At 68.6% G+C, this 55,142-nt stretch carries 64 protein-coding genes, 1 tRNA gene and 1 pseudogene (2 of these 66 running past the window's edge); 23 read left to right on the forward strand and 43 right to left on the reverse strand.

The annotated features are described in order from the left end of the window. On the reverse strand, positions 1-438 hold the 5' portion of the coding sequence (gene rplM / locus OG322_RS13830) for a 50S ribosomal protein L13 (RefSeq protein ID WP_031096418.1). Its footprint begins 6 nt before the window's first position; only the first 438 of its 444 coding nucleotides appear in the window; it begins with the start codon at positions 436-438; the stop codon falls past the left edge of the window. Positions 439-664: 226 nt separating this feature from the next. Then, positions 665-2,284 (reverse strand): ABC-F family ATP-binding cassette domain-containing protein, encoded by a 1,620-nt coding sequence (locus tag OG322_RS13835; protein WP_124284793.1) that lies wholly within the window; start codon positions 2,282-2,284, stop codon positions 665-667. 67 nt (positions 2,285-2,351) lie between these two features. Here OG322_RS13835 and OG322_RS13840 point away from each other — a divergent pair, with 67 nt between their 5' ends. After that, positions 2,352-3,206, forward strand: a complete 855-nt coding sequence (locus OG322_RS13840; protein ID WP_123461076.1) for a hypothetical protein — start codon at positions 2,352-2,354, stop codon at positions 3,204-3,206. A gap of 94 nt (positions 3,207-3,300) precedes the next feature. Further along, positions 3,301-5,163 (forward strand): DUF4034 domain-containing protein, encoded by a 1,863-nt coding sequence (locus OG322_RS13845; RefSeq protein ID WP_329306475.1) that lies wholly within the window; start codon positions 3,301-3,303, stop codon positions 5,161-5,163. A 22-nt stretch (positions 5,164-5,185) separates the two neighbouring features. Here OG322_RS13845 and truA read toward each other — a convergent pair whose 3' ends face one another. The 31 genes from truA to rpsJ all read right to left on the reverse strand — a co-directional run bounded on the left by truA (position 5,186) and on the right by rpsJ (position 22,559). After that, on the reverse strand, positions 5,186-6,040 hold the full coding sequence (gene truA, locus OG322_RS13850; protein WP_123461074.1) for a tRNA pseudouridine(38-40) synthase TruA: 855 nt from the start codon (positions 6,038-6,040) through the stop codon (positions 5,186-5,188). Positions 6,041-6,128: 88 nt separating this feature from the next. Continuing rightward, positions 6,129-6,632, reverse strand: a complete 504-nt coding sequence (gene rplQ / locus OG322_RS13855; RefSeq protein ID WP_123461073.1) for a 50S ribosomal protein L17 — start codon at positions 6,630-6,632, stop codon at positions 6,129-6,131. 236 nt (positions 6,633-6,868) lie between these two features. Further along, a complete protein-coding gene (locus OG322_RS13860; protein WP_024491600.1) occupies positions 6,869-7,891 on the reverse strand; it encodes a DNA-directed RNA polymerase subunit alpha in 1,023 nt (340 codons plus the stop codon). Between the two features lie 138 nt (positions 7,892-8,029). After that, entirely contained in the window at positions 8,030-8,434 is a 405-nt protein-coding gene (rpsK, locus tag OG322_RS13865) for a 30S ribosomal protein S11 (RefSeq protein ID WP_003956432.1), read from the reverse strand. Between the two features lie 105 nt (positions 8,435-8,539). Further along, the gene (gene rpsM / locus OG322_RS13870; RefSeq protein WP_014047799.1) at positions 8,540-8,920 is read right to left on the reverse strand and encodes a 30S ribosomal protein S13; all 381 of its coding nucleotides are present in this window, start codon (positions 8,918-8,920) and stop codon (positions 8,540-8,542) included. A gap of 194 nt (positions 8,921-9,114) precedes the next feature. Continuing rightward, positions 9,115-9,228 (reverse strand): 50S ribosomal protein L36, encoded by a 114-nt coding sequence (rpmJ, locus tag OG322_RS13875; RefSeq protein WP_003956441.1) that lies wholly within the window; start codon positions 9,226-9,228, stop codon positions 9,115-9,117. 60 nt (positions 9,229-9,288) lie between these two features. Continuing rightward, entirely contained in the window at positions 9,289-9,510 is a 222-nt protein-coding gene (infA, locus tag OG322_RS13880; RefSeq protein WP_003956442.1) for a translation initiation factor IF-1, read from the reverse strand. 200 nt (positions 9,511-9,710) lie between these two features. Continuing rightward, positions 9,711-10,547 carry a type I methionyl aminopeptidase gene (map, locus tag OG322_RS13885; protein WP_123461072.1) on the reverse strand — a complete coding sequence of 279 codons (837 nt, stop codon included), beginning with the start codon at positions 10,545-10,547 and terminating at the stop codon, positions 9,711-9,713. Positions 10,548-10,674: 127 nt separating this feature from the next. Then, on the reverse strand, positions 10,675-11,334 hold the full coding sequence (locus OG322_RS13890; RefSeq protein WP_123461071.1) for an adenylate kinase: 660 nt from the start codon (positions 11,332-11,334) through the stop codon (positions 10,675-10,677). Further along, entirely contained in the window at positions 11,334-12,653 is a 1,320-nt protein-coding gene (secY, locus tag OG322_RS13895) for a preprotein translocase subunit SecY (RefSeq protein ID WP_123461070.1), read from the reverse strand. Before secY ends, OG322_RS13890 begins: the two co-directional genes overlap by 1 nt. A gap of 224 nt (positions 12,654-12,877) precedes the next feature. Next, positions 12,878-13,333, reverse strand: a complete 456-nt coding sequence (gene rplO / locus OG322_RS13900) for a 50S ribosomal protein L15 (protein WP_123461069.1) — start codon at positions 13,331-13,333, stop codon at positions 12,878-12,880. Position 13,334: 1 nt separating this feature from the next. After that, the gene (rpmD, locus tag OG322_RS13905) at positions 13,335-13,517 is read right to left on the reverse strand and encodes a 50S ribosomal protein L30 (RefSeq protein ID WP_024491595.1); all 183 of its coding nucleotides are present in this window, start codon (positions 13,515-13,517) and stop codon (positions 13,335-13,337) included. After that, positions 13,517-14,119, reverse strand: coding sequence for a 30S ribosomal protein S5 (gene rpsE / locus OG322_RS13910; RefSeq protein WP_123461068.1), 603 nt, complete (start codon positions 14,117-14,119; stop codon positions 13,517-13,519). The genes rpmD and rpsE overlap by 1 nt, the downstream gene beginning before the upstream one ends. Before the next feature lie 47 nt (positions 14,120-14,166). Then, positions 14,167-14,550, reverse strand: coding sequence for a 50S ribosomal protein L18 (rplR, locus tag OG322_RS13915; RefSeq protein WP_024491593.1), 384 nt, complete (start codon positions 14,548-14,550; stop codon positions 14,167-14,169). A 3-nt stretch (positions 14,551-14,553) separates the two neighbouring features. Further along, positions 14,554-15,093: a 50S ribosomal protein L6 gene (gene rplF / locus OG322_RS13920; protein WP_024491592.1), complete on the reverse strand. Its 540-nt coding sequence runs from the start codon at positions 15,091-15,093 to the stop codon at positions 14,554-14,556. A gap of 21 nt (positions 15,094-15,114) precedes the next feature. After that, positions 15,115-15,513 carry a 30S ribosomal protein S8 gene (gene rpsH, locus OG322_RS13925; protein ID WP_024491591.1) on the reverse strand — a complete coding sequence of 133 codons (399 nt, stop codon included), beginning with the start codon at positions 15,511-15,513 and terminating at the stop codon, positions 15,115-15,117. A 224-nt stretch (positions 15,514-15,737) separates the two neighbouring features. Then, positions 15,738-15,923 carry a type Z 30S ribosomal protein S14 gene (locus tag OG322_RS13930; RefSeq protein WP_024491590.1) on the reverse strand — a complete coding sequence of 62 codons (186 nt, stop codon included), beginning with the start codon at positions 15,921-15,923 and terminating at the stop codon, positions 15,738-15,740. Positions 15,924-15,925: 2 nt separating this feature from the next. Further along, the gene (gene rplE / locus OG322_RS13935) at positions 15,926-16,483 is read right to left on the reverse strand and encodes a 50S ribosomal protein L5 (RefSeq protein WP_018550615.1); all 558 of its coding nucleotides are present in this window, start codon (positions 16,481-16,483) and stop codon (positions 15,926-15,928) included. Beyond that, on the reverse strand, positions 16,483-16,806 hold the full coding sequence (gene rplX / locus OG322_RS13940) for a 50S ribosomal protein L24 (RefSeq protein ID WP_018550616.1): 324 nt from the start codon (positions 16,804-16,806) through the stop codon (positions 16,483-16,485). The genes rplE and rplX overlap by 1 nt, the downstream gene beginning before the upstream one ends. A gap of 2 nt (positions 16,807-16,808) precedes the next feature. Then, on the reverse strand, positions 16,809-17,177 hold the full coding sequence (rplN, locus tag OG322_RS13945) for a 50S ribosomal protein L14 (protein ID WP_003966950.1): 369 nt from the start codon (positions 17,175-17,177) through the stop codon (positions 16,809-16,811). Between the two features lie 107 nt (positions 17,178-17,284). Further along, a complete protein-coding gene (rpsQ, locus tag OG322_RS13950) occupies positions 17,285-17,569 on the reverse strand; it encodes a 30S ribosomal protein S17 (RefSeq protein ID WP_024494977.1) in 285 nt (94 codons plus the stop codon). Further along, a complete protein-coding gene (rpmC, locus tag OG322_RS13955) occupies positions 17,569-17,793 on the reverse strand; it encodes a 50S ribosomal protein L29 (protein ID WP_024494976.1) in 225 nt (74 codons plus the stop codon). The genes rpsQ and rpmC overlap by 1 nt, the downstream gene beginning before the upstream one ends. Then, entirely contained in the window at positions 17,793-18,212 is a 420-nt protein-coding gene (gene rplP / locus OG322_RS13960; RefSeq protein WP_003966953.1) for a 50S ribosomal protein L16, read from the reverse strand. The genes rpmC and rplP overlap by 1 nt, the downstream gene beginning before the upstream one ends. A 5-nt stretch (positions 18,213-18,217) precedes the next feature. Beyond that, positions 18,218-19,054, reverse strand: coding sequence for a 30S ribosomal protein S3 (rpsC, locus tag OG322_RS13965; protein WP_123461067.1), 837 nt, complete (start codon positions 19,052-19,054; stop codon positions 18,218-18,220). Then, positions 19,054-19,401, reverse strand: coding sequence for a 50S ribosomal protein L22 (gene rplV, locus OG322_RS13970; RefSeq protein ID WP_073733141.1), 348 nt, complete (start codon positions 19,399-19,401; stop codon positions 19,054-19,056). Before rplV ends, rpsC begins: the two co-directional genes overlap by 1 nt. A gap of 42 nt (positions 19,402-19,443) precedes the next feature. Beyond that, positions 19,444-19,725, reverse strand: a complete 282-nt coding sequence (gene rpsS / locus OG322_RS13975; RefSeq protein WP_015610726.1) for a 30S ribosomal protein S19 — start codon at positions 19,723-19,725, stop codon at positions 19,444-19,446. A 12-nt stretch (positions 19,726-19,737) separates the two neighbouring features. Beyond that, positions 19,738-20,574, reverse strand: coding sequence for a 50S ribosomal protein L2 (gene rplB / locus OG322_RS13980; RefSeq protein WP_123461066.1), 837 nt, complete (start codon positions 20,572-20,574; stop codon positions 19,738-19,740). A gap of 39 nt (positions 20,575-20,613) precedes the next feature. Then, the gene (gene rplW / locus OG322_RS13985) at positions 20,614-20,937 is read right to left on the reverse strand and encodes a 50S ribosomal protein L23 (protein WP_014154589.1); all 324 of its coding nucleotides are present in this window, start codon (positions 20,935-20,937) and stop codon (positions 20,614-20,616) included. Further along, complete coding sequence (gene rplD / locus OG322_RS13990; protein WP_123461065.1) at positions 20,937-21,587, reverse strand: 50S ribosomal protein L4; 651 nt, start codon at positions 21,585-21,587, stop codon at positions 20,937-20,939. The genes rplW and rplD overlap by 1 nt, the downstream gene beginning before the upstream one ends. 4 nt (positions 21,588-21,591) lie before the next feature. Continuing rightward, complete coding sequence (rplC, locus tag OG322_RS13995; RefSeq protein WP_014154591.1) at positions 21,592-22,236, reverse strand: 50S ribosomal protein L3; 645 nt, start codon at positions 22,234-22,236, stop codon at positions 21,592-21,594. Positions 22,237-22,250: 14 nt separating this feature from the next. Continuing rightward, the gene (gene rpsJ / locus OG322_RS14000; RefSeq protein WP_003948644.1) at positions 22,251-22,559 is read right to left on the reverse strand and encodes a 30S ribosomal protein S10; all 309 of its coding nucleotides are present in this window, start codon (positions 22,557-22,559) and stop codon (positions 22,251-22,253) included. A gap of 508 nt (positions 22,560-23,067) precedes the next feature. On the opposite strand from rpsJ, the gene OG322_RS14005 reads away from it, so the two are divergent. Together OG322_RS14005 and OG322_RS14010 are read left to right on the forward strand one after the other, a co-directional pair. Next, positions 23,068-24,738 (forward strand): RNA ligase family protein, encoded by a 1,671-nt coding sequence (locus tag OG322_RS14005; protein ID WP_329306476.1) that lies wholly within the window; start codon positions 23,068-23,070, stop codon positions 24,736-24,738. After that, a complete protein-coding gene (locus OG322_RS14010) occupies positions 24,738-26,963 on the forward strand; it encodes a poly(A) polymerase (RefSeq protein WP_329306477.1) in 2,226 nt (741 codons plus the stop codon). The genes OG322_RS14005 and OG322_RS14010 overlap by 1 nt, the downstream gene beginning before the upstream one ends. Before the next feature lie 50 nt (positions 26,964-27,013). Here OG322_RS14010 and OG322_RS14015 read toward each other — a convergent pair whose 3' ends face one another. Further along, positions 27,014-27,223, reverse strand: a complete 210-nt coding sequence (locus OG322_RS14015) for a DUF397 domain-containing protein (RefSeq protein WP_124284788.1) — start codon at positions 27,221-27,223, stop codon at positions 27,014-27,016. Continuing rightward, positions 27,220-28,098: a helix-turn-helix domain-containing protein gene (locus tag OG322_RS14020; RefSeq protein WP_266411198.1), complete on the reverse strand. Its 879-nt coding sequence runs from the start codon at positions 28,096-28,098 to the stop codon at positions 27,220-27,222. The genes OG322_RS14015 and OG322_RS14020 overlap by 4 nt, the downstream gene beginning before the upstream one ends. A gap of 163 nt (positions 28,099-28,261) precedes the next feature. Here OG322_RS14020 and OG322_RS14025 point away from each other — a divergent pair, with 163 nt between their 5' ends. The 5 genes from OG322_RS14025 to OG322_RS14045 all read left to right on the forward strand — a co-directional run bounded on the left by OG322_RS14025 (position 28,262) and on the right by OG322_RS14045 (position 31,613). Next, a complete protein-coding gene (locus tag OG322_RS14025; RefSeq protein ID WP_266411199.1) occupies positions 28,262-28,687 on the forward strand; it encodes an ATP-binding protein in 426 nt (141 codons plus the stop codon). A gap of 313 nt (positions 28,688-29,000) precedes the next feature. After that, positions 29,001-29,954, forward strand: a complete 954-nt coding sequence (locus tag OG322_RS14030; protein WP_329306478.1) for a helix-turn-helix domain-containing protein — start codon at positions 29,001-29,003, stop codon at positions 29,952-29,954. Positions 29,955-29,987: 33 nt separating this feature from the next. Next, a complete protein-coding gene (locus OG322_RS14035; protein ID WP_329306479.1) occupies positions 29,988-30,866 on the forward strand; it encodes a hypothetical protein in 879 nt (292 codons plus the stop codon). Between the two features lie 162 nt (positions 30,867-31,028). Then, a tRNA-OTHER gene (locus OG322_RS14040) sits at positions 31,029-31,102 on the forward strand. A gap of 43 nt (positions 31,103-31,145) precedes the next feature. Next, positions 31,146-31,613, forward strand: a complete 468-nt coding sequence (locus OG322_RS14045) for a GNAT family N-acetyltransferase (RefSeq protein WP_329306480.1) — start codon at positions 31,146-31,148, stop codon at positions 31,611-31,613. Between the two features lie 94 nt (positions 31,614-31,707). Here OG322_RS14045 and tuf read toward each other — a convergent pair whose 3' ends face one another. The 5 genes from tuf to OG322_RS14070 all read right to left on the reverse strand — a co-directional run bounded on the left by tuf (position 31,708) and on the right by OG322_RS14070 (position 36,895). Next, on the reverse strand, positions 31,708-32,901 hold the full coding sequence (gene tuf / locus OG322_RS14050; RefSeq protein ID WP_073732686.1) for an elongation factor Tu: 1,194 nt from the start codon (positions 32,899-32,901) through the stop codon (positions 31,708-31,710). Positions 32,902-33,061: 160 nt separating this feature from the next. Continuing rightward, positions 33,062-35,191 carry an elongation factor G gene (gene fusA / locus OG322_RS14055; RefSeq protein ID WP_123461059.1) on the reverse strand — a complete coding sequence of 710 codons (2,130 nt, stop codon included), beginning with the start codon at positions 35,189-35,191 and terminating at the stop codon, positions 33,062-33,064. A 38-nt stretch (positions 35,192-35,229) separates the two neighbouring features. Beyond that, positions 35,230-35,700, reverse strand: a complete 471-nt coding sequence (gene rpsG / locus OG322_RS14060; RefSeq protein WP_014047773.1) for a 30S ribosomal protein S7 — start codon at positions 35,698-35,700, stop codon at positions 35,230-35,232. A gap of 2 nt (positions 35,701-35,702) precedes the next feature. Next, positions 35,703-36,074, reverse strand: a complete 372-nt coding sequence (rpsL, locus tag OG322_RS14065; RefSeq protein ID WP_003948652.1) for a 30S ribosomal protein S12 — start codon at positions 36,072-36,074, stop codon at positions 35,703-35,705. Positions 36,075-36,526: 452 nt separating this feature from the next. Beyond that, entirely contained in the window at positions 36,527-36,895 is a 369-nt protein-coding gene (locus tag OG322_RS14070) for a hypothetical protein (RefSeq protein ID WP_185095362.1), read from the reverse strand. Between the two features lie 234 nt (positions 36,896-37,129). Between OG322_RS14070 and OG322_RS14075 the strand changes: the two are divergent. Beyond that, positions 37,130-37,321 (forward strand): annotated as a pseudogene (locus tag OG322_RS14075) (hypothetical protein); the annotation flags it as partial. Positions 37,322-37,386: 65 nt separating this feature from the next. After that, entirely contained in the window at positions 37,387-37,716 is a 330-nt protein-coding gene (locus OG322_RS14080; RefSeq protein WP_123461058.1) for a hypothetical protein, read from the forward strand. 219 nt (positions 37,717-37,935) lie between these two features. On the opposite strand, the gene OG322_RS14085 is transcribed toward OG322_RS14080, so the two are convergent. Next, entirely contained in the window at positions 37,936-38,586 is a 651-nt protein-coding gene (locus tag OG322_RS14085; protein WP_329306481.1) for a VWA domain-containing protein, read from the reverse strand. Positions 38,587-38,625: 39 nt separating this feature from the next. Between OG322_RS14085 and OG322_RS14090 the strand changes: the two genes are divergently transcribed. The 12 genes from OG322_RS14090 (at position 38,626) to OG322_RS14145 (ending at position 48,879) form a co-directional block, all read left to right on the forward strand. Further along, positions 38,626-39,249, forward strand: coding sequence for a hypothetical protein (locus OG322_RS14090; protein ID WP_329306482.1), 624 nt, complete (start codon positions 38,626-38,628; stop codon positions 39,247-39,249). A gap of 48 nt (positions 39,250-39,297) precedes the next feature. After that, positions 39,298-40,497: a phage tail protein gene (locus OG322_RS14095; RefSeq protein WP_124284780.1), complete on the forward strand. Its 1,200-nt coding sequence runs from the start codon at positions 39,298-39,300 to the stop codon at positions 40,495-40,497. Then, positions 40,494-41,771 carry a tape-measure protein gene (locus OG322_RS14100; RefSeq protein ID WP_329306483.1) on the forward strand — a complete coding sequence of 426 codons (1,278 nt, stop codon included), beginning with the start codon at positions 40,494-40,496 and terminating at the stop codon, positions 41,769-41,771. Before OG322_RS14095 ends, OG322_RS14100 begins: the two co-directional genes overlap by 4 nt. A 42-nt stretch (positions 41,772-41,813) precedes the next feature. After that, a complete protein-coding gene (locus OG322_RS14105; protein WP_329306484.1) occupies positions 41,814-42,758 on the forward strand; it encodes a phage distal tail protein in 945 nt (314 codons plus the stop codon). 49 nt (positions 42,759-42,807) lie between these two features. Next, the gene (locus OG322_RS14110) at positions 42,808-43,656 is read left to right on the forward strand and encodes a hypothetical protein (RefSeq protein ID WP_329306485.1); all 849 of its coding nucleotides are present in this window, start codon (positions 42,808-42,810) and stop codon (positions 43,654-43,656) included. Continuing rightward, the gene (locus OG322_RS14115; protein ID WP_329306486.1) at positions 43,657-44,007 is read left to right on the forward strand and encodes a hypothetical protein; all 351 of its coding nucleotides are present in this window, start codon (positions 43,657-43,659) and stop codon (positions 44,005-44,007) included. Between the two features lie 8 nt (positions 44,008-44,015). Next, positions 44,016-45,122 (forward strand): hypothetical protein, encoded by a 1,107-nt coding sequence (locus tag OG322_RS14120; RefSeq protein ID WP_329306487.1) that lies wholly within the window; start codon positions 44,016-44,018, stop codon positions 45,120-45,122. Positions 45,123-45,125: 3 nt separating this feature from the next. Then, positions 45,126-45,842, forward strand: coding sequence for a hypothetical protein (locus OG322_RS14125; protein ID WP_123461050.1), 717 nt, complete (start codon positions 45,126-45,128; stop codon positions 45,840-45,842). Positions 45,843-45,937: 95 nt separating this feature from the next. Beyond that, positions 45,938-47,395 carry a phage tail protein gene (locus OG322_RS14130; RefSeq protein ID WP_329306488.1) on the forward strand — a complete coding sequence of 486 codons (1,458 nt, stop codon included), beginning with the start codon at positions 45,938-45,940 and terminating at the stop codon, positions 47,393-47,395. An 81-nt stretch (positions 47,396-47,476) separates the two neighbouring features. After that, complete coding sequence (locus OG322_RS14135; RefSeq protein ID WP_266411208.1) at positions 47,477-48,367, forward strand: peptidoglycan-binding protein; 891 nt, start codon at positions 47,477-47,479, stop codon at positions 48,365-48,367. A 13-nt stretch (positions 48,368-48,380) separates the two neighbouring features. After that, a complete protein-coding gene (locus tag OG322_RS14140; RefSeq protein WP_124284773.1) occupies positions 48,381-48,632 on the forward strand; it encodes a hypothetical protein in 252 nt (83 codons plus the stop codon). Further along, positions 48,619-48,879, forward strand: coding sequence for a hypothetical protein (locus tag OG322_RS14145; protein ID WP_123461046.1), 261 nt, complete (start codon positions 48,619-48,621; stop codon positions 48,877-48,879). Before OG322_RS14140 ends, OG322_RS14145 begins: the two co-directional genes overlap by 14 nt. A gap of 156 nt (positions 48,880-49,035) precedes the next feature. On the opposite strand, the gene OG322_RS14150 is transcribed toward OG322_RS14145, so the two are convergent. Further along, entirely contained in the window at positions 49,036-52,935 is a 3,900-nt protein-coding gene (locus tag OG322_RS14150; protein ID WP_024493180.1) for a DNA-directed RNA polymerase subunit beta', read from the reverse strand. A 129-nt stretch (positions 52,936-53,064) separates the two neighbouring features. Next, on the reverse strand, positions 53,065-55,142 hold the 3' portion of the coding sequence (rpoB, locus tag OG322_RS14155; protein ID WP_123461045.1) for a DNA-directed RNA polymerase subunit beta. It continues 1,408 nt past the right edge of the window; only the last 2,078 of its 3,486 coding nucleotides appear in the window; the start codon falls outside the window, past its right edge; its stop codon occupies positions 53,065-53,067.

The raw sequence follows: 55,142 nt of genomic DNA on the forward strand, positions 1-55,142 counted from the left end.
CGCGACCTGGGTGATCTCGAACGGGACCGGCTGCTGCGCAGCGTGCGGGTGCTGGTCGCCCGCGTAGACCTTGAGCTTCGAGATCATCTGGCGACCCAGAGTGTTCTTGGGGATCATGCCCTTGATGGCCTTCTCGACAGCCTTCTCGGGGTTCTTCGAGAGCAGCTCGTCGTAGCGCACGGAGCGCAGACCGCCCGGGAACCCGGAGTGGCGGTACGCCATCTTCTGGGTCTTCTTGTTGCCGGAGAGGTGAACCTTCTCGGCGTTGATGATGATGACGAAGTCGCCCATGTCCATGTGGGGGGCGTAAATCGCCTTGTGCTTGCCTCGGAGGAGGTTCGCAGCCGTGGTGGCCAGACGGCCCAGGACGATGTCCTCGGCGTCAATGATGTGCCACTGGCGAGTGACATCGCCGGGCTTGGGGCTGTACGTACGCACTTCGTAGCCTTCGCTTCTTCAGTGGATGGGGTCCAGACACACGGCACCTCTGAAGCGATATGCAGCTGGGGCTCACAATGCCGGGAACGCTGCCCGTATGCGAGCCACTGGTAACTGCTCCAGAGAACCTACGTAAGGGCCCTTCGCGTGAGAACGACGAAGCCAATACGTATAACAGTCCTCGACACTACCCGCCCCGCCCCGGACGGGTCAAAACGCGTCGGCCCTACCGCGCCCGCTCCACCCGCCGCTCGTCCCAGACCGGCTCCGTCGTCTCCCGTACGACCCCGTCGGAGCCGAAGACCAGATACCGGTCGAAGGACTTCGCGAACCACCGGTCGTGCGTGACGGCCATCACCGTGCCGTCGTACACCTCAAGACCGTCCTGGAGCGCCTCGGCCGACTCCAGGTCCAGGTTGTCGGTCGGCTCGTCCAGCAGCAGCGCCGTCGTGCCCGCCAGCTCCAGGAGCAGGATCTGGAACCGGGCCTGCTGCCCGCCGGACAGCTTCTCGAAGGGCTGGTCCCCCTGCCGCTCCAGCTCGTACCGCCGCAGCACGGACATCGCACCGCCCCGGTCCTTGGCCTGCTCCGTCCACAGGATCTCGACGAGCGTCTTGCCGAGCAGCTCCGGGTGGGCGTGGGTCTGCGCGAAGTGGCCGGCCACCACCCTCGCCCCGAGCTTCCACTCCCCCGTGTGCGCCACCGGCTCGCCGGCCAGCAGCCGCAGGAAGTGCGACTTGCCCGACCCGTTCGAACCGAGGACGGCGACCCGCTCCCCGTAGAAGATCTCCAGGTCGAACGGCTTCATCAGCCCGGTCAGCTCCAGGTTCTTGCAGGTCACCGCCCGCATCCCGGTCCGGCCGCCGCGCAGCCGCATCCTGATGTCCTGCTCGCGCGGCGGCTCCGGCGGCGGGCCCGCGTCCTCGAACTTCTTGAAACGGGTCTGCATCGCGTGGTAGCGGTTCGCCATGTCGGGGCTGTTCGCCGCCTGCTGCCGCATCCGCAGGACGAGCGCCTTCAGCCGGGCGTGCTCCTCCTCCCAGCGCCGCAGCAGCTCCTCGAAGCGGGCGAAACGCTCCTTGCGGGCCTGGTGGTACGTGGCGAATCCGCCACCGTGCACCCATACGTCGCTGCCGGCCGCGCTGGGCTCCACGCTGACGATCTTCTCGGCGGCCCGGGACAGCAGCTCCCGGTCGTGCGAGACGAAGAGGACCGTCTTACGGGTCTCCCTCAGCTTCTCCTCCAGCCACCGCTTGCCGGGGACGTCCAGATAGTTGTCCGGCTCGTCCAGCAGCAGCACCTCGTCGGGGCCGCGCAGCAGCGCCTCCAGCACCAGCCGCTTCTGCTCGCCACCGGAGAGCGTGCGCACCTCGCGCCACTGCGCCTTCTCGTACGGGACGCCGAGCGCCGCCGTCGTGCACATGTCCCAGACGGTCTCGGCCTCGTACCCGCGCGCCTCCGCCCAGTCGCTCAGCGCCTGCGCGTACGCCATCTGCGCGGCCTCGTCGTCGACGGTGAGGATCTTCTCCTCGGCCAGGTCGACGGCCTGCGCGGCCTCGCGGATACGGGGCTGGGCGACGGACACCAGCAGGTCACGCACCGTGCGCTCGTCGCGCACCGAGCCGACGAACTGCTGCATCACCCCGAGCCCGCCGCTCACCGAGACCGAGCCGCCGTGCGGCTGGAGCTCCCCGGCGAGCAGCCGCAGCAGCGTGGTCTTCCCGGCGCCGTTCGCCCCGACGAGGGCGACCACCGCCCCGTCCGCCACACGGAACGAAGCATCGCCGAGCAGCACCCGCCCGTCCGGTAGGTAGTACTCCAGATGACCTGCTTCAAGATGTCCCATGCACAGCATTGTCACGGGCCGCGAAGCTCTGGCCCAACCGGATTACGCAGGGCCTAGGATTCGCGGCATGAGCTTTGGGCAAGGGGGGCCCTCCTGGGGGCCGGGCGACAACGGGACTCCGGACTGGGCGGCGATGGCCGAGCAGTCCGCGGCGCGGGCCAGGCGCAAGAGGTGGCTGATGATCGGCGGGGGCGCGGTGGCCACCGCCGCGGTCGCCGCGATCGTGGCCACCGCCGTCATCTCGACCAACAAGGACGACTCCGCCGCGTCCGCGGGGAAGAACGCGAGCCAGCTGCCGTCGGCGACCGACCTGCCGAGCGAGACGGCCCAGCCCGAGCCGTCCTTCTCCTCGGTTCAGCCGCCGCCCCCGCCGGACCCGAAGGACTACATATCCGATGCGAAGAAGGACCGGGCGCCCGTGGACGCCGACGCCTTCTTCCCCGGCAAGCAGCTGAAGATGGGCGACCGGGTCTACGCCAAGGGCGCCACGAACCGCACCGCGAAGTGTGCCGCGACCACCCAGGGCGCACTCGGCTCGATCCTCGCGAACAACGGCTGCGACCAGGTCATCCGGGCCACGTACAGCCGCAGCGGCGTGGCCGTGACCATCGGACTGGCGGTCTTCGAGACCGAGGCCCAGGCCAAGAAGGCCGCCCAGCAGGCCTCCGGCGGCATCGCGTCGCTGAGCGGCTCGGGCGTGCCGACCTTCTGCCGGGGCGGCGCCGTCTGCCGCCGTACGGCCAACTCCTACGGCCGGTACGCCTACTTCACGGTCGGCGGCTTCACCAGTGGCAAGAGCGTCACCAAGGCCGACCGGAACGTGTTCGCCGTCGGCGACGACCTGACGGACTTCACGTTCCGGCAGATCCGCCACCGCGGCGAGGTCCAGGCCTCGGCGGCCGCCACGGCCCCCGCCACCTGACCCCGGACGCGGCCGCCCCCGGTCGCGTCCCCGCCCGTCCCTCCGTCAGCCACTCCGTTCAGTCAACTCTTCCGGATGCGGGGGATCCGCCGCTGTGCGCCTTGCCTTCCTGCTCGCGTTCCTGCGCGTCGTACGCCACCGCGACGCGATCGGCACCGACCTCGCGCCCGACGAGGCCGTGGCCCTCGACGCCCCGGACGCCCCGCTGCGCGCCGCCGTCGCCGCGGCGGTGGCCGGCGACCACGCACCGGCCCGGGAGCTCCTCGCCTCGACCCGGACGCACGCCCAGTGGGAGCGCAGGGACGCGTGCGTGAGCCGGCTGGCCCGGACCGCGCTGCACCACGACGGCTGGCTGGAGAACTGGACACAGGAGTCGCCCGGGGACCCGGACGCGATCCTCGTCGTCGCCGACTTCCAGCTCCACCAGGCCTGGGAGATACGGACGGACGCCGGCGCCGAGGACGTGGAACGCGACCGGTTCCAGGCCTTCTTCGCGCTCCTGGAGGACGCCGTACCGGTGATCGGCGCCGCGGCCGAGCTGAACCCCGCCGACCCGGTCCCGTGGCGCATCGCCCTCACGCACGCCCGCTCCATCCAGGCCCCGCGCGAGGTCTTCGACGCGTATCTCGCCGAGGCGCGGGCCCGCGACCCGCACCACTTCGGCTGCCACGAGCAGGCCCTGGAGTACCTGTGCGCCACGTGGTACGGCTCGCACGAGGAGATGTTCCGGTACGCGGAGCGGGTGGCGGACTCGGCCCCGCCCGGCTCGAAGCTGCACGCGCTGCCGCTCCGGGCGGCGCTGGAGTACCGGCTGTCCGAGCAGGACGAGCCCGACGGCCCCGACCCGTACGGCCCCGAGACCGAGGCGGCCCTCGCCCGGGCCCTGGGCCTCTCCGGCAGCTACGCGGCGGGCGACCCCGAGGCGGCCGGCTTCCGCAACGAGCTGGCCCTGCTGCTGATCATGGCGGACCGGCCGGCCGAGGCCCTCGACGCGTTCCGGGCCATCGGGGTACACGCCACCGAGTTCCCGTGGGCCCGGCTCGGCGACCCCCTCACCGAGTTCCTCGACGCCCGCTCGGACGTCCGGCTCGACCTCGCCTCGCAGATCCCGTTCTTCGGCCGCCCGCCCGAGCCGCCCACCGGCACCCCGGACTGGGCGGAGCTGGCCCCGCGTGCGGTCGCGATCGTGCCCGCTCCCCCGGCGGAGGTCGCCCAGGCCGCACTGCTCTGCGGCTACTCCCTGCGCACGGCCCCGGCCGGTGAGGGCTCCAGCTACGTCGAGGTGGTCCCGGAAGCCGTCCGCAGCCGACGCGCCGCGCTCCTCCCGGAGGAGCCCCTGACCTCGGCGGCCGAGACCTTCACGACCGGTGAGAGCTGGCCTGCCCTGGTCCTGCACCGCGCTCCGGGACGCAGCAGCATCACCGCCCTCCACCAGGGCAAGCTGCTCGCCGCGCACACCTGGCTCACCGAGTCCCCCGCCCCCGACCACGCCGAGGTCCGGGCCACCGCGCAGAGCCTGGCGCACCTCTACCGGCGGGCCGACCCGCGCCCGCTGGCCCACATACTGCGCGCCACCGGCGACCCGGCCGGACACCAGGAGGACCTGGTGAAGGCCCTGGGCCTGCCCCCCGTACCACCGGGCTTCGGCGGGGAGACGCAGGTGCTCGGTGAGCTCCCGGGAGCCAGGGTGCTGGCCCGGCGCGGACTCCTGGCGGGGATGCGCGACACGATGTCCACGGGCGGCAGCGGCCATCCGCCGGAGCCCCGCCCCCCGCGCACACCCCGCTGGCTGCTGGTCCGGGCGCTGATGCTGCTGGTCCTCGCCGCGGCCGCCACCCTCGCCTGGTGGAGTCCGCAGATCGGCTGGGTGCGCTCCTCGCTGCTGAGCATCGCGGTGCTGCACGTGGCGGTCAGGCTCAGGGGCGCGGTGCGGCGGCGCAGACGCCCGACGGCCTGACCCGCCGTACGGGCCCCTCCGGTCAGCAGCAGCCGGCCCCCGGCAGGGTCCGCACGTTACGGGCCTCGACGGCCCGCGCCGCCAGCAACTCGTCGGCCGGGTAGGCGACTTCCTCCAGCGTCAGCCCGTGCGGCCGCACCACGTGCACCCCGGGATCCCGCACCCGGGCCGCCAGCACCTCGGCGGGCCACGCCGCCGGGCGCCGCCCGTCCCCGACGAACAGGGCCGCGCCGATCAGCGCCCGCACCATGTTGTGGCAGAACGCGTCGGCCTGCACGGTCGCCGTCATGACCCCGGTCGCCTCGTCCCGTACCCAACTCAGCTGCTGCAGCGTGCGGATGGTCGTCGCACCCTCGCGCTTCTTGCAGTACGCGGCGAAGTCGTGCTCCCCGGTCATCCGCGCCGCCGCCTCGTTCATCGCGTCGACGTCCAACGGCCGGTCGTGCCAGAGGACATGACCCCGCAGCAGCGGATCAACCCCGCCAGGCCGGTCCGCCACCCGGTAGGCGTACCGGCGCCACAGTGCCGAGAAGCGGGCGTTGAACCCGGCGGGCGCCTCCGCGATCCGCCACACCCGTACATCGGGCGCCATCCGTCCGGCCATCCGCCGCAGCAGCTTGTCCGCGTGCTCGGCCCACACCTCGGCCGGCAGGTCCACGTGCGCGACCTGGCCGCGGGCGTGCACCCCGGCATCGGTGCGCCCGGCCACGGTCAGGTCGTACGTCCGCGAGGACCGGGTCACGGTGCGCAGGGCGTCCTCGATCTCCCCCTGGACGGTCCGCCGGCTGGTCTGCTTCGCCCAGCCCGAGAAGTCCTTGCCGTCGTAGGCCAGGTCCAGCCGCACCCGTACGAAACCGGGCTCCACTACGTCACTCACCAGCGATCCTCTCAAGATCCGTACACAGCAGAACGGGCCCGCACCGCCCCGAAGGGTGATGCGGGCCCGTCCAGTGGTCTCAGAACGCTCAGGCGTCCTTGGACTCCGCGTCGGCCTCGGCCGGCTTGGCGTCCTCGACGGACTCGACCGGGGTCTCGTCCTTCTTGAGGGCGTCTTCCTTGACCGCACGCTTTGTGGCGGCCTCGGCCTCACCGGTGGCAGCCTGCGCCACGGTCAGGGCCTCGACCAGCTCGATGACGGCCATCGGGGCGTTGTCGCCACGACGGTTGCCGATCTTGGTGATACGGGTGTAACCACCGGGGCGGTTCTCGTACCGCGGGGCGATCTCGGTGAAGAGCGTGTGCACGATGCCCTTGTCCGTGATCGACTGCAGCACCAGGCGACGGTTGTGGATGTCGCCCTTCTTCGCCTTGGTGATGAAACGCTCGGCGACCGGACGCAGGCGGCGGGCCTTGGCCTCGGTCGTGGTGATGCGGCCGTGCTCGAACAGCGCCTTCGCGAGGTTGTTGAGAAGGTGCTTCTCGTGCGCAGCGCTGCCGCCCAGACGGGCGCCCTTGGCGGGCTGAGGCATGGTATTTCTCCTTGTGTGCTGCACCGGCCGTATCAGGTACCGGTGTCAGTTCCCGCGCGGCGGTCGCCACACGGAAGTCCAGGTACCGGACGGGCTCGAATACCAAGCCGTCCGGCGATTGAGGACACCTCTCCCGCGCCCGAGCCCGAAATTCAAGCCCGTCCGGCGATTGAGGACAAAACCCTCACCCGGTCGGGGCGCCCGTCACAAGGACGCGCACCCCAGCCGGAGGCGAATCAGTACTGCTCGGTCTCCACGAAACCCGCGTCCGCGTCGTCGTCCGCGCCGAACGCGTCCGCCGCGGCGGTGGGGTCGAAGCCGGGAGGCGAGTCCTTGAGCGCCAGGCCCATACCGGCCAGCTTCGCCTTGACCTCGTCGATCGACTTCGCACCGAAGTTGCGGATGTCGAGCAGGTCGGCCTCGGAACGCGCCACGAGCTCACCCACGGAGTGGATGCCCTCGCGCTTGAGGCAGTTGTACGAGCGGACCGTGAGCTCAAGCTCCTCGATCGGCAGCGCCAGATCGGCAGCGAGCGCCGCGTCCGTCGGCGACGGGCCCATGTCGATGCCCTCGGCGTCGATGTTGAGCTCGCGCGCCAGACCGAACAGCTCGACCAGGGTCTTACCGGCCGACGCCATGGCGTCACGGGGACGCATGGCCTGCTTGGTCTCGACGTCGACGATCAGCTTGTCGAAGTCGGTGCGCTGCTCGACACGGGTCGCCTCGACCTTGTACGTGACCTTGAGCACCGGCGAGTAGATGGAGTCGACCGGAATCCGGCCGATCTCCTGGCCCACCTGCTTGTTCTGGACGGCGGAGACGTAGCCGCGACCGCGCTCGACGGTCAGCTCCATCTCCAGCTTGCCCTTGCCGTTCAGCGTGGCCATGACGAGGTCCGGGTTGTGGACCTCGACACCGGCCGGCGGGGCGATGTCGGCAGCGGTGACCAGGCCGGGACCCTGCTTGCGCAGGTACATCACGACCGGCTCGTCGTGCTCCGAGGAGACGACCAGCTGCTTGATGTTGAGGATGAGGTCGGTGACGTCCTCCTTGACACCCGGCACGGTGGTGAACTCGTGCAGGACGCCGTCGATCCGGATGCTGGTGACAGCAGCGCCGGGGATCGAGGAGAGGAGCGTACGGCGAAGAGAGTTGCCGAGCGTGTAGCCGAAGCCCGGCTCCAGCGGCTCGATGACGAACCGCGAACGGAACTCGTCAACGACCTCTTCGGTCAGCGACGGACGCTGAGCGATAAGCATGGTGTGAATCCTTCAGTCGTGGGCGCCCACTATTTGACGCCCTACAGATGAAACAAGGATACGGGCGGCACACCCCCGTAGGGGGCATACCGCCCGTACCCACGCTACTGACGCACGGCCGTCACCGGCCGTTGCGAATCAGACGCGGCGACGCTTCGGCGGACGGCAGCCGTTGTGCGGCGTCGGGGTGACGTCCTGGATCGAACCGACCTCGAGGCCCGTGGCCTGGAGGGAGCGGATCGCGGTCTCGCGGCCGGAGCCCGGACCCTTCACGAAGACGTCGACCTTGCGCATGCCGTGCTCCTGCGCGCGGCGGGCGGCCGACTCGGCGGCCATCTGCGCGGCGAAGGGGGTGGACTTGCGCGAGCCCTTGAAGCCGACGTGGCCGGCGGAGGCCCAGGAGATCACGTTGCCCGAGGGGTCCGTGATCGAGACGATGGTGTTGTTGAACGTGCTCTTGATGTGCGCGTGGCCGTGAGCGACGTTCTTCTTTTCCTTGCGACGCACCTTCTTGGCTGCGCCCTGACGACCCTTGGGGGGCATGTCTTTACTCCAGATGGAGAGGGGAGGTGATCGGTCCTACAGCGAAGACCGCTGGATGCTGCGGATGCCCGGGAACCCGGACGTTCGCAGTGCGTCCGCTGAGGACTACTTCTTGCCCGGCTTCTTCTTACCGGCGATCGCGCGACGCGGGCCCTTGCGGGTACGCGCGTTCGTGCTGGTGCGCTGGCCGTGCACCGGCAGACCACGGCGGTGACGAATGCCCTGGTAGCAGCCGATCTCGATCTTGCGGCGAATGTCGCCCTGGATCTCGCGGCGGAGGTCACCCTCGGTGCGGAGGTTGGCGTCCACGTACTCGCGGATCTTGACCAGGTCCTCTTCGGCCAGGTCACGAACGCGGGTGTTCGGGTTCACGCCGGTGGTGGCGAGGATCTCCTTGGACCGGGTGCGCCCGATACCGAAGACGTAGGTGAGGGCAACCTCCACGCGCTTTTCGCGCGGGATGTCAACACCTGAAACGCGTGCCATTCAATGGCTCCAGTTGTCATTTCGGGGGTCTTCCGCAGCGCCACTCCCGACCGCCGACCTCTCGCTGGGAGAGGTGGTACGCCCGGGTCTCCGGCCCCCGCCGGAGGTGTCGTCAGCCGTGGCTTGGACGGGCACTGCGTATGTACGTTTACGTGCGTCGCGCGAAGTACTGCGAGATGCGAGGGGGTCGTGCGTCAGCCCTGGCGCTGCTTGTGGCGCAGGTTGTCGCAGATGACCATGACCCGACCGTGACGGCGGATCACCTTGCACTTGTCGCAGATCTTCTTGACGCTCGGCTTGACCTTCATGGGATGTCAGGTTCTCCGGGTCAGTGCCAGCACCCCGCCGAAGCGGGATGTGGGCAAGATCTACTTGTAGCGGTAGACGATCCGGCCACGCGTCAGGTCGTACGGGGAGAGCTCCACGACGACCCGGTCATCGGGAAGGATTCGGATGTAGTGCATCCGCATCTTCCCGCTGATGTGCGCGAGGACCTTGTGACCGTTCTGGAGCTCCACCTTGAACATGGCGTTCGGGAGAGACTCGATCACGGTGCCCTCAATTTCGATGGCACCTTGCTTCTTGGCCACGCTTCGCCTTTCGAATCGGCTACCTTGATCGGCTCTCCACACACGTGTGCAGACATACGGGCACACTGGTGCACGAGAGCCGACGAGTCAGTCTACGTCAGCGGACTCCAAAAGACGAATCCGTCAAGTTTGCCCACTGCCGGAGATCCTTAGACCTCCGGCCCGCCCCCAATCACCCTGGCGGCGGCGGTGCGGTTCATTCAGCCCAGCGGGTCCGGCGCCGCCTCCACGCCGTACTGCGCCAGCTTCTCGCGGCCGCAGTCCGGTGCGGTGAGCACCAGCGGGCCCTGCTCCGTGAGGGCGATGGAGTGCTCCCAGTGGGAGGACCAGCTGCCGTCGGTCGTGATGACGGTCCACTCGTCGGCGAGCACCTCGGTGCGCGCCGTGCCGAGGGAGACCATCGGCTCGATGGCCAGGCAGACACCGGGCACCAGCTTGATGCCCTTGCCCCGCTTGCGGGCGACATAGTTCAGCAGGTGCGGGTCCATGTGCATCTCGGTGCCGATGCCGTGGCCGCCGTAGTCCTCGACGATCCCGTACTTGCCGGTCGACGGGCGGGGCTGGCGGCGGATGTAGGACTCGATCGCCTTCGAGATGTCGACGAGGCGGTTGTTCACCTTCATCGCGGCGATGCCGGCCCACATCGACTCCTCGGTCACCCGGGACAGCTCGACGACCTCCGGAGCGTGACCGGTGCCGACGAAGGCCGTGTACGCGGCGTCGCCGTGCCAGCCGTCGATGATCGCGCCGGCGTCGATGGAGATGATGTCGCCGTCCTTGAGGACGGTCTTGTCGTCCGGGATGCCGTGGACGACGACCTCGTTGACCGAGGTGCAGATCGTCGCGGGGAATCCGCCGTAACCGAGGAAGTTCGACTTCGCGCCGTGGTCGGCGATCACCTTGCGGGCGACCTGGTCGAGGTCCTGCGTGGTGGCGCCGGGCACCGCGGCCTCTCGGGTGGCGGCGTGAATGGCAGCGACCACCAGCCCCGCCTCACGCATCTTCGCGATCTGCTCGGGGGTCTTGATCTGCACCATTGCGCGGCGCCTTTCTGCATGGACGGTTACGGGTGCGGCGTACTCCACGATACGGCGCAAACAGTCGGCCGCGGCGCCCATGGACGCCGCGGCCGACTGCACAAACACGTACTACGGGGATTCGCTCTCAGCCCTCGTCGGACTTCACAAGCGCCTCCATGGCCCGCTCGGTCACATCGGTGACCTTGCCGAGCGCGGAGATGGTGACCACCAGGTCCTGTTCCCTGTAGTAGTCGATGATCGGCTCGGTCTGCGTGTGGTAGACCTCGAGCCGGGTGCGGACCGTCTCTTCGCTGTCGTCGTCGCGCTGGTACAGCTCGCCGCCGCAGGTGTCGCAGACACCCTCGGTCTTCGGCGGGTTGTACGTCACGTGGAACACGTGCGCGCTGTCGTTGCGGCAGATACGGCGGCCCGCGATCCGCTTCACGACCTCGTCCTCGGGGACTTCGAGGTCGAGAACCGCGTCCAGCTTTACGCCCTCGTCCTTGAGCATCACATCAAGGGCTTCGGCCTGGCCCACGTTGCGCGGGAAGCCGTCGAGCAGGAAGCCGTTGACCGCGTCCGACTGGGACATCCGGTCCTTGGCCATCCCGATCGTGACCTCGTCCGGCACCAGCTGCCCCGCGTCCATGTAGGCGCGGGCCTGCTTGCCAAGGTCAGTGCCCTGGCTGATGTTGGCGCGGAAGAGGTCGCCCGTGGAGATGTGCGGAATCGACAGGTTCTTGGCAAGGTACGCAGCCTGCGTTCCCTTGCCGGCACCCGGCGGGCCGACGAGGACGATTCGCATCAGCGGAGGAACCCTTCGTAATTGCGCTGCTGGAGCTGACTCTCAATCTGCTTCACGGTTTCCAGACCCACACCCACGATGATGAGGATGCTCGTCCCGCCGAACGGGAAGTTCTGGTTGGCGCCACCGAAGCCTGCCAACGCCATCGTTGGCACAAGAGCGATCAGACCCAGGTACAGCGAGCCCGGCCAAGTGATCCTGTTGAGCACGTAGCTCAGGTACTCGGCAGTAGGTCGACCAGCCCGGATACCCGGGATGAAGCCACCATACTTCTTCATGTTGTCGGCGACTTCCTCGGGGTTGAACGAAATCGCCACGTAGAAGAAGGCGAAGAAGACGATCAACAGGAAGTACGCGGTGATGTAGTACGGGTGGTCGCCCTTGACGAAGTGGTCCTTGATCCAGGTCGCCCAGCCCGCTTGGGAGTTGGAGAACTGGACGATCAGGGCCGGGATGTAGAGCAGCGAAGAAGCGAAGATGACCGGAATCACACCCGCCTGATTGACCTTCAGCGGGATGTAGGTGGACGTGCCACCGTAAGACCTGCGGCCGATCATGCGCTTCGCGTACTGCACCGGGATACGGCGCTGGGCCTGCTCGACGAAGACCACGAGGGCCACCATCACGAAGCCGATCAGGATGACGGTGCCGAACTCGATCCAGCCGTCCGCGAGCTTGCCGCTCGTCTTGATGGCCCACAGGGCGCCGGGGAAGCTGGCGGCGATCGAGATGAACATCAGGATCGACATGCCGTTGCCGATGCCGCGGTCGGTGATGAGCTCACCGAGCCACATGACGGCGCAGGTGCCGGCGGTCATCGTGGTGACCATGACGATGGTCGTGAAAATCGAGTGGTTCGGGACGATCTGGTCGGCGACCGGGCAGCCGCTGAACAGTGCGCCACTGGTGGCCGTGGCCACCAGGCCGGTGCCCTGGAGGATGGCGAGCGCGACCGTCAGATAACGCGTGTACTGCGTGATCTTTGCCTGGCCGGACTGCCCCTCCTTCTTGAGCGCCTCTAGTCGGGGAATCACCACGGTCAGCAGCTGAAGAATGATGCTGGCCGTGATGTACGGCATGATGCCGAGCGCGAAGATCGTGATCTGCAGCAGTGCACCACCGCTGAACATGTTCACCAGGCCGAAGAGGCTGTTGTTGCCCTTGCTTGCCTGATCAACACAGGTCTGGACGTTCTCGTAGCTCACCCCGGGGACCGGGATATGCGCCCCGAGCCGGTAGAGCACGATGATGCCGAGCGTGAAGAACAGCTTCTTGCGCAGGTCGGGCGTCTTGAACGCCCGGGCGAACGCGGTGAGCACGGTGCCTCCTGCGACCCCCGCGCGATGCGTAGAGGTGACGGTCTTGAGGATTGACGAATACGTAACAGCCAAAGGTCCCCGGGCGACATGCGTCCAGGGCTTACCACAGCAACGGACGCCACCTTACCGGCGTACATGCCCCCCTAGGAACGACCAACCGGGGATGCCCCATATGAGAGGCATCCCCGGTCGGATGTTCAGGCCACCTGTGTGTCCGAGTTGTCTCAGACCAGCTCGGTGACGGTGCCGCCCGCAGCGGCAATCTTCTCCTTGGCGGAGCCGGAGACGGCGTCAACCGAAACCTGCAGCGCCACGGAGATCTCGCCCTGTCCGAGGACCTTGACGAGGTGGTTGTTGCGCACCGCACCCTTGGCGACCAGATCGGCCACCGTGACCTCTCCACCCTCGGGGTAGAGCGTCGCGAGCTTGTCCAGGTTCACGACCTGGTACTCGGTGCGGAACGGGTTCTTGAAGCCCTTGAGCTTCGGGAGACGCATGTGGAGGGGCATCTGCCCACCCTCGAAGCGCTCCGGAACCTGGTAGCGGGCCTTGGTGCCCTTGGTGCCACGTCCGGCGGTCTTACCCTTGGACGCCTCGCCTCGACCCACACGGGTCTTGGCGGTCTTGGCGCCCGGGGCAGGCCGGAGGTCGTGGGCCTTCAGCGGCTGGTTCTCCGCCATGTCAGTCGACCTCCTCAACCGTCACGAGGTGGCGGACGGTGTTAGCCATTCCGCGGAACTCGGGGCGGTCCTCCTTGACAACCACGTCGTGCAGGCGCTTGAGCCCGAGCGAACGCAGGGTGTCGCGGTGGTTCTGCTTGCTGCCGATGTACGACTTGGTCTGTGTGATCTTGAGGCGAGCCATCACATACCTGCCGCTCGGGCACGGAGCAGAGCGGCGGGGGCCACGTCCTCGAGGGGCAGACCACGGCGAGCCGCGATCTCCTCGGGACGCTGGAGACCCTGAAGGGCCGCCACCGTCGCGTGCACGATGTTGATCGGGTTCGAAGAACCGAGCGACTTCGACAGGATGTCGTGAACGCCGGCGCACTCCAGAACGGCGCGCACCGGGCCACCCGCGATCACACCGGTACCGGGGGAAGCAGGCTTGAGCAGGACAACGCCCGCAGCCTTCTCGCCCTGGATCGGGTGAGGGATGGTGCCCTGGATACGCGGAACCTTGAAGAAGCTCTTCTTGGCCTCTTCAACGCCCTTGGCGATGGCCGCGGGAACTTCCTTGGCCTTGCCGTATCCGACACCGACGCTGCCGTCACCATCGCCCACCACGACCAGCGCGGTGAAGCTGAAGCGACGACCACCCTTCACGACCTTGGCGACGCGGTTGATCGCGACGACGCGCTCGACGTACGCGGTCTTCTCGGCGGCGCTGGCGCCACCGTCACGGCCCTTCCGGTCCCGCCGCTCGCCGCCACCGGCACCGCTTCCGCGGCGCTGGGGTCCAGCCATTGGAATTACCTCTCTCTGTTACGTCCGCTGTGCGTAGGAACCGGGGCTTAGAACTTCAGCCCGGCTTCACGGGCGGCGTCAGCCAGAGCGGCAATCCGCCCGGCGTACTGGTTACCACCGCGGTCAAACACGACGGCCTCGACGCCTGCGGCCTTGGCGCGCTCGGCGACCAGGGCCCCGACCTGCTTGGCGAGGGCACTCTTGTCACCCTCGACGCCGCGGATGGAAGCATCGAGCGTCGACGCCGACGCGAGCGTGTGGCCCGCGATGTCGTCGATGACCTGAGCGACCATGTGGCGGTTCGAGCGCGTCACAACCAAGCGCGGACGCTCGGGCGAACCGGAGATGTGCTTCCGGACGCGGATGTGGCGGCGCTTGAGGGCGGCACGCTTGTAGGCGTCGCCCTTGGCGATCTTTACACCGTATGCCATGGCTTACTTACCCGCCTTTCCGACCTTGCGGCGGATAACCTCGCCGGCGTACTTGACGCCCTTGGCCTTGTACGGGTCAGGCTTCCGCAGCTTGCGGATCTTCGCCGAGACCTCGCCGACCTTCTGCTTGTCGATGCCCTCGACACTGAACTTCGTGGGCGACTCGACCTTGAAGGTGATGCCTTCGGGGGCCTCGATGAGGATCGGGTGGCTGTAGCCCAGGGCGAACTCCAGATTGGAGCCCTTCGCCTGGACGCGGTAACCGACACCGCTGATCTCGAGCGCCTTGATGTATCCCTGGGTCACACCGGTGATCATGTTCGCCACCAGCGTGCGGGACAGGCCGTGAAGGGCCTTGTTCTGACGCTCGTCGTTCGGGCGGACGACGTTCAGGACGCCGTCCTCACCCTTGGTGACCTCGATCGGCGCTGCGACGGTGTGCGAGAGGGAGCCCTTGGGCCCCTTCACCGCGACCGTGCGGCCATCGATGGTGACGTCCACACCGGCGGGAACCTGGATGGGGAGCTTGCCGATTCGCGACATGAGCTTTTCCTCCGTTCCCGACTACCAGACGTAGGCGAGGACTTCCCCACCTACGCCCTTCTTGCTGGCCTGCTGGCCGGTCAGGAGACCGTGGGACGTGGAGATGATCGCCACGCCCAGGCCGCCGAGAACCTTCGGCAGATTGGTGGACTTTGCGTATACACGCAGACCCGGCTTCGAGATGCGCTTGATGCCGGCAATCGAACGCTCGCGGTTCGGACCGAACTTCAGGTCGAGAACGAGGCTCTTACCGACCTCGGCGTCCTCGACCTTCCAGCCGGTGATGAAGCCCTCCTGCTGGAGGATCTCCGCGATGTGCGACTTGATCTTGCTGTGCGGCATCTTGACGTCGTCGTGATACGCCGAGTTCGCGTTACGCAGACGCGTGAGCATGTCTGCGATGGGATCAGTCATGGTCATGAGTTGGCCTTCGGCCTCTCTCGCCGGGGTTTCCTGTATGCGCCATCCCTCTCCCCACTCAGTGGCGGGACGGGTGCGGTGCGGGGACCTACGGCGTAGTAAGTCGGTCTAGGGCGGCAGGCGCCCAACCACACAAGCCTACGGCATGTGAGGGCGGGCTCCTGCCGACCAGATACTTACCGAGAGCTTCCGGGTAATCCCAACGCCCAAAGGGCGAAGGAGAATTACCAGGAGCTCTTGGTCACGCCCGGCAGCTCGCCACGGTGAGCCATCTCACGAAGGCACACGCGGCACAGGCCGAACTTGCGGTAGACGGAGTGGGGCCGGCCGCAGCGCTGGCAGCGGGTGTACCCGCGGACGCCGAACTTCGGCTTGCGGGCGGCCTTAGCGATCAGGGACTTCTTCGCCACGGTCAGTTCTCCTTGAACGGGAAGCCGAGGTGACGAAGGAGGGCACGACCCTCGTCGTCATTGGTCGCCGTGGTGACCACGGTGATGTCCATGCCCCGGACCCGGTCGATCTTGTCCTGGTCGATCTCGTGGAACATGACCTGCTCCGTGAGACCGAAGGTGTAGTTGCCACGGCCGTCGAACTGCTTCGGCGACAGGCCACGGAAGTCACGGATACGCGGAAGCGCGAGCGACAGCGTACGGTCCAGGAACTCCCACATGCGGTCACCACGGAGGGTGACGTGGCAGCCGATCGGCTGCCCCTCGCGCAGCTTGAACTGCGCGATCGACTTGCGGGCCTTGGTGACGGCAGGCTTCTGACCGGTGATCGTGGTGAGGTCGCGCACGGCGCCATCGATCAGCTTGGAGTCGCGGGCGGCGTCGCCCACACCCATGTTGACCACGATCTTGACCAGACCGGGGATCTGCATGACGTTCTCGTAGGAGAACTCCTCACGCAGCTTGCCGGCGATTTCCTCGCGGTAGCGCGTCTTGAGACGCGGCGCTGTGGTGGTAGTCATCAGATGTCCTCACCGGTGCGCTTGGCAACGCGGATCTTGTTGCCCTCGTCGTCAAAGCGGTAGCCGACGCGAGTAACGACCTTGTTGCCGTCCTTCTCAACAACCAGCTGCACGTTGCTGACGTGGACGGGGGCCTCGGTCGTCACAATGCCACCGGTCTGCGAACCGCGAGCGGTCTGACCGGCCTTCGTGTGCTTCTTGACCCGGTTGACACCCTCGACGAGGACGCGGTCCTGAGCAGGGTAGGCAACGATGACCTTGCCCTGCTTGCCCTTGTCCTTACCGGTGATGACCTGAACCAGGTCGCCCTTCTTGATCTTCATGCTTACAGCACCTCCGGCGCGAGCGAGATGATCTTCATGAACTTCTTCTCGCGCAGCTCACGGCCCACCGGGCCGAAGATACGGGTGCCGCGGGGGTCGCCGTCGTTCTTCAGAATGACGGCGGCGTTCTCGTCGAAGCGGATGTACGAGCCATCCTGACGACGACGCTCCTTGACGGTGCGAACGATGACGGCCTTGACGACGTCACCCTTCTTCACGTTGCCACCGGGGATCGCGTCCTTGACGGTGGCGACGATGACGTCACCGATGCCCGCGTAGCGGCGACCCGAGCCACCGAGAACACGGATGGTGAGAATTTCCTTCGCACCCGTGTTGTCGGCGACGCGCAGTCGCGACTCCTGCTGGATCACGTCTATCTCCTGATCGTCTGCCGGTTCCCGGCAGGGGCCGCTCCGTTACCGGAGCGAACCCCCACCGAGCCTGGCGGAACCTGCCTGAGGGGAATGCCCCTCAGGAATTACTTGGCCTTCTCGAGGATCTCGACGACGCGCCACCGCTTCGTGGCGGACAGCGGCCGGGTCTCCATGAGGATGACACGGTCGCCGACGCCGGCGGCGTTCTGCTCGTCGTGAGCCTTGAGCTTGTTCGTACGGCGGATGACCTTGCCGTACAGCGCGTGCTTGACGCGGTCCTCGACAGCGACGACGACGGTCTTGTCCATCTTGTCGCTGACGACCAGACCCTCACGGGTCTTACGGAAACCGCGGTCAGTGTTCGTCTCAGTCACAGTCTTCTCGCTCATCAGACGCTCTCCACCGTCTCGATGCCGAGCTCGCGCTCGCGCATCAGGGTGTAGATCCGGGCGATGTCCTTACGGACGGACTTGAGCCGGCCGTGGTTCTCGAGCTGACCAGTCGCCGCCTGGAAGCGGAGATTGAACAGCTCTTCCTTGGCCTCGCGGAGCTTGTTGAGGAGCTCCTCGTTGCCCAGCTCGCGCAGCTCGGACGTCTTGGTACCGGCCGACATCACGACTCACCTGCCTCGCGCCGAACAATCCGGCACTTCATCGGAAGCTTGTGAGCAGCGCGGGTGAGCGCCTCACGAGCAATCTTCTCGTTCGGGTAGGACAGCTCGAACATCACCCGACCCGGCTTGACGTTCGCGATCCACCACTCGGGAGAACCCTTACCGGAACCCATGCGGGTCTCGGCAGGCTTCTTCGTCAGGGGACGGTCCGGGTAGATGTTGATCCAGACCTTGCCGCCACGCTTGATGTGACGGGTCATCGCGATACGAGCGGACTCGATCTGACGGTTCGTCACGTACGCCGGGGTCAGCGCCTGGATGCCGTACTCGCCGAACGCAACCTGCGTGCCACCCTTGGACATACCGCTGCGCTTCGGGTGGTGCTGCTTGCGGTGCTTGACCCTACGGGGGATCAGCATTTCGGTCAGGCCTCCGTTCCGGTGCTCTCAGCCGCCGGAGCAGCGGCGGACGCCTCGGCCTTGGGGGCCTCGGCGGCCGGAGCCGACTGCTGCGGCTTGCGGCCGCGACCGCCACGCTCGCCACCACGGCCACCGCGGCCGGCCGGACGGTCAGCGCCGCCACGGGCCGGGCGGTTGCCCGCACGGGCAGCAGCGTTCTCGGCGCGGACCTCGGCGATGTTCTTGACGTCGCCCTTGTAGATCCAGACCTTCACACCGATACGGCCGAAGGTCGTCTTGGCCTCGAAGAAGCCGTAGTCGACGTTCGCACGGAGGGTGTGCAGGGGCACGCGGCCCTCGCGGTAGAACTCCGAGCGGGACATCTCGGCGCCGCCGAGACGACCGCCGCACTGGATCTTGATGCCCTTGGCGCCGGCCTTCATCGTGCTCTGCATGCTCTTGCGCATGGCACGACGGAAGGAGACGCGGGAGGAGAGCTGCTCGGCGACGGCCTGGGCCACCAGCTGAGCGTCCACCTCGGGGTTCTTGACCTCGAGGATGTTCAGCTGGACCTGCTTGCCGGTCAGCTTCTCCAGCTCGCCACGGATGCGATCGGCCTCGGCGCCGCGGCGGCCGATGACGATGCCCGGACGGGCGGTGTGGATGTCAACGCGGACGCGGTCGCGGGTGCGCTCGATCTCGACCTTCGAGATGCCGGCCCGCTCCATGCCCTTCGTCATCATGCGACGAATGGCAACGTCTTCCTTGACGTAGTCCTTGTACAGCTTGTCGGCGTACCAACGGGACTTGAAGTCCGTGGTAATGCCGAGCCGGAACCCATGCGGGTTAACCTTCTGGCCCATTACCGGGTTCCTTCCTTGCTGCTGACGACCACGGTGATGTGGCTGGTCCGCTTACGGATCCGGTAGGCACGGCCCTGAGCACGCGGACGGAACCGCTTCAGGGTCGGACCCTCGTCCACAAACGCCTCGCTGATGACCAGCGAAGAGGCGTCGGGGTGGTCGTAGTTGTGTGCAGCGTTGGCAATGGCGCTGTCAAGCACCTTGCCAACCGGCACGCTCGCGGCCTGCGGGGCGAAACGCAGGACCGCCTGAGCCTCCGTGGCATCCATGCCACGGATGAGGTCCACCACTCGGCGGGCCTTCATGGGCGTGACGCGGATGTACCGCGCCTGGGCCCTGGCTTCCATGGTTGTCCCTTCGGTGTGAGTCATAGTCGTTTCCACCCCGCGCTAGCGGCGCTTCGACTTCCGGTCGTCCTTGACGTGGCCGCGGAAGGTGCGAGTCGGCGAGAACTCGCCGAGCTTGTGGCCGACCATCGACTCGGTGACGAACACCGGGACGTGGATCTTGCCGTTGTGCACCGCGATGGTGTGACCCAGCATGGCCGGGATGATCATCGAGCGACGGGACCAGGTCTTGATGACGTTCTTGGTGCCAGCTTCGTTCTGGACGTCCACCTTCTTGACGAGGTGGCCGTCGACGAAGGGCCCCTTCTTGAGACTGCGCGGCATCTAAACCCGCTCCTAGCGCTTCTTGTTCGTCTTGCGGCGGCGGACGATGTACTTGCTCGATGCCTTCTTCGGCGAGCGAGTACGACCCTCCTTCTGACCCCACGGCGAGACCGGGTGACGTCCACCGGAGGTCTTGCCTTCACCACCACCGTGCGGGTGGTCGACCGGGTTCATCGCAACACCGCGGACGGACGGGCGAACGCCCTTCCAGCGCATGCGACCGGCCTTGCCCCAGTTGATGTTCGACTGCTCGGCGTTGCCGACCTCACCGATGGTGGCGCGGCAGCGGGCGTCGACCAGGCGGATCTCACCCGACGGCATACGAAGGTGGGCCATGGTGCCCTCCTTCGCCAGCAGCTGCACGGAGGCACCCGCGGAACGGGCGAACTTCGCGCCGCCGCCGGGCCGCAGCTCGATGGCGTGGATGGTCGTACCGACCGGGATGTTGCGCAGCGCCAGGTTGTTACCGGGCTTGATGTCGGCGGCCGGGCCGTTCTCGACACGGTCGCCCTGCGCCAGGCCACGCGGCGCGACGATGTAGCGCTTCTCGCCGTCGGCGTAGTGCAGGAGCGCGATGCGCGCGGTGCGGTTCGGGTCGTACTCGATGTGCGCGACCTTGGCCGGCACGCCGTCCTTGTCGTGACGACGGAAGTCGATCACGCGGTAGGCGCGCTTGTGGCCACCACCCTGGTGGCGAACGGTCACACGACCGGTGTTGTTACGGCCGCCCTTGCTGTGCAGGGGGCGGACCAGCGACTTCTCCGGCGTGGACCGCGTGATCTCGACAAAGTCGGCGACGCTGGAGCCACGACGGCCCGGGGTCGTCGGCTTGTACTTGCGGATACCCATTTCTCAGTCCTCGTCCGATTCCGGACGACTCGACCTCCGTTAGGAGGTCGGGCCGCCGAAGATGTCGATTCGGTCGCCCTCAGCGAGGGTCACGATGGCGCGCTTGGTGTCAGCGCGCTTGCCGAAACCGGTCTTGGTGCGCTTGCGCTTACCCTGACGGTTGATCGTGTTGACCCCGGTGACCTTGACCGAGAAGACCGCTTCGACGGCCTGCTTGATCTGGGTCTTGTTGGAGCCGGGCGCGACGATGAACGTGTACTTGTTCTCGTCGAGCAGCGCGTAGCTCTTCTCCGAAACAACCGGCTTGACGAGAACGTCACGCGGGTCGGAGTAGGTCTTGCTGGTAACGGTCGCCTCGCTCATCAGGCGTCGCTCCCTTCGGTCTCAGCGGTCTGGGGGCCAGACACGAAGGACTCGAAAGCGGCCTGGGTGAAGACCACGTCGTCAGAGACGATCACGTCGTACGTGTTCAGCTGGCCCGGGTCCAGGATGTGCACCTGGGGCAGGTTGCGTGCGGAGAGCCACGCGGCCTCGTCGTTGCGGTCGACGACCAGGAGCACGTTCTTGCGCTCCGAGATCTTGCCGAACAGCGACTTCGCTGCCTTCGTGGAGACTCCACCCTCGACCACGCCGGTGACGACGTGGATGCGGGAGTGGCGCGCCCGGTCGGAGAGGGCACCGCGCAGGGCGGCGGCCTTCATCTTCTTCGGGGTGCGCTGCGAGTAGTCACGCGGCTGCGGGCCGTGGACGACGCCACCGCCGACGAACTGCGGCGCGCGGGTCGAACCCTGGCGCGCGCGGCCGGTGCCCTTCTGGCGGTAAGGCTTGCGCCCACCACCGCGGACCTCGCCGCGACGCTTGGTCTTGTGCGTGCCCTGACGGGCAGCTGCCAGCTGTGCGACAACGACCTGGTGGATCAGCGGAACGCTGGTCTTCGCGTCGAAGATCTCCGCGGGGAGCTCGACGGTACCGGCCTTGTCGCCTGCCGGCGAAAGGATGTCAATGGTGCTCATTACCTCAAGCCCCCTTGGCCGCGGTACGGACCAGGACGAGGCCGCCGTTCGGACCGGGGACCGCGCCCTTGATGAGCAGCAGACCCTTCTCCGCGTCAACCGCGTGGATGGTCAGGTTCTGGGTGGTGACGCGCTCGTTACCCATCCGGCCGGCCATGCGCATGCCCTTGAAGACACGCCCAGGGGTGGCGCAGCCACCGATCGAACCGGGGGAACGGTGCTTGCGCTGGACGCCGTGGCCGGCGCCGAGGCCCTTGAAGTTGTGACGCTTCATGACACCGGCGAAGCCCTTGCCCTTGCTCTTGCCCGTGACGTCAACCTTGACGCCGGACTCGAACACCTCGGCAGTGACCTCCTGGCCCAGCGTGTACTCGCTGGCGTCAGGGGTGCGGAGCTCCACCAGGTGGCGGCGCGGGGTCACGTCGGCCTTGGCGAAGTGGCCCTTGAGGGGCTTGTTCACCTTGCGCGGGTCGATCTCGCCGAAGGCGATCTGGACCGACTCGTAGCCGTCGCTGTCGTTCGTACGGACCTGCGTCACGACGCACGGACCGGCCTTGACGACGGTCACCGGGACAACCCGGTTGTTCTCGTCCCAGACCTGGGTCATGCCGAGCTTCTCGCCCAGGACGCCCTTGATGTTCTTGCTCATCTCGGCCCGTCCCTTCAGAGCTTGATCTCGATGTCGACGCCAGCCGGCAGGTCGAGACGCATCAGCGAGTCAACCGTCTTCGGGGTGGGGTCGAGGATGTCGATGAGGCGCTTGTGCGTGCGCATCTCGAAGTGCTCGCGAGAGTCCTTGTACTTGTGCGGCGACTTGATGACGCAGTACACGTTCTTCTCAGTGGGCAGCGGCACCGGGCCCGCGACCGACGCACCAGTGCGGGTCACCGTCTCGACGATCTTCTTCGCCGAGGAGTCGATGACCTCGTGGTCGTAGGCCTTGAGCCGGATGCGGATCTTCTGTCCCGCCATGGCTACTAGTAGTCCTGTCTCTCGTAACGCTCTGGAACCCGGGGTTCTGAATACTCCGCCTCCGACCCACGCGGTCGGGCGTGTCGCATCCCCTCTACGAAGATCTCCCGAAGGATTTCCCAACCAAGGGGGTGCGGGCCTGAGACCGCGCTGCCGGGGGAGGAACCCCACCGGGCGCCTGGTCGGTGCCACACATACGCTTCCCGAAAGATTCCCGTACGTCCGGCCCTTACAGGGCCGACGAGTACTGTGGGACTCGCTTCCGGTCCTCCCGGCGGGAGGCGCGCAGCATTGACACTCAACCGAGCAACCTGGTCAGTGTGCCATACGGGGTGTGAGCCTGGCCAATCGGCCGGGGATCTTACCCCCCGGGGTCCGATGGTCAAACGCGGGCACGCCTCGGCAACCCCCGTTCGCCTTCCCCCGGCGGCTAATTCGGTCGAGTACCGCAGCTCACCGCCCCTACAGTGACCGGCCGGGCAAGGCATCGTCACCGGGGGCAGAGATCATGCGTACGCACTATCCGCGAACCCCGCATCTGCCCTGGTCACCCGGCGCCACCTCGGACGACGTCCGACTCACCGACCTCGCCGGACTGACCGGCGCGCAGGTCGTGGTCACCGAGAAGCTGGACGGCGAGAACACCACGCTGTACGCCGACGGACTGCACGCCCGCTCCCTGGACTCGGCGCACCACCCGTCCCGGGGCCGGGTCAAGGCGCTCCAGGGGCGCATCGGCCCCCGCATCCCGGCAGGCCGGCGGATCTGCGGCGAGAACGTGTTCGCCCGCCACTCGATCCCGTACGAGGATCTGGCGAGCCACTTCTACGGCTTCTCCGTCTGGGACGGGGACCTCTGCCTCGGCTGGGACCGGACCGTGGAGTTCCTGCGGGACCTGGGCATCCCGACGCCGCCGGTGCTGTGGCGCGGGGTGTTCGACGCCCGAGCGGAACGGACGCTGCGGGCGCTGCGCCTGGACACCGGACGCCAGGAGGGTTACGTCGTACGCCCCGCCGAGGGCTTTCCGGCCGCCGCGTTCGGCCGGCGGGTGGCCAAGTGGGTGCGGCCCCGCCACGTCCGGACGGACACCCACTGGATGCACGCCGCGGTGGTGGAGAACGCGCTGGGGCCGTCCGCCGCACTGTGGGAAACACGGTCGGGCGCCCCGGTGGACCCCGCCGCACTCGCCGCCGCCGTGCGGACCGGGCCGGGCGACGCCCCGGCCGCCCTCGCGACGGCCGACGCCCTGGACGCGCTGGGCCTCACCGGCGACGACCGGCTGACCGGGGTGCTGGCCGCCCTGCTGCACCGCACCCGGCGGGCCGCACTGGCACCCGCCCTGGCGGGCCCGCTCGGCATGCCGCTCGCCCGGCGGACCGCGGACCTCGTGGGGCTGGCCCCCTCGCTGCACCGCCCGTACCCGGACGAGGAGCGGCGCGGCGGACTGGCGCGGATGTCGTTCGCCGCCGGTCTGCCGGTGCTGCACGCGGTGGCCGGCGCGCTGGCCGGGACCCCGGAGGCCCGTGAACAGGTGGAGTGGTCGCGGCTGCACGCCGAGGAGGTGGGCGAACCGGAAGGACTGCGGGAGGCGTTCGCCGGGCTGGAGCCGGACGCCGCCGACCGCTGCCTGGCCCAGGCCCGGGAGGCGTACGCCGCGGGCCGGATCAGTACCGCGCGGGAAGCGGTCGCCGCGACCTGGCGGTGGCGGTCCGGGGACTTCCCGCGCCTGGTCCACCTGGTCGGCCCCTCGGGCAGCGGCAAGAGCACCTTCGGCCGCGGCCTGCCGGGCACCGACACCTACCTCTCCCTCGACGACCTGCGCCTCGCCCGCGGCTCGCGCGCCGACCAGAGCGCCAACGCCGACGTGCTGCGCGAGGGGCTGCGGCGGCTGGAGGCGGCGCTGGTTCCCGGCGCCACCGTGGTCTGGGACGCCACCTCGCTCAACCCGCACCAGCGCGGCCTGGTGCACGCGACCGCCCACCGCCGGAACGCGCTGGTCACCCATGCCGTGGCCTGGGTCGGCGAGGAGGAGCTGACCGCGCGCAACGGCCGCCGCGCCCACCCGGTGCCCCCGGAGGTGCTGGCCTCCCAGCTGCGCCGGTTCGTGCCCCCGTACCCGAGCCAGGCCCACCGCACCTGGTACATCGGCACCAGCGGAACGGTGGAGGACCGGGCCTGATGCGTACGAGCGAGGAGATCTACCACCGGGTCCGCTGGGACACCCGGTTCGACCCGGCACGCTTCGTCCTGGGCGTCGCCCAGCGCGGCCGGGACCCCAAGCGGGTGCCGCTGGAACGGTTCACCCCGGGCGGGGACATCCCCTGGCACCGGGTGCTGTTCTTCGAGGCGGACGGCGAGGTGGTGTGGGACCGGTCCACGGGCACCGACCGGATCGACGCGACGGACGCGGGCCGGATACGCACTCCGCGCAGGCTCCCGTCCCCTTACTTCACATCCCGCACCCCGCACGCGTACTCCCCTTCTACGGAGACCTGGGAACCGGCACCGGCCGGGCAGGCGAGCCGGGCCGGTGCCGGTTCCGTGACCGTGCTGACCTGGAACACCCTCTGGGACCGGTACGACGCCGACCGGATAGACACGGCCCGCCGCCGCCCCCTGCTGCTCGACGCACTGCACGCGGCGGACGCGGACGTCATCGCGCTCCAGGAGGCGGAGCCCGCGCTGCTGGAACTGCTGCTGGGGACCGGCTGGGTGCGCGACGGATACACGCTCGCCACGGAACCGGCGGGCCGGGACGTGGCGGACTGCGGTCTGCTGCTGCTCAGCCGGCTCCCCGTGCGCGAGGCGGGGCTGCACGTCCTCGGCCCGCACAAGGCGGTGGCCGCAGCCGTGTTGGAGACGGCCGACGGCTGCCCGGTCGCGGTGGCCGTGACCCACCTGAGCAGCGACCACTCCCCCGCAGGAGCCGCCCGCCGCGACACCGAACTGGCCGATCTGGCAACGGGGTTGGCCGGTGTCGAGGGCGAGGTGCTGCTCGTAGGGGACTTCAACGACGGCGGCGACCGCCCGCAGACCCGGCTGGCGATGACGGACGCGTGGCACCAGGTCCACGGTCCCGCCGACGCAACCCCGACCTTCGACCCGTCCGCGAACCCCCTGGCAGCCGTCTCCTCCCTCTCCGGCCGCGCCTCCCGGCTGGACCGGGTGCTGCTGCGCACGGACCGGCTGCGGGCGCGGACTGCGGTGCTGACCGGCGACGCCCCGGGCCCGGCGGGGCTCTACATCTCCGACCACTACGGGGTACGGGTGGAGCTGGGCCCGCCGGTACCAGCGGCAGCGGAAGGACTCGCGGAACGGGTCGCCGCCGCCCTCCCCGGCGCCCAGGTCCACGTCGTCGGCTCCCGGCGCATGGGCTGCGCGCTGCCGGACGCGGACCTGGACCTGGTGGCCGCACTGCCCGGCGCGCCCGCCCCGGCGGAGCTGCGGCAACGGCTGGCCGCCACGCTCCCCGAGGCCCGGTGCGTGCGCGAGGTGACGGGCGCCCGGGTGCCCGGCCTGCGCTTCCGCCTGGACGGGCTCAGCGTCGACCTGGTCACGGTGGCGACGGGGTCGCTCTCCCCGGCCGACGCGGTCGGCCACCGCGCGGAACTGGGCGAGGCGGCGGCGATCGCGCTGAGCGCGGTGAGCGACGCTGCGGCGTTGCTCACGGCGGCGGAACCCCACGGGGCGGCCTTCGCGTCCCTCGCCCGGGACGCCAAGGCCTGGGCGCGGGCCCGGGGCCTGGACTCCGCGCCCTGCGGCGGGCTGCCGGGCCTGGCCTGGACCGTCCTCGCGGCCCGTACCGCGCACGAGTCGGGCGACCTGCCGCCCCTCGTACTGCTCCGGCACTTCTTCGCGACCTGGGCGGCGTGGGACTGGGACGAGCCGGTGGGCGGGGCTGCGGCGACCGGCGACCCGGTCACGGTGCTGACCCCTACCGCTCCGGTACGTTCCTGCACCACGCAGGTCTCGGCCGCCGGCCGCGATCTCCTCGCCGCCGAGCTGTACCGGGCCTGGGAGATCCTGGAGTCGGCGGAGGACGGTGACGACCCTCGTCCCCTTCTTTGTGCCCCGCCCGTGCTGCGGGACCGCCACACCTCCTGGGCCCTCGCCTCCGCCCGCCCCGGCCCGGACGAAGGCCGACTGCGCGGCAGGCTCCTCGCCCTGACCGCCGCCCTCGCCGAGGCGGGCGCCGCCGACTGCCGCGTCTGGCCGCGCCCGGTCACGGCCGACGGCCGCGCGGGGTACGCGATCGGCCTGGGCGCGACCCCGCCGGACGGGCCCCGGCTGGCGGAGATCGGGGCGGAGCTGCTGCGCGGAATCCGGGACGCGTCGCTGGCGCCGGTGGGGCTGGCGGCGCTGCGATCGAGCGGGGACGCGGCGTTCACGGACGGGCCCGCCTGAAAGCGGCCGCGCTCCCGCCCCGGGCCCGAGGCGCGCCTACGTAAGGAGGGTCAGCGCCCGGAGGCGTACGGGACGAAGCCCGCCCAAGCGCCCGCCGCGAACGCGAGCCGGGCGCCCCGCACGTTCTTGGAGTCGCGCACGTGCACCGCGCCGGGCGTGATCGCGACCTCGACACAGTCGCCCTCGTTGCCGTTGCTGCTGTAGCTGCTCTTGAACCAGGCCAGCTCAGAAACGTCCTGCGCGGAAGTCCTGCGGATCATGTCTCTCCCAGCACTTGTGCGATGAGGGCCAGAGTCTCCCGGGGGGTGAGGGCCTCGGCCCGGATGGTGCCATACCGCAGTTCAAGGATGCGAAGTTGCCTCCCATCGGTCACCGATCGCCCGCTGAAAGCGCCGTGCGAACGCCCCACCGCCGTACCGTCCTTGAACTTCAGCACGTCGATGTCACCGTCCATCCCTGGATGCGCCTCGCGGTACGTAGGCATTACCTGAAGGCTGACATTGCGCAACTGCCCGATCTCCAGCAACCGTTCGAGCTGTCGCCGCCACTCCATTGTGCCCCCGATGGGCCGCCTGAGTGCCGACTCCTCCAGCACGAAACTGAGGGCGGGAGCAGGCAACCGTTCGAAGATCGACTGCCTGGCCATGCGCGCGGACACCATCCGTTCCACTTCATCCTGCGAGTACGCGGGCTGCCGGGCCTCGAACAGTGCCCGCGCATGGCCTGGAGTCTGCAACAGGCCATGCAGGCCGTGCGCCACGTAGGCCGCAATCTCGACGGCCTTCGCCTCTACCCCCGCAAGGTCCCGAACCTTCTTCGGGTACCGAACCTGCGCCACATCCCGCTTCATCGCAGCGATCTTCCCGCCCGCGCCCAGCACCTCGTCCGCTCTGTCCAGGAACTCCGGCCGGGGAATGCGCCGCCCGCCCTCCACCTTGTAGACCAGGTCCTCGCTGTACCCGATCGCCGCCCCGAACTCGCCCGCGCGCATCCCGGCCGCCTCCCGCCAGGCCTTGATCTGGCGGCCCACGGCGGCGACCACCGCGACCCCCGACTCGTCATCGGGATCGACGTCCCAGCCGGGCTCGTCCGCCCCGCCGTCCACCTGCTGCGTACCAGCCTCATCCACGCTCATCCGTGCCCCACTTCCGACGTGCATGCCGTACCTGCTCAACCCGGTACGTCCCCAGCACGTCACCCCGGACAGCCGGGACAGCAGTGGACAAGCACGGGACAACCGCCGTACTTACGGGCCTCATCACTGTTCACGGTACGCACGCGCGGCCACGCTGAGTGACGTGAATCCACAAACCGCCACCCCCCGAAACCTCACCGCCGAACGCACGTTCACCGTGCTGCTCTCGCCCACCCGGCGGGGCGCCCGGCTCGCACGACTGCTGACCGTGGCGCATCTCGGCCTCTGGGGCCTGCCCCTGGAGTCGGCGGCGCACATCGTCGCTGAGCTGGCCGCCAACGCGTCCGTGCACGGCCGGGTACCGGGACGGAACTTCCAGCTGCGCCTCACGGCCCACCCGGGCACACTGCTGCGGATCGAGGTGACCGACACCCGGGGCGACCGCCTGCCCGCCCCGTCCACCCCCGCCGACGACGCGGAGAGCGGGCGCGGTCTGCTCATCGTCGAGGCACTGGCCGACCGCTGGGGCGTCGTCCCCGGCCCGGTCCCGCGCAAGACGGTCTGGGCGGAACTCGACCTCGTTCCGTGACGGCCTCGCACCGTCACCGAACCCACCGGGTCGCGGGCGCCCACGACCCCCTCGGCCACGACCCGGTGGGCCGCGACGCGGCCGGCCACGACGCCTAAAGGCTTTTAAAGAACTCGGGAAAACAACCCACCCAAACCCCACCCGACCCCGTCCTGACCTGCGTCACTCACACGGGTGACATATGGCAACTGGGCTGGATTTGGGCCGGGTTGGCTGGCATATGCTCGCCGCGACAACCACAGACACGAGACGGCCCCCGGCGAGACGACAATCTCAGCCAGGGGCCTGACCACGAGGAAGTAGACCCTTCCCGATGGATACCCAGCAGGTTATCGCGCCCCCGTGCACCCCGCCCAGCTCTCCCGGCACCCGGCCCGACGTCACGCCGACATCCGGCGTCATCCACGTCAACACCCGCCACGTCTCCGGCTTCACGGTCATCGGCAACCACCTCGCCCAGCACCACGAGCTCTCCCTCGTCGCGATCGGCCTTGCCGCGCACATCCAGTCGCTGCCCGCCGGGGCGAAGGTCGGCATCAAGGTCCTCACCGACCGCTTCCCGGAGAGCGAAGCCCGCATCACGGCGGCCCTGCACGAGCTGGAAGCGAAGGGCTACCTGGACCGCAGCCGCGTACGCCTCCCCAGCGGACGCATGGTCACGCGCACGGTCTCGTACAACCAGCCCGGTGCCAAGCCGTCCACGACGGCCGCTCCAGAACCCCGGCCCCGACCCCGTAAACCGCCGACGACACCCGCCGCCCCACCACCACGCGAGGCCGCCACCCAACCCGCGCCCGCGCCCGTCCACGTACCGCCGCCCACCGCCCCCAGGACTCCGCCCCAACCGCTCCCCCAGCCGCACGCACCCACCGGGGAGCTGCACCGGACCGCCTCCGCGTTTCTGGCCGACCTACGCCGTCACGCACCCCAACTCACGCTCACCGAGGGCGACATCGCGACCCTCACGCCCGGCATCGCCACCTGGCTCGAACGCGACAGCCACCCCGACACCATCCGCCACGCGCTCACCACCGACCTCCCGGTCCCCGTCAAGCACCCCGCGAAACTCCTGCGCCACCGCATCACGACCCTCCTGCCGCCCCCGCTCCCCGGCGCGGCCGACCTCACCCCGCCCCGCCGCAAGGTCCTCGTCATCCCGCTCCAGAACTGCGACACCTGCGAACGCGCCTTCCGCGCCACAGGGCCAGGGCACTGCCGCGACTGCCGAACCGAAGAACCGGCCGTCACACACAGCGCCACCGCGTAACGCCCATCCGCCCTCAACCCCGAACGGACCTGCATGGTCAGCTCACCCCACGAGGCGATGCACCGCATCTTCCAGGAGTACCCGGGCCTCTTCTCCCGCGTCTCCGAAGTGCTCGGCGTCGACCTCCCACAGCCCATCTCGGCCACCGTCCTGCCGACCGACCTCACCGAGGCCAAACCCGTCGAACGCCGAGTCGACACCCTCCTGCGCATCGAGACAGAGACCGACGGACCCTTCCTCCTCGCCATCGAGGCCCAGGGCAAGAAGGACCGGCGCAAGACGACCAGCTGGCCCTACTACGTCAGCTATCTGCACAACAGATATGACGGGCTGCCCGTCCTCCTCCTGGTCGTCTGCCAGGACCACGCCACCGCCGAATGGGCCGCCCGCCCCCTCACCATCGGCCTCCCCCAATGGCCGACCCTCACCCTCAACCCCCTCGTCGCAGGCCCCCACAACATGCCCGTCATCACCAACGTGGCCGAGGCGCGCAAGGACCTCGCACTCGCCACCCTCGCCGCCATCACACACGCCGACAATCCGGACGTCGGTGCCATACTGAAAACGCTCTCCGCCGCGCTGCGCGAAGCACCGGAAACCATCGCCGAACCCATCGTCGAACTCACCGCACAGGGCCTGGGCAACCGCCCGGCCGCACAACAGTGGAGGAACCTGGTGGCCGTGGATACCTCTTTCTACAAGTCCTTCATGTCAGAAGAAATCCGGGACGAAGGCCGCGCCCAAGGCATGGAAAAGGGCCTCCTCCTCATCCTCCAGGCACGCGGCATCGCCCTCACCGACGAGACCCGCGAAAAGATCACCAGCTGCACCGACCTCCCGCTCCTGCACCGGTGGCTCACCCGCGCCGCCACCGCAACCACCGCAGAGGACGTCTTCACCGAGGACCACTGACCCCGGCCCTTGAACACCCAGGGCCTGCCTCCGCATACGCACGCTCTCCGGTCGGTCCCCGCCGGGGAGTACGGTCGCGCCCAGCAGCCTCGCATCCGAATACCGATGCGAAGAACTGAAAAGCGCCGGAGCACGGGCGCTGTATATGCTGCCCGGCGGGACGGGGTGCGTAGCGCAGTGGTTGTCGCGCCTTCACATCATGTGGGAGGACACCGGTTCGAATCCGGTCCGCCCCGTCCCACCTGCGCTTCCGGGCCCCGCCTCTGGCACAATCCCGCCATGCATGTACGCACCACTCAAGGCTGGGCCCTGCGCCCCGCCACCCCCGAGGACGTCGACGCCATAGCCGAGCTCAGGGCCATCGTGATGCGCCCTGACCTCGTCCGCCTGGGACGGTACGACGAGCACCGGGTGCGCCGGCGGCTGCGGGACTCCTACCTCCCCGAGTACACCTCGGTGATCGTCGTCGACGGCCGCTTCGCCGGCTGCGTCACCCTGCGGCCCGACGAGGACGGCCGCTGCCTGGAGAGCTTCTTCCTCGCCGCGGAGCTCCAGGGCGCGGGCATCGGCTCCGCGGTCCTGCGCGAACTGCTGGCCCGTACCGACGCCGAAGGGGTCACGGTCCGGCTGAACGTGCTCCAGGGCAGCGCGGCCCGGCGGCTGTACGAGCGGCACGGGTTCACCCTGGAGCGCGAGGACCCGGTCGACGTCTTCATGGTGCGCCGGCCGCCCGTACCCGCTCCGTGAACAAAGAAGAAGGGCCCCCTCCCACCGCTTGCGCGATGGGAGGGGGCCCTTCTCGGTGCTCTGTGCGGAGCTACCAGGTCAGACGCTCAAGGACTTACTTGAGGATCTTGGTGACCTGGCCGGCGCCCACGGTCCGGCCACCCTCACGGATGGCGAACTTCAGGCCCTCTTCCATGGCGACCGGCTGGATCAGCGCGACGTTCATGAGGGTGTTGTCACCCGGCATGACCATCTCGGTGCCCTCGGGGAGGGTCACAACGCCCGTCACGTCCGTGGTACGGAAGTAGAACTGCGGGCGGTAGTTGTTGAAGAAGGGGGTGTGACGGCCACCCTCGTCCTTCGACAGGATGTAGGACTGGGCCTCGAACTCGGTGTGCGGCGTGACCGAACCGGGCTTGATGATGACCTGGCCGCGCTCGACGTCCTCGCGCTTGATGCCACGGAGGAGCAGACCGACGTTCTCACCGGCCTGGCCCTCGTCGAGCAGCTTGCGGAACATCTCGATGCCGGTGACCGTGGTGGTGGTCTTCTCGGTCTTGATACCGACGATGTCGACGGTCTCGTTGACCTTGAGGACACCACGCTCGATACGACCGGTGACGACGGTGCCACGACCGGTGATCGTGAAGACGTCCTCGATCGGCATGAGGAACGGCTTCTCGACGTCACGCTCGGGCTGCGGGATCGACTCGTCGACGGCCTTCATCAGGTCGAGGACGGTCTGGCCCCACTCCTTGTCACCCTCAAGAGCCTTGAGCGCCGAGACCTTGACGACCGGAAGGTCGTCGCCCGGGAACTCGTACTCGGAGAGGAGCTCACGGACCTCGAGCTCGACGAGCTCCAGGATCTCCTCGTCGTCCACCATGTCGGCCTTGTTCAGCGCGACGACGATGTACGGAACGCCGACCTGGCGGGCCAGGAGCACGTGCTCCTTGGTCTGCGGCATCGGGCCGTCGGTCGCGGCGACGACGAGGATGGCGCCGTCCATCTGCGCCGCACCCGTGATCATGTTCTTGATGTAGTCAGCGTGACCCGGGCAGTCGACGTGCGCGTAGTGACGCGACTCCGTCTGGTACTCGACGTGCGCGATCGAGATGGTGATACCGCGCTGGCGCTCCTCAGGAGCCTTGTCGATCTGGTCGAAGGCCGAGGCCTCGTTCAGGTCCGGGTACGCGTCGTGAAGCACCTTGGTAATGGCGGCCGTAAGGGTCGTCTTACCGTGGTCAATGTGACCGATGGTGCCGATGTTGACGTGCGGCTTAGTCCGCTCGAACTTTGCCTTCGCCACTGGGTCCTCCTGCGGAGTGGTTCTGTACGCCTTGCTTCATCGGCGCCAGGTGATCTTTGCTGGGATGCCGGACCCGGGGGCATGCGGCACAGTGCTTGCGCGCTGCGCCGCATGCCCCACCGGGCTCCGGTGACAAGCCTAAAGCGTGAGCTCGGGAGAGTTACTCGCCCTTGGCCTTCGCGATGATCTCCTCGGCGACGTTCCGCGGAACCTCGGCGTAGGAGTCGAACTGCATCGAGTAGCTTGCGCGACCCGAGGTCTTGCTGCGGAGGTCTCCGACGTAGCCGAACATCTCCGAGAGGGGCACGAGGCCCTTCACGACGCGAGCGCCGCTGCGCTCCTCCATGGCCTGGATCTGGCCACGGCGGGAGTTGAGGTCGCCGATGACATCGCCGAGGTAGTCCTCGGGCGTGGTCACCTCGACCGACATCATCGGCTCCATGAGCACGGGGGACGCCCTGCGGGCACCCTCCTTGAACGCCTGCGAACCGGCGATCTTGAAGGCGAGCTCCGAGGAGTCGACCTCGTGGTAACCACCGTCGAGAAGGGTGACGCGGACGCCGACCATCTCGTAACCGGCCAGGATGCCGAACTGCATGGCTTCCTGAGCACCCGCGTCCACCGAGGGAATGTACTCACGGGGGATGCGGCCACCGGTGACCTTGTTGACGAACTCGTACGACGCGTCGCCGCCCTCGATGGGCTCGATGGCGATCTGCACCTTCGCGAACTGGCCGGTACCACCAGTCTGCTTCTTGTGCGTGTAGTCGATGCGCTCGACGGCCTTGCGGATCGTCTCGCGGTACGCGACCTGCGGCTTGCCGACGTTCGCCTCGACGCGGAACTCGCGCTTCATGCGGTCGACGAGCACTTCGAGGTGAAGCTCGCCCATACCACCGATGATGGTCTGGCCGGTCTCCTCGTCGGAGTGCACCTGGAAGGACGGGTCCTCCTCGGAGAGGCGCTGGATGGCAACACCCAGCTTCTCCTGGTCGCCCTTGGACTTGGGCTCGATGGCGACCTGAATGACCGGCGCCGGGAAGTCCATGGACTCCAGGATGACCGGCTTCTTGTCGTCACACAGCGTCTCACCGGTGGTGGTCTGCTTCAGGCCCATGACGGCGATGATGTCGCCGGCGCCCACCGACGCGATCTCCTCACGCTTGTTCGCGTGCATGCGGTAGATCTTGCCGATGCGCTCCTTCTTGCCCTTGACCGAGTTCAGCACCGCGGTGCCGGCCTCGAGGCGACCGGAGTAGATCCGGACGAAGGTGAGCTTGCCGAGGTGCGGGTCGCTGGCGATCTTGAACGCGAGACCGGAGAACGGCTCGTCGTCCGAGGGACGGCGCTTGATGACGACCTCGGGGTCCTTGACGTCGTGGCCTTCGATGGCCTCGACGTCCAGGGGGGAAGGCAGGTAACGGACGACCGCGTCGAGCAGGGGCTGGACGCCCTTGTTCTTGAACGCGGTACCACAGAACACCGGGGTGACGGTGACGGAGTCAGCCGAGCCCTTCGACGCCAGGGTGATCCGGCGGATCGCCTCGTACAGCTGGTCCTGGGTGGGCTCGACGCCCTCCAGGTACAGCTCCATCATGGCGTCGTCGTTCTCGGAGACGGCCTCAAGGAGCTTGCCGCGCCATTCCTCGGCAGCCTCCTTGAGGTTGTCCGGGATCTCGACGGTGTCGTACATCTCGCCCTTGACGGCCTCTTCGGGGTACACGAAGGCCTTCATCGTCACGAGGTCGACGACGCCGCGGAAGTCGGCCTCCGCACCGATGGGGAGCTGCATGACGATCGGGACCGCACCAAGGCGGTCGACGATCATGTCGACACAACGGAGGAAGTCGGCACCGGTGCGGTCGAGCTTGTTGACGAAGCAGATACGCGGAACGCCGTAGCGGTCCGCCTGACGCCACACGGTCTCGGACTGCGGCTCGACGCCGGCCACACCGTCGAACACGGTGACGGCACCGTCGAGGACGCGGAGCGAACGCTCCACCTCGACGGTGAAGTCGACGTGACCCGGGGTGTCGATGATGTTGATGGTGTGGTCAACATCATTGAGCGGCCAGTGACAGGTCGTCGCGGCCGACGTGATCGTGATGCCGCGCTCCTGCTCCTGCTCCATCCAGTCCATCGTGGCAGCGCCGTCGTGGACTTCACCGATCTTGTACGAAACGCCGGTGTAGAAGAGGATCCGCTCGGTGGTGGTCGTCTTGCCCGCGTCGATGTGGGCCATGATCCCAATGTTGCGGACCTTGGCCAGGTCAAGCGAAGTGGTGGCCATAAGGCTCAATCTTCTCTCGGTCTCGATGGGGTGAGCGACTACCAGCGGTAGTGCGCGAAGGCCTTGTTCGACTCGGCCATCTTGTGGGTGTCCTCGCGCTTCTTGACAGCAGCGCCAAGACCGTTGGAGGCGTCGAGCAGCTCGTTCATGAGCCGCTCCGTCATCGTCTTCTCGCGACGGGCGCGGGAGTAACCGACGACCCAGCGCAGTGCGAGGGTGGCGGCGCGACCGGGCTTGACCTCGATCGGCACCTGGTAGGTGGCGCCACCGACACGGCGGGACTTGACCTCGAGCGAGGGCTTGACGTTCTCAAGCGCGCGCTTCAGCGTGATGACCGGGTCAGCGCCGGTCTTCTCGCGGAGGCCTTCCATGGCGCCGTACACGATCCGCTCGGCGGTGGAACGCTTGCCGTTGAGCAGGATCTTGTTGATCAGCGAGGTGACAAGAGGAGAACCATAGACCGGGTCAATGATGACCGGGCGCTTCGGGGCGGGGCCCTTACGAGGCATTCTTACTTCTCCTTCTTGGCGCCGTAGCGGCTGCGGGCCTGCTTGCGGTTCTTGACACCCTGAGTGTCAAGGGAGCCGCGGATGATCTTGTAACGAACACCCGGCAGGTCCTTCACACGGCCACCACGCACGAGCACGATGGAGTGCTCCTGCAGGTTGTGTCCCTCACCCGGGATGTAGGCCGTGACCTCGATACCGGAGGTCAGACGCACACGTGCGACCTTCCGGAGCGCGGAGTTCGGCTTCTTCGGGGTGGTCGTGAACACACGCGTGCAGACGCCGCGGCGCTGGGGAGAACCCTCGAGCGCGGGCGTCTTGTTCTTCTCGACCTTGTCCTGCCGGCCCTTCCGGACCAGCTGCTGAATCGTAGGCACTACTTCTCCGGTTTCTGTGTGCCGTCGGTGAAACTAACCTGGAACAACTCCGACCCACGCGGTCGGGTGTGTCGGATACTGCGGGTCACTGCCCTGAAGGCGGTTCATCCACAGATCACGGTGGCCAAAGACGAGCTCGCCGTGCGGTTGAGGACACGCACACGAGCCCAGGCACAACCCAGGCACAAGGTCTGAGCGTACCTACCTCACAGAGCTGGGTCAAAACAAATGCCCTGAAGGTGACACCCCCTCCCGGGCTGACCCGAACGGGCGCCCCCACCCGGGACCCGGCCCGTGTCCCACGTCACAGGCGCTCGCCGTCGGGCGCGACGGGGTTCGCGTCTCTGGTCGGCCGGCGCGGCGGTGGGCGCAGCCGGGGAATCGTGGGCACCCGGGAGCTGCGGCTTTTGGGGACGAGGGCAGGAGCGGACGGAACAGGGCCGTCCCTCCGCTCACCGCCGGCCGCCGGTCCGGTCCGCGCGGTCCGCTCTTCGGCGGCCTCGCCTTCCCGGGCCCGGTCCGCCGCGCCGCCCGCCTGCCTGCCTGCCTGCCTGCCGGTGGAACGGGATCACCGCCGCCTGCCCGGACGCCTCCCTCACCAGGCGCAAGGTACGGCCGCCCGCGGCCCTCGCCTCCCGGAGCGCGGGCTCGTACTGAGCGGCGGCATCGCGCCAGCCGCTGGAGTAGGCGCGCAGCTCACGCCGTTCCATCTCCTCCCGCAGCAGCACCAGGACCTCGTCGGGAGCGCGGGTCTCGAGATGGCGGCCGAGCGCGGCGAGGAGCCCGGACAGGGTGTCCGGCTCGTCGGCGGGGTCACCCACGGGCGGTGGGGCCGCGTCCGGGGTGCGGTGGCCGGGAGGGAAGCCCTCGGCGGGAGAGCCGGCGGGCGCTTCGGCTCCGGCGGAGGCTTCGGCTTCGGCGGAGGTTGCGGGTGCGGGTGCGTCCGCCGCCGGTTCCTCCGCGACGGGCTCTTCGACGGAAATCCGGGGTCGCTCTTCACGCCCGGCCACGCGCACCCCCCGTTCTCCGGCCCGAACCGCACACCGCCACAGTCCACCGAACTGAGCCGCTCCACCGCCAAGGCGCTCCGCTCCCTCGACGACAACGACGTCGACGGCCTGCTGAAACTCCTGATGGGCGAGAAGCAGTTCGCGCGCTTCGAGCGGTACGAGATCACCATGCAGGACATCGCCGCGATCCTGGAGGCGTACGGCAAGGAGACCGGGCTCGGCCTGGGGGAAGGCTGAGCCTCGACGCGTTCGCGGAAGAACACGCCGAGGCTCTCGAGGCCGACCTGCTGAGGCACTTCGGCGTGGACCTGCTCGACTGGCACCGCGGCCGGCTGACCAGCCGTCGGCTCGCGGTGCTGGTCAAGCACATGCCACGCGACAGCGCCGTCGCCCAGGAAATTCACGGGGAAAGCGCCGACTGGACGGTGACCGACTACCTTCTGGCCGCTGCCGTGGACCATCTCGCCGCCGCGAACTGGATGTTCGCCTCCGTCAACACGGACGAGGACGCCGACGCGCCCGAGCCGCCGGTGCCGGTACCGAGGCCGGGCGACGCGGCCTCCCTTGAGGGCTCCACGGACGAACAGGCAACGCCGCCCGGCCCGGATGACCTCATGCGCTTCTTCACCTGACCGTGCCCGGGGAGCCGGGTTCCGGGGTGCACGGCAACCACCGGTCCCGGGAAGAGTATGGAAACCAGCTGGACCGAGGGTGCAGAAGAACATACCGACAAGCATGAAAAAGAATCCCGTAGGCCCATGGAATCAACCCTCACCGCGTCCCGAAGGTTTCCTTCCCCAGCACGTGACACCATTTTAATGAAGACCCGCGGGACAGTCCGTTGAACATCTTCAAGCGCCCCGTGGCGCATGCCAACGCGAGAATGCCTTGCTGATCTTCCGTACACTCCAGCTCGTGTTGAAGTGGAAGGAGACGTGGGGAAGGAATTGCCCTTTGTGGACCTTCTCTTCGCGCCACAACGAGTCAATGACCGACTCGTCCCCGAAGAATTGCCAGAAGACGTTCTCGACCCGGGACGCGTGAAGGACCTCAAGGATCTCCCTGGCCTGGCTTCTGCCGTCCAGCCAGAAGATCACCAGAGTGGGCGCACCGCCTGCGGCTTCCACCCGCTTCACGATGAGCTCCGCGGCCGGCAGCGGCTTGGATCTGATCAATGACTCGTGGGTCAGGTCGAAGAACTCTTCCACGCGACTGCGCGGAACAGCGTCGGTGAGCAGACGTCGTCGCATGTTCGGCCTGGTTGCCCATTCCTGAACCCAACTCGCACGGGACTGCTGCTGCAATTCCGTGCGGGCGACGGCCGGACCGTCGTGGCCGCTTCCGTAGAGGAGGATCTCGATTCCCGCACCGGGAGTGAATCTGTCGGCAACCGCGAGGGAACGCTCTGCATACCACGCGATCGAACGCTTTCTCCGGGGAATGAAATATCGCTCCTGCGATATTGGCGCAACGAGAACGACACGAACAGTTTCAGTGCTCATGCGGGGATCCTAGCACCCCAAGATAATTGCGAGGAGATCATGACCAGAGATATAGCCGAGCTGGACAGGGACCTTGGCCAGGCAGAGACAGATATCGGTTCCGCCCGTGCCGATATCACGAAACTCAAGAGCTCCTATCGATCACTCCGCACCACACAGAGCGGCCTCTCGAACACCTTCGCGGGGGTCAGCAACACCATCGCCGCAGTGACTGGCGGCTTGACCGGAATCGCCGCCGGCCTCACAGCCCTCACGATCGGTGTATCAGCCTTCAAGATCGACGAAAAGGGATTGACCATTCTCGGGGCCACCCGGGAGTGGAAGCTTTCTCAGGGGCTTATCACAAGGATTCAGAAGAAGATCGAATCCGAGCATCAAAAGGCGGCAAGGAAGACGAAGGAGGAGAACGAGAAGCTCCTGGAGGACCACAAGGACTACATAGAGAAGATCAAGGACATCGACCAGGACGTCCAGAAGATAAAGGACGCGATCAGGCGGGCCGGAAGCGCCGCCCAGCAGGAGCAGGAGCGGCTGCGTGCCGACCCTTTGAACAGAACGAACCAAGGAATCGATCATCGGAGCCGCCCCCTGGTTCGTGGTGTCGCCAGCGACGTCAGGGTCCTGCGCAGCGCCGTCACCGAACTCACGGCGGCGTTCGCCTGATGAACGGCTGCCTGGACCCGAATCACCGCGGATCAAGGGAGATTCCGAATGAGTCTGACGCAAGCCGTCGGTAAGTCCTCCACCGCCCTCGCGCGGCTCCGCTCACAAGCGGACAGCGCCGGCAAATCGGTGAAGTCCCTGGCCGCCGGAGCCCGGACCGGTGACACCGGCCTCAAAAAAATCAAGAGCTCCGCCCAGGGCTCCGCCCGCGAGCTCACCAAGATCCAGCAGTCCGCCGACAAGGCCGAGCGCTCGATGTCCAAGGCCGGAAAGACCGGTCAGAAGAGCGGCACCCAGGTCGGAAAGTTCAAGTCCGGGGCCGACAAGGCCTCCAAGGGCATGAAGGGGCTCAACAAGTCGATGAAGGGCAACCTCGTCGGCCAGTTGCTCTCCCTGCTCGCCCCGCTGGTCGAGAAGGTGGTCGAGATGGCCGCCCGGTCGAAGACCATGCAGAAGGTCCTCAAGGTCGCCTTCGACGCGATCAAGAAGGTCATCAGCTCGGTCATGAAGGCCGTCGGACCGATCATGAAGAAGGCCGGCGCGCTGATCAAGCAGGTCTGGGACGGCATCAAGAAGGCGATCACCGTCGTCATCAAGGCCGTCGCCAAGGTCGTCACGACCTACTTCAACGCCTGGAAGAAGATCATCACGACGGTCATGAACGCCGTCAAGCAGGTGATCTCCAGTGTCTGGAACGGCATCAAGAAGGTCATCTCGCCGGTCATCAACTGGATCCGCGACGTCATCCCCAAGGCCTTCAGCAGGGTCAAGGAGAAGCTGTCGAGCATCTGGGGCGGGCTGAAGGGCATCGCGAGCCGGGCCTTCGACGCGATCAAGGGCGCCGTGAAGGCGCCCGTCAACTCCGTCATCCGGCTCATCAACTCCGCGATCGACAAGCTCAACCGCATCAAGGTCTCGATCCCGGGCTGGGTCCCCGGTGTCGGCGGCAAGACCTTCGGCATCAGCCTGCCGAAGATCCCCCAGCTGGCGGCCGGCGGCATCGTGGCCCCGCGCAACGGCGGTGTGCACGCCATCGTCGCCGAGGCCGGTGAGGCCGAGGCCGTACTGCCGCTGTCCAAGCTGGACCGGCTGCTGCGGCACACCGCCCGCCGGGCCAGGGCCGACTCGGTCAACGCCACGGCCGGAGCGGTCTCCGGATTCCGGATCGAGAACTACTACGAGGCGTCCACGGCCGACCTCCAGGAGACGGCCGCCGCCCTGCTGTTCCTGTCCAAGGCGCGCGGATGAGTGCCGCGGTGATCGGCGCCGACCCGTTCGCGGGAGTAGCGGGAGCGCTGGGTTCCTTCAGCGGCCGCGTCACGGGCGCTGCCCAGTCCATACGGGCCGCCGCACAGGGCATCGGCCGGGCCGGGACCGCCGCCGACCGGATCAAGGGCTCCGCCGACGCTGCCGGAACGCAGCTCCGGCAGCTGAGGACCAAGGCGGACACGGCCGGGAAGTCCCTCACCAAAGCGGGCCGCACCGCCGGCCGTACGGCGGCCCAGCTCCGTACCGGCAGCGCCAAGGCCCGCACCACCCTCGCACCCCTCAACTCCATCGCCACCGAGGCCGGCCTGTTCAGCGGGGTCGTCGGCGTCCTCGGCAAGGGCTCCGGCACGGTGTCCACGCTCATGGGCCTCTTCGGCGGCGCGGTCACCGTCGCCTCCGGCGCGATGACCTCCGTCAACGTCGCCATGCGCGCCAACCCGCTCGGCTTCGTCCTCGGCCTGGTGAGCCCCCTGGCCGGGTACCTCATCGAGTACGCGCTCAACTCGCAGACCGGCCAGAAGATCATGAAGCAGGTCCTCGACCAGGTCCTCCAGGTCTTCCTGAGCATCGGGAAGTTCCTCGGCCCCGTCCTCAAGGCGTACGCCACCGTCATCTCGGCCTACTTCGAGGCCGCCTTCACGGTCGTCACCACGGTCCTGGCCGTCGTCGGCGCACTCCTCTCCAAGGATTTCGGCGGCACCCGCTCCGCCGTCACCTCGGCCACCAACGCGGTGTCCGGCATCATCCGCCGCGCGTGGAGCGGGTTCCGCCCGGTCGTCCAGCCCGTCCTGGACTGGATCACGAAGAAGATCCCCGACATGTTCACCCGGGTGAAGACCGCCATGTCCAGGACCCTGAACGGCATGGGCGGCTTCATCAGCACCGGCATGCAGGGCGTCATGGCCGCCGTCACCGGCCCGGTCAAAGCGCTGATCTCCTTCGCCAACCGGGTCATCGACGGCCTCAACAAGCTCAGCTTCAACTTCTTCGGCAAGAAGTTCGGGGTCGACCTCCCCAAGATCCCCCAGCTCGCCGAAGGCGGCGTCGTCCAGCCCGCGAGGGCGCCCGGCGGCTCCCCCGTCCTGCCGTTGTCCGCGCTCAGCCGGCTGCGCCCCGCTGACGCCGCGCCGCACCCCACGGGCTCCACCGGCACCACGGACCGCTCACGGCTGCGCGCGTACCACGCGACCGAGGGCAACGGCCCCCTCGCCGTCGCCACCGACCTGCTGTTCCTGCGCGGGTCGGCGGCATGAGCATCCACCCGCCCCACGACTGAAGCGAGGTGACGGCCCCTCATGGCCGAGACCACAACCACATATGCCCAGGAGACCGAACCCGGCTCACTGATCACCCGCGACGGGCAGATCCAGTGGGCCGGACTGCTGATGGGACCCGGTACGCCGTACGAGATCGACCGCACGGGCCTCACCGGCTGGGACGACCTGCCGGTGCTCGACACCGGCGACATCTCCCGCCCCGACCAGCACGGCGCCTGGCCCGGCGCCCGCTGGGCGCAGCCCCGTCTCGTCGGCGCGTCCGTCTGGCTACTGCCGCGCACGGCCGGTCAGGCCCTCGGCGTCGTCTCCGCCTTCCGCGCCGCAACCGGCGCGGACGACGGCGAGCAGTGGCTCGCCGTGCGGCTGCATGGCGAGACGCTGGCCGTCCGGGCCCGGGTCAGCCGCCGTGTCGTACCGCAGGACCGGTCCTACGTGGTGCACGGCGCGGCCAGGACCAGTCTCCAGTGGACCGCCACCGACCCGCGCCGGTTCGGGGCCGTGCTCCGCGAGACCCGGGCCACGCTGCCCCTCACGGAACCGGGCCTGGACTGGCCGGCCGAACCCGGCATCGTCGGCATGGGCCTCGCGTGGCCTCTGGAGTGGGGGACGGCCGGAGCCGCCGGCACCTGCACCGCCGTGAACGGCGGCGGCGCGGCGGCCCAGCCGATGATCGAGTTCCGCGGCCCGCTCCGGCGCCCGACGCTGACCCGGCTCGGCGACGGCCGGCGGCTCCGGTACGACATCGTGCTGGGCCCCCAGGACGTCCTGACGGTGGACACCGAATCCGGCACGGTGCTGCTCAACGCCACCGCGTCCCGGCTCTACACCGCGTCCCCCGTGTCCGTACCCGAGCAGCTGTTCCACCTGCCGCCGGGCGCCACGGAGCTCTCCTTCCGCTCCGACGACACCACGCCCGACCCCCGGGCCTCCGTCACCCTGCGCTGGCGCGACGCCCACTGGTGATCCCCGCACGGCCCACGACCGACACCCCATCACTTCCCAGGAGGACAACATGCCCGTACGCAGCGCGTGGCTGATCAACCGCACCGAGACCGAGACCGGCCAGTCCCGGGCCGACACCCGCCTCGCCCCGGTCGGCACCATGACCCCGAACGGAGCACTGACCACCGCCGGCGGCGTGCTCCCCGGCTCCACCGGCGGCGAGTACCTGATGTCCGGTCTCTACGTCTTCGGCGAGAGCGCCGGGATGAACGCCACCGTCGCCCCGGGCCGTGCGGTGATCCAGGGCCAGGGACCGGCCGGCGCCTACCCGGTCGTCCTCACCGACTACACCGAGGTGACCTTCGGCGACGGGGACGCCTCCAACCCGCGCATCGACCTGGTGGTCCTGCGCGTGTACGACACCCAGTTCGACGGCACCGGCCGCACGGAAGCCGTGCTGGAGGTCGTCGTGGGCAAGGCCGAGGCCACCCCGGAGCCGCCGCTGCTCCCGGACGCCTCGCTTCCGCTCGCCCGTGTCCTGGTGCCCGCGGGCGCCTCGGTGGGCACCGGCGGCATCGCCTGGGCCGACGCCGTGTACGACATGCGGGTCTCGACCGTGGCCGTCGGCGGCATCCTCGCCGACTCCTGGAACCGCGACACACCCGGCGGATACCCGGGCCAGTACCGCGACACCTCCAGCACCCTGCAGCGCTGGGACGGCACGCGCTGGACGAGCTACCCCCGCCAGGCCGGCGGCATCGCCCCGCAGGGCGCCCTCGCCGCGGGCGAGTACACCGGCCAGTACCGCGACGAGGCCGGGCGGCTCCAGCGCTGGGACGGCACCGTGTGGCGGCCCGCCGTCCCGTCCTCCGCCTGGGCGTACAACAACGACGGCGGCTACTGCGCCACCACCGCCTGAGTGGAGGCGGTCGCCGACACCAACGGCCCCACCATCACCGCCACCTTCACCGCGCCGGTGACGGGCGCGATCCTGGTGACCGTGGGATTCGTGGGGAACACCGGGGTCGACGGCCAGTGGTGCCGGATGGGCGCCAACATCCGCAAGGGCGCGACCCTGGTCCTCGCGGCGAACGAGGAGCGTGCGGCGACGGTCGGGTCCAAGGCCCTGACGTCGGTGGCCTCCACCTTCCGCGTCACGGGGCTCCAGCCCGGCGCCGAATACTCCGCGGTCTCCGCCTACTGCTCGTCGGCGACCAGCAACAGGGGCTGGTTCGACAACCGTTTCATCCGCGTCGATCCGCTCGTGTGAGGCAGCCGATGACCGCATCCGTCACCACGCCCGTCTACCGGGCGCTCTTCTGCGACCTGCGCACCGACCGCCTGCTGGACGTGCTGCCGCTCACGGAGACCAAGTTCGACGACTACATAGGCAAGCCCGGATCGCTCACCGCCACCGTCCCCCTGCCCGGGGGAGCGCTCGCGGGCAGGGCGCGGGCCGCGCTCCAGCCCGGCCGCACCGCGGTCTGGCTGGAGCGCGACGGCGACATCTGGTGGGGCGGGATCCTGTGGACCTGCACACCGGAATCCGACGAACAGGGCCGGCTGACCGTGCAGTTCCAGGCCGGCACCTTCGACTCCTACCTGGACCACCGCATCCTCGCCCACGACCTGGCGGGCACCGGAACGGACCAGTTCGAGATCGCCCACACCCTGATCACGCACGCGCAGGACCAGCCCGGCGGCGACATCGGCATCAGCCCCGGTCACGACCATTCCGGGGTGGTAAGGGACTTCGCCTACGCGTACTCCGCGCTCACCCGCGTCCGGGAACTGCTCGACAACCTCGGCCGGCTGAGCGACGGGTTCGAGTGGCGCGTCCACTGCTACCGGGACGCCGAGGGCCGCCGGGTCAAGCGCCTCCAGCTCGGCCACCCGCAGATCCGTACGGGACACACGGACATCGTGCTGAGCCACCCCGGCCAGGTGCTCACCTACAACCTGCCGACGGACTCCACCGTCCAGGCGAACGTCTGGGTGGCCCGGGGTGACTCCGCCAACACCGACCAGTCCCAGGAGTCCCAGCCGCTCACCGTCAGCGAGACGTCCCCCGGCGACCTGGAGGCCGGCTGGCCCCGTCTGGAGCTCACCTCCGACCACAGCGGCGTCTCGGACACGGCGACCCTGCGTTCGCTGGCCGCCGCCGAACTGGCCCGGCAGAACCGGCCCGAGGTCATCCCGGAACTGACCGTGCTGCTCGACGGCCGGATCACTCCGGCGCTCCTCGGCGCCCGCATCCGACTGCGGATCCACGACCTGTGGCACCACGAGGGCCTGGACGCCGCCTACCGGATCGTCGGCATCGCCGTCACCCCGCCGCAGCGCACCCAGGCCGAGACCGCCGTCCTCTACCTGGAAGGAGCCTGACCCGTGGCGATCATCCCCACCGACCTGCTCGACCGCATCCGCGCACTGGAACGCCAGGTCAGGGACCTGATGGGCAGTGCCAACACCACTCCGCCGCTGAATCAGATCATGGGCGGCGAGGTCGTCATCGGCGACCGGGGGCGGCTGCGGGTACGCACCTCCGGCGACGAGGACCTGCTCTACCTGGGCCGGGTCCAGCCGGACCGCGGCACGGACGAACCGCAACAGGGCTTCGTCGTCCGCCGCGACGACGGCTCCCTGGCCCTGACCGTCTGGACGGCGGCCCCGGACACCCTTCCCGTCCAGCCGGTGCAGGTCTTCGACCGCCGGGGCAACGTGGTCCTCGCCGACGATGCCGCCCTCGGCGGACTGGCCCGCCCCTACATCCCGTACCCCCTGCCCGGCCCGGCCGACGCGACGCGCTGGGAGTCCACCGGGTCGACCGGCTGGACGACGCTCTACCGGGGTCCGGGCCTCGTCCAGCACCCCCGGCTGCACTGCGTGGTCGCCGCGGAGGGCAGCACGGGCGCCGAGGTGCGTCTGCTCGTCGACGGCGTACCGCTGGGACCGGTGGGCGTGCCGGGCGACGGCCTGACCTTCACGGAGCGGCTGCCGGCCACCTTCGGCGCCACCGTCTCCTTCGAGATCCAGGCGAAGGTCGCGGCCACCGGCGACACCCTGCGCTGCCGTCCGCTGGCGCTGTACGGCATCCAGTCCTGACGCGCTCCGGGACCGGCCGCGCGTCACGCGCGGCCCGGTCCCGATCCGTCAGCCGTCGGACGGCCACCCCATCAACCACCGAGGAGGGCACCCGCGTGCTGCCTGAAAACATCCCCACCGTCACCGTCACCGCCCGCTACCTGACCCCCGACGGCCGCCCGATGAGCGGCACCGTCGAATTCCGGCCCCCGGCGCTCCTCACCCACGCCGAGGAGGACCTCTTCCTGGGCGGTCCGACCCGGGCCACGCTCGACGCGGAGGGCAGGATCAGCGTCGTCCTGCCCGCCTCCGACGCCCCCGGCTGGAACCCCGCCGCCTGGACGTACACCGTCACGGAGAAGCTCGCCGGGCTCTCCCGCGGCGGACGCGTCTACCAGATCGCTCTGGCGGCCGCGGTCCCGGCCGTGGACCTCGCCGACATCGCCCCGGCCGATCCGGGCACCCCGCAGTACGTGGCCGTACCGGGGCCGCCGGGACCCGCCGGGGAGCTGGGCCCCGAGGGCCCGGCCGGACCGGCCGGCGCGGTGCACTCCGTCAACGGCCACGCCGAGGCCGACATCGTGCTGGGCGCGGCGGACGTCTCGGCCCTCGCCGCGGCGTCGGCGGGAGCGCCGGGCGGCGTGGCCACCCTCGGCACCGACGGGCTGGTCCCGGCAGCCCAGCTCCCGGCCGGCGGCGGCGCCGTCGCCTCCGTCAACGGCCAGACCGGTGAGGTCCTGCTGACCGCGACCGACCTGGGGGCGCTGACCCAGGCGGCGGGCGACGCCCGCTACCTGGCACTCGGCGGCGCCCCGGTCGCCTCGGTCAACGGCCTCACCGGCGCCGTCACCCTCGCAGCGTCGGACGTGGCCGCGGTACCGGCGGGCGAAGGCGTCCTGCTCGCGGGGCCCCAGGAGATCGCGGGCGCCAAGTCGTTCGTCACCCCGCCCTCCACGAAGGCTGCCCCGGCCACCGCCGACCAGCTGACCCGTCGCGGCTACGTGGACGCGGTCTCGTCGGCCGGTACCTGGACCCCGTCGTCGATGGGCTTCAGCGGCTGGGCGTTCGACCCGGCGGTGAGCTCCGCGAGCACCCCGCAGTACTGCATCAACGGCTGGGTGTACCTCATCGGCGTCCCGCTGCACGCGCCCACGACCGTGAAGAACGTGGTGTTCTACATCCCGGGGTACGTCGGCGGCACGCTCAGCGTGTCCTCGTACGCGGGCCTCTACACCGACACGGGCACCCGGGTCGGGCTGACCGCCAACCTCACCACACTCATCAAGCAGACCGAGGGCACAACCGTCGTCTGCCCGCTGGCGGCCTCGTACAACGCGGCGGCGGGCAACTACTGGATCGGGCTCGTCGTCAACGGCCCCAACCCCAGCAACAGCGGCCCCGCCTTCCTGCGGGCGGCCAGCGTGGGCGAGGCCCCCGGCGGCAGTGCCCGGATGCCCGGCAAGTTCATCCGCCACGGCCGGCTGAGCACCACCGGCCAGACCTCGCTGCCCAACTCCTTCCCCACCGACAAGGTGGTTGCCGACTCCAACTCCATCTGGGCGGCGCTCTCCTGACCACGCCTTCGTGAAGGGGCCCCGCACCGGGTGGTGCGGGGCCCCTTCGCGTACCCACCCGAACGAAGGGACCACACGACCATGGCCACTCCCCTGACCGCCGGCCAACTGCTCGCCGCGTTGCACGCCGAAGGCGTCGACGTCGTCGGCTACGAGAGCTGGCGCACCCACAACCGCAACCACAAGGGCGCCTGGGGCCCGCTGAACGGCGTGATGATCCACCACACCGTCAGCAGCGGCACCGACGCCTCCGTGGCGCTCTGCTACAACGGCCACTCCGCACTGCCGGGCCCCCTGTGCCACGGGGTCATCGACAAAACCGGCACCGTCCACCTGGTCGGCAACGGCCGCGCCAACCACGCGGGCGGCGGCGATCCGGCCGTCCTCCAGCGGGTGATCGCGGAGGACTACGGCGACCGCCCGCCCGCCCCGCACGAGCACGAGGGCAGCGCCGGTTCCGTCGACGGCAACGCCCGCTTCTACGGATTCGAGTGCGTCAACCTCGGCGACGGCGAGGACCCGTGGCCGGCCGCCCAGCTCGAAGCGATCGAACGCGTCTCGGCCGCCATCTGCCGCGCCCACGGCTGGACCGCCCGCAGCGTCATAGGCCACCTGGAATGGTCCGACTGGAAGGTCGATCCGCGCGGCTTCACCATGCCCGCGCTCCGGGACCGGGTCGCCGCCCGGCTGGGCGGCCCGGCCGGTGGCGGGTCCGCCCCCCGGTACCAGCCGTTCCCGGGCGCCTCGTTCTTCTCCGGCCGCACCAGCTCGCCCGCGATCACCGCCATGGGGCGCAGGCTCGTCGCCGAGGGCTGCTCGTCGTACACCGTCGGCCCCGGCCCCCGCTGGACCGACGCCGACCGCCGCTCGTACGCCGCCTGGCAGCGCAAGCTCGGCTTCCGGGGCAGCGACGCCGACGGCGTACCGGGCCGCACCTCCTGGAACGCCCTCAAGGTCCCGTACACGAAATGAGGAGCCCGCGACCATGTCCGATGCCGCCCGCCGCACCACCCGCACCCTGGTCCAGACCGCCCTCTCCCTTGCCGTGCTTCTGCCCGCACTCGTCGACGCGTCCGGGCTCCCGGCGACCCTGCCCCGGGTCGCCGGGGCCCTGGCCGTCGCGGGGGCGCTGACCCGGGTGATGGCCGTACCCGGGGTGCAGGCGCTGCTCCCGGCGTGGCTGCGCACCGGGCCGACGGGGGACGACACCACAGGAGCCGCCCATGACCGAGACTGATCCGAACAATCCGGTCGCCGTCGCCCTGGAGCTGGAACGCCTGCGCGGCACGCTGGAGGCAGGCTTCGCCCGCGCCGACGGCCAGCTGGCGCTGCTGGTCCAGCGCAGCGACCAGACCGACAAACAGCTGGCCGACCACGAGTCCCGGCTCGACGCGCTGGAACGTACCCGCTGGCCGCTGGCGAGCATCGGCGTCCTCACCGCTACCGCCGGCCTCGCCGTCGCCCTGTGGGAGACCGTGCGCTGACCCGCGCCCGGATCGGCCTGCGGCAGTCAGGCCTCCGACGACGCGGCAGCCGCTCGCTAGCGCCTGTATTGCGTTGTCACGCGGCGTCACGGGGCTGGGCACGCAGAAGGGCGCCCACCCCGTACCTGACGGGGTGGGCGCCCTTCTCACTCACTTCTACTGGTTGTACGGACCGTAGTCGTAGTCCTCCAGCGGAACGGCCTGGCCGGAGCCGGTGCCGAACGGCGAGTAGTCGATGTCGTCGTAGCCGACGGCCGAGTACATCGCGGCCTTGGCCTCCTCGGTGGGCTCGACCCGGATGTTGCGGTAGCGGGACAGACCCGTACCGGCCGGGATGAGCTTACCGATGATGACGTTCTCCTTGAGGCCGATCAGGGAGTCGGACTTGGCATTGATCGCCGCGTCCGTCAGGACCCTGGTCGTCTCCTGGAAGGAAGCCGCGGACAGCCACGACTCCGTCGCCAGCGAGGCCTTGGTGATACCCATCAGCTGCGGACGACCGGAGGCGGGGTGGCCGCCCTCGGTGACCACACGACGGTTCTCGGTCTCGAACTTCGAACGCTCGACGAGCTCGCCCGGCAGCAGTTCCGCGTCGCCGGACTCGATGATCGTCACGCGGCGGAGCATCTGCCGGATGATGATCTCGATGTGCTTGTCGTGGATCGACACACCCTGCGAGTTGTAGACCTTCTGGACTTCGCCGACCAGGTGGACCTGGACCGCGCGCTGACCGAGGATCCGCAGCACGTCGTGCGGGTTGGTGGCACCCACGGTGAGCTTCTGGCCCACCTCGACGCGGTCGCCCTCGCCCACCAGCAGACGGGCGCGCTTGGAGATCGGGAAGGGGATCTCCTCGCTTCCGTCGTCCGGCGTGACGACGAGCTTCTTGGTCTTCTCGGTCTCCTCGATCCGGACCCGGCCCGCGGACTCCGAGATCGGGGCGACACCCTTGGGCGTACGGGCTTCGAAGAGCTCGACGACTCGGGGCAGACCCTGGGTGATGTCGTCACCGGCCACACCACCGGTGTGGAAGGTACGCATCGTCAGCTGGGTACCGGGCTCACCGATGGACTGGGCGGCGATGATGCCGACCGCCTCACCGATGTCGACCAGCTTGCCGGTGGCGAGCGAGCGTCCGTAGCAGAAGGCACAGGTGCCGACCGCGGACTCGCAGGTCAGGACCGAGCGGGTCTTGACCTCCTCGACGCCGGCGCCCACCAGGGCGTCGATCAGGACGTCACCGAGGTCGACGTTGGCAGGCGCGATGACCTTGCCGTCGATGACGACGTCCTCGGCGAGCATGCGGGCGTAGACCGAGGTCTCGACGTCCTCCGTCTTGCGGAGCACGCCGTCGGCGCCCTTGACGGCGATCTTCAGCTTGAGGCCGCGGTCGGTGCCGCAGTCCTCCTCGCGAATGATCACGTCCTGCGAGACGTCCACCAGACGACGGGTCAGGTAACCCGAGTCGGCGGTACGCAGGGCGGTGTCCGCCAGACCCTTACGGGCACCGTGCGTGGAGATGAAGTACTCCAGAACGGTGAGGCCCTCACGGAAGGACGCCTTGATGGGACGGGGAATCGTCTCGTTCTTGGCGTTGGACACCAGACCACGCATACCGGCGATCTGACGCATCTGCATCATGTTTCCTCGGGCACCCGAGTCAACCATCATGAAGATGGGGTTCGTCTTGGGGAAGTTCGCGTTCATCGCCTCGGCAACCTCGTTGGTCGCCTTGGTCCAGATCGCGATGAGCTCCTGCGTGCGCTCGTCCTTGGTGATCAGACCGCGCTCGTACTGCTTCTGGACCTTCTCGTCCTGGTCCTCGTAGCCCTTGACGATGGCCTTCTTGGCCTCGGGCACGACGATGTCCGCCACGGAGACGGTGACGCCGGAACGGGTGGCCCAGTGGAAGCCCGCCGCCTTCAGGTTGTCGAGCGTCGCCGCCACGATGACCTTGGGGTAGCGCTCGGCGAGGTCGTTGACGATCTCGGAGAGCTGCTTCTTGCCGACCGAGTAGTCGACGAACGGGTAGTCCTCGGGCAGCAGCTCGTTGAAGAGCGCGCGGCCCAGGCTCGTCCGCAGCCGGAAGGTGTCACCCGGCTGGTACTCGGGCTCGCCCTCCTCGGCGACCGGCGGCACCCAGCCACGCGGCGGGATGGTGCCCACCGGGAAGCGGATGTCGACGGACGACTGGAGTGCCAGCTCGCCGGAGTCGAACGCCATGATCGCCTCGGCCGTGGAGCCGAACGCGCGGCCCTCGCCCTTGGTGTCACGGAGTTCACCGTCGGTGGTCAGGAAGAACAGACCCAGCACCATGTCCTGGGTCGGCATGGTGACGGGACGACCGTCGGCCGGCTTCAGGATGTTGTTCGAGGACAGCATCAGGATGCGGGCCTCGGCCTGCGCCTCCGCGGAGAGCGGCAGGTGCACGGCCATCTGGTCACCGTCGAAGTCCGCGTTGAACGCGGTGCAGACGAGCGGGTGGATCTGGATGGCCTTGCCCTCGACCAGCTGCGGCTCGAAGGCCTGGATGCCGAGGCGGTGCAGGGTCGGTGCACGGTTCAGCAGCACCGGGTGCTCGGCGATGACCTCTTCGAGGACGTCGTACACCACGGTGCGGCCGCGCTCGACCATGCGCTTGGCCGACTTGATGTTCTGCGCGTGGTTCAGGTCCACCAGGCGCTTCATCACGAAGGGCTTGAAGAGCTCCAGCGCCATGGCCTTCGGCAGACCGCACTGGTGCAGCTTGAGCTGCGGGCCGACGACGATCACGGAACGCGCGGAGTAGTCCACGCGCTTGCCGAGGAGGTTCTGACGGAATCGGCCCTGCTTGCCCTTCAGCATGTCGCTGAGGGACTTGAGCGGGCGGTTACCGGGACCGGTGACCGGGCGACCGCGGCGGCCGTTGTCGAACAGCGCGTCGACGGCCTCCTGCAGCATCCGCTTCTCGTTGTTCACGATGATCTCGGGGGCACCGAGGTCAAGGAGACGCTTGAGGCGGTTGTTGCGGTTGATCACACGGCGGTACAGGTCGTTCAGGTCGGAGGTCGCGAAGCGGCCACCGTCCAGCTGCACCATCGGACGCAGGTCCGGCGGGATGACCGGCACGCAGTCGAGCACCATGCCCTTGGGCTTGTTGCTGGTCTGCAGGAACGCGGAGACGACCTTGAGGCGCTTGAGCGCACGGGTCTTCTTCTGGCCCTTGCCGGTACGGATGATCTCGCGGAGGCGCTCGGCCTCCTCGTCGAGGTCGAAGGACTCCAGGCGCTTCTGCAGAGCAGCAGCACCCATGCAGCCGTCGAAGTACGTGCCGAAGCGGTCACGCAGCTCGCGGTAGAGCAGCTCGTCGCCCTCGAGGTCCTGGACCTTGAGGTTCTTGAAGCGGCTCCACACCTCGTCGAGACGGTCGATCTCGCGCTGCGCACGGTCGCGCAGCTGCTTCATCTCGCGCTCGGCACCTTCGCGCACCTTGCGGCGCACATCGGCCTTGGCGCCCTCGGCCTCCAGCTCGCCGAGGTCGGTCTCGAGCTTCTTGGCACGGTTCTCGAGGTCCGAGTCGCGACGGTTCTCGACCTGCTGGCGCTCGACGGAGACGTGCGCCTCCAGCGACGGGAGGTCGCGGGTACGGCGCTCCTCGTCGACGAACGTGATCATGTACGCGGCGAAGTAGATGACCTTTTCGAGGTCCTTCGGCGCGAGGTCCAGCAGGTAGCCCAGTCGGGACGGGACGCCCTTGAAGTACCAGATGTGGGTAACGGGAGCGGCAAGCTCGATGTGGCCCATGCGCTCACGGCGCACCTTGGCGCGAGTTACCTCGACGCCACAGCGCTCACAGATGATGCCCTTGAAGCGGACACGCTTGTACTTGCCGCAGTAGCACTCCCAGTCCCGGGTCGGACCGAAGATCTTCTCGCAGAAGAGTCCGTCCTTTTCGGGCTTGAGCGTGCGGTAGTTGATGGTCTCCGGCTTCTTCACTTCGCCGTGGGACCAGGTCCGGATGTCGTCCGCGGTGGCAAGGCCGATCCGCAGCTCGTCGAAGAAGTTGACGTCGAGCACTTGTCGTCAATCCCTCTTTCGGGGGTTCGAGCCCCCTCGCATCACGCGAGAAATCGGGGCACTTCAGCAATGGTCTGAACGGGTCCGGGGAGAGCCGGCCGGATCACAGGGATCCGGCCGGCCAACCCGTCAGACCTCTTCGACGCTGCTCGGCTCGCGCCGGGACAGGTCGATACCGAGCTCCTCCGCCGCGCGGAAGACGTCCTCGTCCGTGTCGCGCATCTCGATGGACATGCCGTCCGAGGACAGCACCTCCACGTTGAGGCAGAGCGACTGCATTTCCTTGATGAGCACCTTGAAGGACTCGGGAATGCCGGGCTCGGGGATGTTCTCGCCCTTGACGATGGCCTCGTAGACCTTCACGCGGCCGGTCACGTCGTCGGACTTGATCGTCAGCAGCTCCTGGAGGGCGTACGCGGCGCCATAAGCTTCAAGGGCCCACACCTCCATTTCACCGAAGCGCTGTCCACCGAACTGAGCCTTACCACCCAGCGGCTGCTGGGTGATCATGGAGTACGGACCCGTCGAACGAGCGTGGAGCTTGTCGTCGACGAGGTGGTGGAGCTTGAGGATGTACATGAAGCCGACCGAGACCGGCTCGGGGAACGGCTCGCCGGAGCGGCCGTCGAACAGGTTGGCCTTGCCCGAGGGCTGGACCAGCCGGTCACCGTCGCGGTTCGGGATCGTGGCCTGGAAGAGGCCGGTGATCTCGTCCTCACGGGCACCGTCGAAGACCGGGGTCGCGACGTTGGTGCCGGGGGCGACCTGGTCGGCGCCGATGGTCTGCAGGCGCTTGGCCCACTCGTCACCGAGGCCGGAGACGTCCCAGCCGCGGCTGGCGAGCCAGCCGAGGTGGATCTCCAGGACCTGTCCCGGGTTCATTCGGGACGGGACACCCAGCGGGTTGAGGATGATGTCGACCGGGGTGCCGTCCTCCAGGAACGGCATGTCCTCGATCGGCAGGATCTTCGAGATGACGCCCTTGTTGCCGTGACGGCCGGCGAGCTTGTCACCATCGGTGATCTTGCGCTTCTGCGCGACGTACACGCGCACCAGCTGGTTCACGCCCGGCGGCAGCTCGTCGCCCTCTTCGCGGTCGAAGACGCGGACGCCGATGACCTTGCCGATCTCACCGTGCGGCACCTTCAGCGAGGTGTCGCGCACTTCGCGCGCCTTCTCACCGAAGATCGCGCGGAGCAGGCGCTCCTCGGGGGTCAGCTCGGTCTCGCCCTTGGGCGTGACCTTGCCGACGAGGATGTCACCGGCGACGACCTCGGCACCGATCCGGATGATGCCGCGCTCGTCGAGGTCGGCGAGGACCTCTTCGGAGACGTTCGGGATGTCCCGGGTGATCTCCTCCGGGCCGAGCTTGGTGTCACGGGCGTCGACCTCGTGCTCCTCGATGTGGATCGAGGAGAGGACGTCGTCCTGCACGAGGCGCTGCGACAGGATGATCGCGTCCTCGTAGTTGTGACCCTCCCACGGCATGAACGCCACGAGCAGGTTCTTGCCCAGGGCCATCTCACCGTTCTCGGTGGCCGGACCGTCGGCGAGCACCTGGCCCTCGATGACCCGGTCGCCCTCGGAGACGACGACCTTCTGGTTGACCGAGGTGCCCTGGTTGGAGCGCATGAACTTCGCGATGCGGTACGTGGTGTACGTGCCGTCGTCGTTGGTCACGGTGATGTAGTCCGCGGAGACCTCCTGGACCACACCGTCCTTCTCGGCCTTCAGCACGTCACCGGCGTCGGTGGCGCAGCGGTACTCCATGCCGGTGCCGACGAGCGGGGCCTCCGACTTGATCAGCGGCACCGCCTGACGCATCATGTTCGCGCCCATGAGGGCACGGTTGGCGTCGTCGTGCTCCAGGAACGGGATCATCGCGGTGGCGACGGACACCATCTGGCGCGGCGAGACGTCCATGTAGTCGACTTCGGTGCCGGGCACGTAGTCGACCTCTCCGCCACGACGGCGGACCAGGACGCGGGGCTCGGTGAAGCGCAGCTCGTCGGAGAGCGTCGCGTTCGCCTGGGCGATGACGTAACGGTCTTCCTCGTCGGCCGTGACGTAGTCGACCTCGTCGGTGACCTGGCCGTCGACGACCTTGCGGTACGGCGTCTCGATGAAACCGAACGCGTTGACGCGTCCGTACGAGGCGAGCGAACCGATCAGACCGATGTTCGGGCCTTCAGGGGTCTCGATCGGGC

The organism is Streptomyces sp. NBC_01260 (assembly GCF_036226405.1).
Taxonomy (GTDB): Bacteria; Actinomycetota; Actinomycetes; order Streptomycetales; family Streptomycetaceae; genus Streptomyces; species Streptomyces laculatispora.

Bases quoted from the DNA above. Each gene is read 5' to 3' on its own strand.
- OG322_RS14105 (WP_329306484.1), top strand. From the start codon at position 41,814: ATGGCCGAGACCACAACCACATATGCCCAGGAGACCGAACCCGGCTCA.
- OG322_RS14090 (WP_329306482.1), top strand. From the start codon at position 38,626: ATGACCAGAGATATAGCCGAGCTGGACAGGGACCTTGGCCAGGCAGAG.
- OG322_RS14140 (WP_124284773.1), top strand. From the start codon at position 48,381: ATGTCCGATGCCGCCCGCCGCACCACCCGCACCCTGGTCCAGACCGCC.
- rpsH (WP_024491591.1), bottom strand. From the start codon at position 15,513: ATGACCATGACTGATCCCATCGCAGACATGCTCACGCGTCTGCGTAAC.
- OG322_RS14135 (WP_266411208.1), top strand. From the start codon at position 47,477: ATGGCCACTCCCCTGACCGCCGGCCAACTGCTCGCCGCGTTGCACGCC.
- OG322_RS14020 (WP_266411198.1), bottom strand. From the start codon at position 28,098: ATGAGCGTGGATGAGGCTGGTACGCAGCAGGTGGACGGCGGGGCGGAC.
- rplE (WP_018550615.1), bottom strand. From the start codon at position 16,483: ATGACTACCACCACAGCGCCGCGTCTCAAGACGCGCTACCGCGAGGAA.
- OG322_RS14120 (WP_329306487.1), top strand. From the start codon at position 44,016: ATGACCGCATCCGTCACCACGCCCGTCTACCGGGCGCTCTTCTGCGAC.
- OG322_RS14110 (WP_329306485.1), top strand. From the start codon at position 42,808: ATGCCCGTACGCAGCGCGTGGCTGATCAACCGCACCGAGACCGAGACC.
- rplR (WP_024491593.1), bottom strand. From the start codon at position 14,550: ATGGCATACGGTGTAAAGATCGCCAAGGGCGACGCCTACAAGCGTGCC.
- rplP (WP_003966953.1), bottom strand. From the start codon at position 18,212: ATGCTGATCCCCCGTAGGGTCAAGCACCGCAAGCAGCACCACCCGAAG.
- rplB (WP_123461066.1), bottom strand. From the start codon at position 20,574: ATGGGTATCCGCAAGTACAAGCCGACGACCCCGGGCCGTCGTGGCTCC.
- OG322_RS13890 (WP_123461071.1), bottom strand. From the start codon at position 11,334: ATGCGAATCGTCCTCGTCGGCCCGCCGGGTGCCGGCAAGGGAACGCAG.
- rplD (WP_123461065.1), bottom strand. From the start codon at position 21,587: ATGAGCACCATTGACATCCTTTCGCCGGCAGGCGACAAGGCCGGTACC.
- rplC (WP_014154591.1), bottom strand. From the start codon at position 22,236: ATGAGCAAGAACATCAAGGGCGTCCTGGGCGAGAAGCTCGGCATGACC.
- rplF (WP_024491592.1), bottom strand. From the start codon at position 15,093: ATGTCGCGAATCGGCAAGCTCCCCATCCAGGTTCCCGCCGGTGTGGAC.
- rpmD (WP_024491595.1), bottom strand. From the start codon at position 13,517: ATGGCTCGCCTCAAGATCACACAGACCAAGTCGTACATCGGCAGCAAG.
- OG322_RS14015 (WP_124284788.1), bottom strand. From the start codon at position 27,223: ATGATCCGCAGGACTTCCGCGCAGGACGTTTCTGAGCTGGCCTGGTTC.
- rplQ (WP_123461073.1), bottom strand. From the start codon at position 6,632: ATGCCTCAGCCCGCCAAGGGCGCCCGTCTGGGCGGCAGCGCTGCGCAC.
- rpsM (WP_014047799.1), bottom strand. From the start codon at position 8,920: ATGGCACGCGTTTCAGGTGTTGACATCCCGCGCGAAAAGCGCGTGGAG.
- OG322_RS14005 (WP_329306476.1), top strand. From the start codon at position 23,068: ATGCGTACGCACTATCCGCGAACCCCGCATCTGCCCTGGTCACCCGGC.
- rpsG (WP_014047773.1), bottom strand. From the start codon at position 35,700: ATGCCTCGTAAGGGCCCCGCCCCGAAGCGCCCGGTCATCATTGACCCG.
- OG322_RS14035 (WP_329306479.1), top strand. From the start codon at position 29,988: ATGGTCAGCTCACCCCACGAGGCGATGCACCGCATCTTCCAGGAGTAC.
- map (WP_123461072.1), bottom strand. From the start codon at position 10,547: ATGGTGCAGATCAAGACCCCCGAGCAGATCGCGAAGATGCGTGAGGCG.
- OG322_RS14100 (WP_329306483.1), top strand. From the start codon at position 40,494: ATGAGTGCCGCGGTGATCGGCGCCGACCCGTTCGCGGGAGTAGCGGGA.
- rplO (WP_123461069.1), bottom strand. From the start codon at position 13,333: ATGGCGGAGAACCAGCCGCTGAAGGCCCACGACCTCCGGCCTGCCCCG.
- OG322_RS14095 (WP_124284780.1), top strand. From the start codon at position 39,298: ATGAGTCTGACGCAAGCCGTCGGTAAGTCCTCCACCGCCCTCGCGCGG.
- fusA (WP_123461059.1), bottom strand. From the start codon at position 35,191: ATGGCCACCACTTCGCTTGACCTGGCCAAGGTCCGCAACATTGGGATC.
- rpmC (WP_024494976.1), bottom strand. From the start codon at position 17,793: ATGTCGGCCGGTACCAAGACGTCCGAGCTGCGCGAGCTGGGCAACGAG.
- rplW (WP_014154589.1), bottom strand. From the start codon at position 20,937: ATGAGCGAGGCGACCGTTACCAGCAAGACCTACTCCGACCCGCGTGAC.
- OG322_RS14010 (WP_329306477.1), top strand. From the start codon at position 24,738: ATGCGTACGAGCGAGGAGATCTACCACCGGGTCCGCTGGGACACCCGG.
- OG322_RS14145 (WP_123461046.1), top strand. From the start codon at position 48,619: ATGACCGAGACTGATCCGAACAATCCGGTCGCCGTCGCCCTGGAGCTG.
- rplV (WP_073733141.1), bottom strand. From the start codon at position 19,401: ATGGAAGCCAGGGCCCAGGCGCGGTACATCCGCGTCACGCCCATGAAG.
- rpsS (WP_015610726.1), bottom strand. From the start codon at position 19,725: ATGCCGCGCAGTCTCAAGAAGGGGCCCTTCGTCGACGGCCACCTCGTC.
- rpmJ (WP_003956441.1), bottom strand. From the start codon at position 9,228: ATGAAGGTCAAGCCGAGCGTCAAGAAGATCTGCGACAAGTGCAAGGTG.
- OG322_RS13860 (WP_024491600.1), bottom strand. From the start codon at position 7,891: ATGCTTATCGCTCAGCGTCCGTCGCTGACCGAAGAGGTCGTTGACGAG.
- OG322_RS14030 (WP_329306478.1), top strand. From the start codon at position 29,001: ATGGATACCCAGCAGGTTATCGCGCCCCCGTGCACCCCGCCCAGCTCT.
- rplX (WP_018550616.1), bottom strand. From the start codon at position 16,806: ATGAAGATCAAGAAGGGCGACCTGGTTCAGGTCATCACCGGTAAGGAC.
- OG322_RS14085 (WP_329306481.1), bottom strand. From the start codon at position 38,586: ATGAGCACTGAAACTGTTCGTGTCGTTCTCGTTGCGCCAATATCGCAG.
- rpsC (WP_123461067.1), bottom strand. From the start codon at position 19,054: ATGGGCCAGAAGGTTAACCCGCATGGGTTCCGGCTCGGCATTACCACG.
- rpsK (WP_003956432.1), bottom strand. From the start codon at position 8,434: ATGCCCCCCAAGGGTCGTCAGGGCGCAGCCAAGAAGGTGCGTCGCAAG.
- rpsQ (WP_024494977.1), bottom strand. From the start codon at position 17,569: ATGAGCGAGAAGACTGTGACTGAGACGAACACTGACCGCGGTTTCCGT.
- OG322_RS13835 (WP_124284793.1), bottom strand. From the start codon at position 2,284: ATGGGACATCTTGAAGCAGGTCATCTGGAGTACTACCTACCGGACGGG.
- OG322_RS14045 (WP_329306480.1), top strand. From the start codon at position 31,146: ATGCATGTACGCACCACTCAAGGCTGGGCCCTGCGCCCCGCCACCCCC.
- OG322_RS13840 (WP_123461076.1), top strand. From the start codon at position 2,352: ATGAGCTTTGGGCAAGGGGGGCCCTCCTGGGGGCCGGGCGACAACGGG.
- rpsE (WP_123461068.1), bottom strand. From the start codon at position 14,119: ATGGCTGGACCCCAGCGCCGCGGAAGCGGTGCCGGTGGCGGCGAGCGG.
- rpsJ (WP_003948644.1), bottom strand. From the start codon at position 22,559: ATGGCGGGACAGAAGATCCGCATCCGGCTCAAGGCCTACGACCACGAG.